Annotated in this window: 45 protein-coding genes; 14 read left to right on the top strand and 31 right to left on the bottom strand. The window is 51.9% G+C overall.

Features of this window, described 5'->3' with window-relative positions:
• Positions 1-12: 12 nt before the first annotated feature.
• Both acs and BM025_RS15980 read left to right on the top strand, forming a co-directional pair.
• Complete coding sequence (gene acs / locus BM025_RS15985; RefSeq protein WP_090875419.1) at positions 13-1,962, top strand: acetate--CoA ligase; 1,950 nt, start codon at positions 13-15, stop codon at positions 1,960-1,962.
• A gap of 124 nt (positions 1,963-2,086) precedes the next feature.
• Complete coding sequence (locus BM025_RS15980) at positions 2,087-2,944, top strand: GNAT family N-acetyltransferase (protein ID WP_085850063.1); 858 nt, start codon at positions 2,087-2,089, stop codon at positions 2,942-2,944.
• A 101-nt stretch (positions 2,945-3,045) separates the two neighbouring features.
• Here the strand turns inward: BM025_RS15980 and BM025_RS15975 are convergent, their stop codons facing one another.
• The 7 genes from BM025_RS15975 to aptA all read right to left on the bottom strand — a co-directional run bounded on the left by BM025_RS15975 (position 3,046) and on the right by aptA (position 10,921).
• Positions 3,046-4,029 carry an ABC transporter substrate-binding protein gene (locus BM025_RS15975; protein WP_085850062.1) on the bottom strand — a complete coding sequence of 328 codons (984 nt, stop codon included), beginning with the start codon at positions 4,027-4,029 and terminating at the stop codon, positions 3,046-3,048.
• A 57-nt stretch (positions 4,030-4,086) separates the two neighbouring features.
• Positions 4,087-4,863, bottom strand: a complete 777-nt coding sequence (locus BM025_RS15970) for an ABC transporter permease (protein ID WP_085850061.1) — start codon at positions 4,861-4,863, stop codon at positions 4,087-4,089.
• Complete coding sequence (locus BM025_RS15965) at positions 4,860-5,738, bottom strand: ABC transporter permease (protein ID WP_085850060.1); 879 nt, start codon at positions 5,736-5,738, stop codon at positions 4,860-4,862. The genes BM025_RS15970 and BM025_RS15965 overlap by 4 nt, the downstream gene beginning before the upstream one ends.
• A 9-nt stretch (positions 5,739-5,747) precedes the next feature.
• A complete protein-coding gene (locus BM025_RS15960; protein ID WP_085850059.1) occupies positions 5,748-6,524 on the bottom strand; it encodes an ABC transporter ATP-binding protein in 777 nt (258 codons plus the stop codon).
• Between the two features lie 84 nt (positions 6,525-6,608).
• On the bottom strand, positions 6,609-8,063 hold the full coding sequence (gene hydA / locus BM025_RS15955) for a dihydropyrimidinase (protein WP_085850058.1): 1,455 nt from the start codon (positions 8,061-8,063) through the stop codon (positions 6,609-6,611).
• 69 nt (positions 8,064-8,132) lie between these two features.
• The gene (locus BM025_RS15950) at positions 8,133-9,389 is read right to left on the bottom strand and encodes a Zn-dependent hydrolase (protein ID WP_085850057.1); all 1,257 of its coding nucleotides are present in this window, start codon (positions 9,387-9,389) and stop codon (positions 8,133-8,135) included.
• Between the two features lie 203 nt (positions 9,390-9,592).
• Positions 9,593-10,921 carry an omega-aminotransferase AptA gene (gene aptA / locus BM025_RS15945; protein WP_085850056.1) on the bottom strand — a complete coding sequence of 443 codons (1,329 nt, stop codon included), beginning with the start codon at positions 10,919-10,921 and terminating at the stop codon, positions 9,593-9,595.
• 275 nt (positions 10,922-11,196) lie between these two features.
• On the opposite strand from aptA, the gene BM025_RS15940 reads away from it, so the two are divergent.
• Both BM025_RS15940 and BM025_RS15935 read left to right on the top strand, forming a co-directional pair.
• A complete protein-coding gene (locus BM025_RS15940; protein ID WP_085850055.1) occupies positions 11,197-11,823 on the top strand; it encodes a TetR family transcriptional regulator C-terminal domain-containing protein in 627 nt (208 codons plus the stop codon).
• 118 nt (positions 11,824-11,941) lie between these two features.
• Positions 11,942-12,571, top strand: a complete 630-nt coding sequence (locus BM025_RS15935) for a hypothetical protein (protein WP_085850054.1) — start codon at positions 11,942-11,944, stop codon at positions 12,569-12,571.
• 245 nt (positions 12,572-12,816) lie between these two features.
• Here the strand turns inward: BM025_RS15935 and preA are convergent, their stop codons facing one another.
• Together preA and BM025_RS15925 are read right to left on the bottom strand one after the other, a co-directional pair.
• Positions 12,817-14,121 (bottom strand): NAD-dependent dihydropyrimidine dehydrogenase subunit PreA, encoded by a 1,305-nt coding sequence (gene preA / locus BM025_RS15930; RefSeq protein ID WP_085850053.1) that lies wholly within the window; start codon positions 14,119-14,121, stop codon positions 12,817-12,819.
• Positions 14,122-14,124: 3 nt separating this feature from the next.
• The gene (locus tag BM025_RS15925; protein WP_085850052.1) at positions 14,125-15,465 is read right to left on the bottom strand and encodes an NAD(P)-dependent oxidoreductase; all 1,341 of its coding nucleotides are present in this window, start codon (positions 15,463-15,465) and stop codon (positions 14,125-14,127) included.
• A 278-nt stretch (positions 15,466-15,743) separates the two neighbouring features.
• Here BM025_RS15925 and accB point away from each other — a divergent pair, with 278 nt between their 5' ends.
• The 3 genes from accB (at position 15,744) to aat (ending at position 18,341) form a co-directional block, all read left to right on the top strand.
• Positions 15,744-16,229 carry an acetyl-CoA carboxylase biotin carboxyl carrier protein gene (accB, locus tag BM025_RS15920; protein WP_085850051.1) on the top strand — a complete coding sequence of 162 codons (486 nt, stop codon included), beginning with the start codon at positions 15,744-15,746 and terminating at the stop codon, positions 16,227-16,229.
• Positions 16,230-16,241: 12 nt separating this feature from the next.
• Positions 16,242-17,588 carry an acetyl-CoA carboxylase biotin carboxylase subunit gene (gene accC, locus BM025_RS15915; RefSeq protein WP_085850050.1) on the top strand — a complete coding sequence of 449 codons (1,347 nt, stop codon included), beginning with the start codon at positions 16,242-16,244 and terminating at the stop codon, positions 17,586-17,588.
• A 108-nt stretch (positions 17,589-17,696) separates the two neighbouring features.
• Positions 17,697-18,341, top strand: a complete 645-nt coding sequence (aat, locus tag BM025_RS15910) for a leucyl/phenylalanyl-tRNA--protein transferase (RefSeq protein ID WP_085850049.1) — start codon at positions 17,697-17,699, stop codon at positions 18,339-18,341.
• On the opposite strand, the gene BM025_RS15905 is transcribed toward aat, so the two are convergent.
• The 21 genes from BM025_RS15905 to BM025_RS15805 form a co-directional block, all read right to left on the bottom strand.
• Entirely contained in the window at positions 18,305-18,844 is a 540-nt protein-coding gene (locus BM025_RS15905) for a DUF2155 domain-containing protein (RefSeq protein ID WP_085850048.1), read from the bottom strand. The genes aat and BM025_RS15905 overlap by 37 nt on opposite strands.
• Positions 18,841-19,296: an outer membrane lipid asymmetry maintenance protein MlaD gene (gene mlaD / locus BM025_RS15900; RefSeq protein ID WP_085850047.1), complete on the bottom strand. Its 456-nt coding sequence runs from the start codon at positions 19,294-19,296 to the stop codon at positions 18,841-18,843. Before mlaD ends, BM025_RS15905 begins: the two co-directional genes overlap by 4 nt.
• A complete protein-coding gene (locus BM025_RS15895) occupies positions 19,296-19,679 on the bottom strand; it encodes an NADH:ubiquinone oxidoreductase subunit NDUFA12 (RefSeq protein ID WP_085850046.1) in 384 nt (127 codons plus the stop codon). The genes mlaD and BM025_RS15895 overlap by 1 nt, the downstream gene beginning before the upstream one ends.
• Before the next feature lie 186 nt (positions 19,680-19,865).
• A complete protein-coding gene (gene clpX / locus BM025_RS15890) occupies positions 19,866-21,134 on the bottom strand; it encodes an ATP-dependent Clp protease ATP-binding subunit ClpX (RefSeq protein ID WP_085850045.1) in 1,269 nt (422 codons plus the stop codon).
• A 155-nt stretch (positions 21,135-21,289) separates the two neighbouring features.
• Complete coding sequence (locus tag BM025_RS15885) at positions 21,290-21,919, bottom strand: ATP-dependent Clp protease proteolytic subunit (RefSeq protein ID WP_085850044.1); 630 nt, start codon at positions 21,917-21,919, stop codon at positions 21,290-21,292.
• 382 nt (positions 21,920-22,301) lie between these two features.
• Positions 22,302-22,520: a hypothetical protein gene (locus tag BM025_RS15880; protein ID WP_090875416.1), complete on the bottom strand. Its 219-nt coding sequence runs from the start codon at positions 22,518-22,520 to the stop codon at positions 22,302-22,304.
• A 9-nt stretch (positions 22,521-22,529) separates the two neighbouring features.
• On the bottom strand, positions 22,530-23,621 hold the full coding sequence (locus tag BM025_RS15875; protein WP_085850043.1) for a DUF1513 domain-containing protein: 1,092 nt from the start codon (positions 23,619-23,621) through the stop codon (positions 22,530-22,532).
• A 1-nt stretch (position 23,622) separates the two neighbouring features.
• Positions 23,623-24,654, bottom strand: coding sequence for an imelysin family protein (locus tag BM025_RS15870; protein WP_085850042.1), 1,032 nt, complete (start codon positions 24,652-24,654; stop codon positions 23,623-23,625).
• 2 nt (positions 24,655-24,656) lie between these two features.
• Positions 24,657-26,231 carry a di-heme oxidoreductase family protein gene (locus BM025_RS15865; RefSeq protein ID WP_085850041.1) on the bottom strand — a complete coding sequence of 525 codons (1,575 nt, stop codon included), beginning with the start codon at positions 26,229-26,231 and terminating at the stop codon, positions 24,657-24,659.
• Between the two features lie 116 nt (positions 26,232-26,347).
• Positions 26,348-27,604 carry an imelysin family protein gene (locus tag BM025_RS15860; RefSeq protein ID WP_085850040.1) on the bottom strand — a complete coding sequence of 419 codons (1,257 nt, stop codon included), beginning with the start codon at positions 27,602-27,604 and terminating at the stop codon, positions 26,348-26,350.
• A 535-nt stretch (positions 27,605-28,139) separates the two neighbouring features.
• Complete coding sequence (locus BM025_RS15855) at positions 28,140-28,988, bottom strand: metal ABC transporter permease (RefSeq protein ID WP_085850039.1); 849 nt, start codon at positions 28,986-28,988, stop codon at positions 28,140-28,142.
• Positions 28,985-29,872 carry a metal ABC transporter permease gene (locus BM025_RS15850; protein ID WP_085850038.1) on the bottom strand — a complete coding sequence of 296 codons (888 nt, stop codon included), beginning with the start codon at positions 29,870-29,872 and terminating at the stop codon, positions 28,985-28,987. The genes BM025_RS15855 and BM025_RS15850 overlap by 4 nt, the downstream gene beginning before the upstream one ends.
• Positions 29,869-30,774, bottom strand: a complete 906-nt coding sequence (locus BM025_RS15845; RefSeq protein ID WP_085850037.1) for a manganese/iron ABC transporter ATP-binding protein — start codon at positions 30,772-30,774, stop codon at positions 29,869-29,871. The genes BM025_RS15850 and BM025_RS15845 overlap by 4 nt, the downstream gene beginning before the upstream one ends.
• Positions 30,775-30,815: 41 nt before the next feature.
• Positions 30,816-31,664 carry a metal ABC transporter substrate-binding protein gene (locus BM025_RS15840; RefSeq protein ID WP_280139350.1) on the bottom strand — a complete coding sequence of 283 codons (849 nt, stop codon included), beginning with the start codon at positions 31,662-31,664 and terminating at the stop codon, positions 30,816-30,818.
• Between the two features lie 444 nt (positions 31,665-32,108).
• On the bottom strand, positions 32,109-33,254 hold the full coding sequence (locus BM025_RS15835) for an iron-containing alcohol dehydrogenase (protein ID WP_085850036.1): 1,146 nt from the start codon (positions 33,252-33,254) through the stop codon (positions 32,109-32,111).
• Positions 33,255-33,258: 4 nt separating this feature from the next.
• A complete protein-coding gene (locus BM025_RS15830) occupies positions 33,259-34,632 on the bottom strand; it encodes an aldehyde dehydrogenase family protein (RefSeq protein WP_085850035.1) in 1,374 nt (457 codons plus the stop codon).
• Positions 34,633-34,636: 4 nt separating this feature from the next.
• Complete coding sequence (locus BM025_RS15825; protein ID WP_085850034.1) at positions 34,637-35,998, bottom strand: glutamine synthetase family protein; 1,362 nt, start codon at positions 35,996-35,998, stop codon at positions 34,637-34,639.
• 78 nt (positions 35,999-36,076) lie between these two features.
• Positions 36,077-37,111, bottom strand: coding sequence for a TRAP transporter substrate-binding protein (locus BM025_RS15820; protein WP_085850033.1), 1,035 nt, complete (start codon positions 37,109-37,111; stop codon positions 36,077-36,079).
• Between the two features lie 45 nt (positions 37,112-37,156).
• On the bottom strand, positions 37,157-38,485 hold the full coding sequence (locus tag BM025_RS15815; RefSeq protein ID WP_085850032.1) for a TRAP transporter large permease: 1,329 nt from the start codon (positions 38,483-38,485) through the stop codon (positions 37,157-37,159).
• The gene (locus BM025_RS15810) at positions 38,485-39,054 is read right to left on the bottom strand and encodes a TRAP transporter small permease subunit (RefSeq protein WP_085850031.1); all 570 of its coding nucleotides are present in this window, start codon (positions 39,052-39,054) and stop codon (positions 38,485-38,487) included. Before BM025_RS15810 ends, BM025_RS15815 begins: the two co-directional genes overlap by 1 nt.
• Positions 39,051-39,815, bottom strand: coding sequence for an N-formylglutamate amidohydrolase (locus tag BM025_RS15805; RefSeq protein ID WP_085850030.1), 765 nt, complete (start codon positions 39,813-39,815; stop codon positions 39,051-39,053). The genes BM025_RS15810 and BM025_RS15805 overlap by 4 nt, the downstream gene beginning before the upstream one ends.
• A 115-nt stretch (positions 39,816-39,930) precedes the next feature.
• Between BM025_RS15805 and BM025_RS15800 the strand changes: the two genes are divergently transcribed.
• Positions 39,931-40,803: a MurR/RpiR family transcriptional regulator gene (locus BM025_RS15800; RefSeq protein ID WP_085850029.1), complete on the top strand. Its 873-nt coding sequence runs from the start codon at positions 39,931-39,933 to the stop codon at positions 40,801-40,803.
• A 13-nt stretch (positions 40,804-40,816) separates the two neighbouring features.
• Here the strand turns inward: BM025_RS15800 and BM025_RS15795 are convergent, their stop codons facing one another.
• Complete coding sequence (locus BM025_RS15795; protein WP_085850028.1) at positions 40,817-41,530, bottom strand: GntR family transcriptional regulator; 714 nt, start codon at positions 41,528-41,530, stop codon at positions 40,817-40,819.
• Positions 41,531-41,712: 182 nt separating this feature from the next.
• Here BM025_RS15795 and hydA (BM025_RS15790) point away from each other — a divergent pair, with 182 nt between their 5' ends.
• The 6 genes from hydA (BM025_RS15790) to BM025_RS15765 all read left to right on the top strand — a co-directional run bounded on the left by hydA (BM025_RS15790) (position 41,713) and on the right by BM025_RS15765 (position 48,326).
• Positions 41,713-43,179 (top strand): dihydropyrimidinase, encoded by a 1,467-nt coding sequence (hydA, locus tag BM025_RS15790; protein ID WP_085850027.1) that lies wholly within the window; start codon positions 41,713-41,715, stop codon positions 43,177-43,179.
• Between the two features lie 65 nt (positions 43,180-43,244).
• Positions 43,245-44,231, top strand: a complete 987-nt coding sequence (locus BM025_RS15785) for a TRAP transporter substrate-binding protein (RefSeq protein ID WP_170842210.1) — start codon at positions 43,245-43,247, stop codon at positions 44,229-44,231.
• Positions 44,232-44,347: 116 nt separating this feature from the next.
• A complete protein-coding gene (locus BM025_RS15780) occupies positions 44,348-44,869 on the top strand; it encodes a TRAP transporter small permease (protein ID WP_170842209.1) in 522 nt (173 codons plus the stop codon).
• Between the two features lie 3 nt (positions 44,870-44,872).
• A complete protein-coding gene (locus BM025_RS15775) occupies positions 44,873-46,165 on the top strand; it encodes a TRAP transporter large permease (protein WP_085850024.1) in 1,293 nt (430 codons plus the stop codon).
• Positions 46,165-47,586 (top strand): amidase, encoded by a 1,422-nt coding sequence (locus BM025_RS15770; protein WP_085850023.1) that lies wholly within the window; start codon positions 46,165-46,167, stop codon positions 47,584-47,586. The genes BM025_RS15775 and BM025_RS15770 overlap by 1 nt, the downstream gene beginning before the upstream one ends.
• Positions 47,583-48,326: an aspartate/glutamate racemase family protein gene (locus tag BM025_RS15765; RefSeq protein ID WP_085850022.1), complete on the top strand. Its 744-nt coding sequence runs from the start codon at positions 47,583-47,585 to the stop codon at positions 48,324-48,326. The genes BM025_RS15770 and BM025_RS15765 overlap by 4 nt, the downstream gene beginning before the upstream one ends.
• Positions 48,327-48,491 lie beyond the last annotated feature (165 nt).

Genomic DNA, 48,491 nt, shown 5'->3' with positions numbered 1-48,491 from the left:
GGGAGGAACACCATGACCGACACGACCTATTCACCGGATGAGGCATTTACGGCCTCGGCTCATATTGATCGCGCGGGCTATGATGCGATGTATGCGGCGTCTGTGTCTGATCCTGATGCGTTTTGGGGCGAGCAGGGTAAGATTTTGGATTGGATCAAACCCTTCACCCAAGTCAAACAAACCAGTTTCGAGTTCGGAAAAGTCGATATCAAATGGTATGCGGACGGCGTTTTGAACGTCTCAGCCAACTGTATCGACCGCCATTTACCGACCCGTGCTTTGCAAACTGCGATCATTTTCGAACCTGATGATCCCAATGCTGACGCGCAGCACATCACCTATAAAGAGCTATCGGAAAAGGTAAATCGCTTTGCCAATGTGCTTTTGTCCCAAGGGGTGATGCGCGGTGATCGCGTGGTGATTTATCTGCCGATGATCCCCGAAGCCGCCTATGCCATGCTCGCCTGCGCCCGCATTGGCGCGATCCATTCCATTGTTTTTGCTGGATTTTCCCCTGATGCGCTTGCCAACCGCATCAACGACAGTGGTGCCAAAGTGGTGATCACCGCCGACTCTGCCCCGCGTGGCGGGCGCAAAACAGCGCTTAAATCCAACGCTGACGCAGCTTTGCTGCATTGCTCTGACAAAGTGCGCTGCCTTGTGGTCAAACACACCGGCGATCAAATCACTTGGATCGATGGTCGCGATGTCGACGTCAAATATCTGATGCAACACGCTTCACCTGACTGCCCGCCCCGCCCGATGAGCGCCGAAGACCCGCTGTTTGTGCTCTACACATCTGGCTCGACAGGCAAACCCAAAGGCGTGGTACACACGTCTGGCGGCTATTTGGCTTATGCGGCTATGACCCACAAATACGTGTTCGACTACCACGATGGCGATGTGTTTTGGTGCACCGCAGATGTCGGCTGGGTCACGGGCCACAGCTATATTGTCTACGGTCCACTGGCCAACGGCGCCACGACAGTGATGTTCGAAGGCGTGCCGACATACCCCGACGCTGGCCGGTTCTGGGCCGTGTGCGAAAAGCACAAAGTGAACCAATTCTACACCGCGCCGACGGCTTTGCGCGCGTTGATGGCGCATGGCAATGACTTTGTCGAAAAGTACGATCTGTCCGACATCAAAGTGCTGGGCACCGTGGGCGAACCGATCAATCCCGAAGCGTGGAATTGGTACAACGATGTGGTCGGCAAAGGCAAAGCGCCGATCGTCGACACGTGGTGGCAGACTGAAACAGGCGGGCACCTTTTGGCACCCCTGCCCGGCGCTGTGCCCACCAAACCGGGCTCTGCCACGTTGCCATTCTTTGGCGTGCAACCTGTGATTTTGGACCCAACAACAGGCGAAGAAATCACCTCGGTTGAAGCCGAAGGTGTGCTGTGTCTCAAGGACTCATGGCCCGGTCAAATGCGCACCATCTGGGGCGATCATGAGCGGTTCCAAGAGACCTATTTCCAACAGTACAAAGGCTACTATTTCTCGGGCGATGGCTGTCGCCGCGATGCCGATGGATACTACTGGATCACCGGTCGCGTGGACGATGTGATCAACGTCTCAGGCCACCGCATGGGCACCGCCGAAGTCGAAAGTGCACTGGTCGCTCACGCCGCCGTGGCCGAAGCCGCAGTCGTCGGTTTTCCTCATGAAATCAAAGGCCAAGGCATCTACGCCTATGTCACATTGATGAACGATCAAACCCCGTCTGACGACTTGAAAAAGGAATTGGAAAAATGGGTCCGCACAGAAATCGGCCCCATCGCCAAACCTGACTTCATCCAATGGGCCCCAGGCTTGCCCAAAACCAGATCCGGCAAAATCATGCGCCGCATCCTAAGAAAAATCGCCGAAAACGACACAAGCACGATGGGCGACATCTCAACTCTCGCCGAACCAGCCGTTGTCGAAGAATTGATCAGTAATTCGATCCACAACATCTGATCGCCTCTGGGCTGATCAATATCTTGCAAAGGCCGCTTTTTACAGGCGGCCTTTCACATCTCTAACACTGCCGAAACTGGACTCCGTTAACCAAAAATTCGCTTTTGCACGACACTGCTAGGGGATGAAAGCTGATATCGTCACCACACCAAAAGAGTGGGATCGCTTGTGTGATCTCAGCCAAGCGCCGCTGTCGCAACGTTGGCTTTATGGTGCGGCGGCAAAGCGGTTGGGACGCAACGTTCGCCGCCTTGCGATCTATGATGACGGTATTTGCGTAGGCACCGTGCAAATGATCAATCGCACAATAACAGGTGTTGAATTCAACTTGGCCACGCGCGGCCCGTGCTTTTTGACCGAGGGCAATCATGGATTGGTACTAAAATGTATCAAACGGGCCCTGCCCGCTTTGTCTTTAACCATCCTCACCCCTGCGCAAAAAATTCGGGGTTTTCCACTGTCGCGCGCCGTAACGCTTTGTGACATTGATCTCGCGTTACCCACAGATATCTTGCGTCAAAATATGCACGTAAAATGGCGTAACGGATTAAAAAAAGCCGAGAAAGCACGAACAAAAGTGGCTCAAATTACGACCATGCCAGCTGCGCTTATGCCATTGTTACAGGCCGAAAAGAAACGCCAATCCACAGCCAAATACCATGCTATTCCACCAGAGTTTACATTGGCACTTCAAGAAGTTGCCCCCAAATCTTTGCGATTGTTCACAGCGACTGATGCGCAGATGCTATTTATCACACACGGGAATTCCGCAACCTATCATATTGGTCATACAGGACCAGAGGGACGTGCGCACAATGCTCACAACTTGATTTTATGGCATGCCATGCAAGCGCTCAAAAACGAAGGCATCACGCGACTTGACTTGGGAACAATAGATCAAGGTCGAGCACCTGATCTGGCACGCTTTAAGCTGCGCAGTGGAGCGCGACGTGTGCAAATTCCACCTGCTTCACTGTTGTAACGCGCACTTGCCGTCTTCAAATCGCCCCCTTCCACACCTGTAAAATCACAAAAAAGCCCCGCAGAGTGCAAGGCTTTTCTGTCTCATATCTGCAAAGTAGCTTACTTCATCATCATGTCGGTGATTTCAGTTGTGTAAGCCCCTTCAGGTGTTTTGGTGATCACAGGATCAGAACCACCAGACAACAAGGATGCAACCGTGCGATCGTAGTCGGCTATATCAAGAGCGCCTGTTGAGCCCTCAATCAATTTAGCAACCTCACCCATCATGCGAATTTGGTGCTTTTCGGTCTGCGCGCCAGTTTCATCATACTCAAGCACAATCTCAGCGGCTTCTTCGGGGTTTTCAGCAGCCCAAGTCCAGCCCGCCATAGATGCTTTTACAAAACGTGCCATTTTGTCTTTGAACGCATCATCTGTCAGGCTGTCTTCAAGCACGTACAAGCCGTCTTCCAATGTCGCAACGCCTTGATCTTCGTACTTAAATGTCACGAGTTCATCAGGGGAAATACCAGCATCAATCACCTGCCAATATTCATTGTAAGTCATCGTCGAAATACAAGCTGCTTGTTTTTGCAGCAATGGATCAACGTTAAAGCCTTGCTTAAGTACGTTAACACCGCCCTCAGATCCGTCTGTCGCAATGCCAAGCTTGCTCATCCAGCTGAGGAACGGGTATTCGTTGCCGTAGAACCAAACGCCCAAAGTGCTGCCAGCAAAGTCTTCGGGTGATGTCACGCCGCTTTCTTTCAAACAGGTCAACATCATGCCCGATGATTTGTAAGGTTGCGCGATATTCACCACTGGCGCACCGTTTTCACGAGCGGCCAAAGCGGATGGCATCCAGTCGACCATCACATCAGCACCGCCGCCAAGCAACACTTGCACTGGCGCCACATCAGGCCCACCAGGTTTGATGGTCACGTTCAAATCTTCGGCTTCGTACAGGCCTTTTTCCAACGCAACATAATAGCCTGCGAATTGTGCCTGCGTGACCCATTTAAGTTGGAGCGTCACATCATCAGCCGCAAATGCGCCTGTTGTCATGGCTGCCAGCGCTGTCGCGCTCAAGAGTAGCTTTTTCATAGTACAACCTCCAAGTTGTTGAACTGCCAAGGTTTTCCTTGTGCAATTTTTATGCGGTTACCCGCGTTGTGAGGGGTGCCAAAAGGTCACCCTCTTTTCAATAAGTGCCACCAACCCGTAAAGAGCGGTGCCTGTGAGAGCTGATATAAAGATTTCAGCCCATACCATGTCCGTTGCCAAGCGCCCCATCTCTGTGGTGATGCGAAATCCCATTCCGCGGATCGGAGAGCCAAAATATTCAGCAACAATGGCCCCAATCAGCGCTAAAGAGGTCGCAATTTTAAGACCATTAAAAACGAAAGGGAGCGCAGCAGGAATACGTAATTTCAAAAGCGTCGCGATATGCCCCGCCGAATAGGTTCGCATCAAGTCGCGTTGCATAGAATCTGTCGCAGCAAGGCCGCCAAGAGTGTTCACCAACATTGGAAAAAACACCATGATCGCCACCACAGCCGCTTTTGAATGCCAATCAAACCCGAACCACATCACCATGATGGGGGCCAATCCGACAATCGGCAAGGCGGCAAAAAAGTTAGCGACAGGCATGAGCCCTTGTTTGAGAAACGCAAATCTGTCGATCACCAAAGCCAAAGCGACACCTGCGATACCGCCCATCCAAAGGCCATTCATCGCGCCTTTGATCACGGTCTGCACCCAGTCGCCCCACAAGATTGGCACAGAGCCCGCGATGGCAGCACCAATCGCACTGGGCGCTGGTAAAAGCGCTGGCGAAATGCCGAAGACACGTACGGATATTTCCCACAACAGTAGAACCAAAAGCCCAAAACCAACAGGATAAGCGATGCGTTCAAATTGCGTGTCAGACCGGTTCATACTGCCCGTCCCCCCATGGCGCGGCGCAGGATTTTCTCAACCCCGCCCACGGTGAATATCAAAAGTCCGGCCAAAATTGCAGCGGCAAACAGTGCTGCCCACATGATCATCGGCTCACCAAATTGCGACCCAATCAGCATTCGGGCGCCAAGCCCTGCAATCGCACTGGTAGACAATTCGCCCACCACGGCGCCAACAAATGCAGCGGCAACGCTAACTTTGAGCGACGCAAAGAAATAGGGCATCGACGCAGGCACGCGCAGCTTCCAAAACACCGCATTGGGGCGTGCGCCATAGGTGCGCAACAAATCCAACTGCATGTGATCAGGGCTCGATAGACCTTTTACCATGCTCACCATCACAGGGAAAAAACTTAGATACGCCGCGATGATTGCTTTGGGCACCAACAAAGTGCCCGCCCCTGCAGCGTTGCTTAAAATCACGATCATAGGCGCCAAGGCCACGATCGGAATGGTTTGCGAAATGATCGCCCATGGCATCAAACTGAGCCGCCCGACACGGCTAAGCACGATAATCGCAGCCAAGCTGACGCCTATAAAAATACCCAAAGTGAAACCCCAAAGTGTTGTTTTCAGGGTGATAATGCCTTGGTAAACCAATGACCGTTTTGAGGTGATCTTTTTCTCAACCGTGGTTTTCCACAGCTCGGACACCACCTGATGTGGTGCAGGCAGCAGCGGACGGGATTGTTGCATCGTATCGCTGACAACTTCAGAAAAGCTAGGTTCTGTGCCCGCGCGCGCGGCCTGATCATAGGTCCATGTGGAATTCATTTTGATGGTCGCGCCGTACCAAACGACAAGCAAAGCGGCGATCACAGTGAGAATTGGAAAAGCAGATTGGCGCAGTTTCATAACGTGCCCCTACCCTTCATGCCCTGCGCGCAACCCATCTCGCACGCGATGCGCGATCTCGATAAACTCAGCGCTATCGCGAATATCCAAGGGCCGCTCTTTGGGCAGAGGGCTTTCGATAATGTCGGTGATCCGCCCTGGACGCGGCGACATGACCACGATTTTGGTGCTCAGATATACGGCTTCAGGAATGGAATGGGTGACGAAAGCGATGGTTTTCTCGGTCCGCGCCCAAAGTTTCAAAACCTGTTCATTCAAGTGGTCACGCACAATCTCATCCAGCGCCCCAAACGGTTCATCCATCAACAAGATATCAGCATCAAATGCCAACGCCCGCGCAATCGATGCGCGCTGTTGCATGCCGCCAGAAAGCTGCCAAGGGTACTTTTTCTCGAACCCTTCGAGATCGACAAGTTCAAGCACTTTGCGCACGCGTCTGATCTGTTCTTCTTTAGAAAAGCCCATAATCTCAAGCGGAAGCTTCACATTCCCGCCAATTGTCCGCCACGGGTACAACCCAGCAGCTTGAAACACATAGCCATATGACCGCGCTTTGCGGGCTTCATTTGGCGACAATCCATTAACGGTCAACGTGCCACCTGTCGGTGTCTCAAGTCCTGCGATGCAGCGTAAAAGCGTGGTCTTTCCGCACCCTGACGGGCCGATAAAAGACACGAAATCCCCCTTGTTGATCTCAAGGTTTACATCCTTGAGCGCATGGATCGGACCATCGTTGGTCTGAAACGTCAGGTCCACGCCGGACACATCGATAACTGGCTTTTGCATAGCTGGTCTTTCCGCCTCACTTGTTGTGAGGTCTGTCATTCATCCCTGTCGTGTGCAGGCCACCGCGGGCAGCCTGCCCGTATTTTACACGCCTGTCGCTGGAATACCGCTGCGCTCAACTGGGCGCGGCGCCGTCAGGTCTTTCCATTTCGACAATGCGGTGTTCACCGATCCATTGGCGTCGCGGGCCACAAATTTACCGTGGCCCTCTTTGGCTTTCAAAGTGCCGTTGTCGACGGCCACATACCCACGGCTCAAAACGTAGCGCGGCAGGCCTGTCACTTCGATCCCTTCGAACACGTTGTAATCAATAGCAGAGGCTTGCGTGTCGGCGGTGATTGTCTTGTTGGCCTTTGGATCCCATACAACCAGATCAGCGTCAGAACCGACCAAAACAGCACCCTTTTGTGGGTAGCAGTTGAGAATTTTCGCGATGTTGGTCGAGGTCACAGCCACGAATTCATTCATGGTGATACGGCCCGTGTTCACGCCCTTGGTCCACAACACAGGCAAGCGATCTTCTAGACCACCCGTGCCATTTGGGATCTTGGAAAAGTCGCCGACGCCAAAGCGTTTTTGTTCCGTGGTAAAGGCGCAGTGATCGGTTGCGACACAGGACAATGAGCCCGATGCAAGTCCCGCCCACAGGCTGTCTTGGTGCTGTTTGTTGCGAAACGGAGGCGACATAACGCGGCGCGCGGCATGATCCCAATCTTCGTTTGAATATTCAGAGTCATCCAACACGAGATGCTGTACCAAAGGCTCGCCCCACACGCGTTTGCCCTGCATTTTCGCACGACGAATGGCTTCATGCGCTTCCTCGCAAGACGTATGCACAACGTACAAAGGCGCGCCAGCCATGTCGGCGATCATAATGGCGCGGTTTGTGGCCTCGCCTTCGACTTGGGTCGGCCGTGAATAGGCGTGCGCCTCGGGCCCAGTGTTGCCTTCGGCTAAAAGTTGCGCGGTCAATTCGGCAATCACATCACCGTTTTCGGCATGAACCAGCGGAGTGGCCCCCAATTCAGCGCAGCGTTTGAACGAGCTGTAAAGTTCGTCATCATTCACCATCAAAGCGCCCTTGTAAGCAAGGAAGTGTTTGAAAGTGTTGATGCCTTTTTCTTCGGTGATGATTTTCATCTCATCGAAAACCTGCTCGCCCCACCATGTGATCGCCATGTGATAGGAGTAATCGCAGGCGGCTTGTGCAGATTTATTGTCCCAAACTTTCAAGCTGTCGAGCAAGCTTTCCCCGGGACTTGGAAGACAAAAATCAACAACCATTGTGGTGCCACCGGCCAGAGCGGCACGCGTGCCAGAGGCAAAATCGTCGGTGGAATAGGTGCCCATAAACGGCATTTCAAGATGCGTATGCGGATCAATCCCGCCGGGCATGATGTAGCACCCCGTGGCGTCAATCACCTCATCGCCCGATAAATCGGGACCGATCTCGATAATCTTGTCGCCGTCGATTTTTACGTCAGCCTCATACGTCAGATCGGCTGTGACGATGGTGCCGCCTTTGATCACTTTGGTCATTTTTAAGTCTCCCAGTTTGAAATGCAGCGCGTCTTATCTCGCGCGCCAGCTTTTTCTTGGTTCAAATACTCATTCTACAATCTCAGCAGTTGCCAAAACGGCATGCAGCAAAACATCCGTGCCAGCGGCGGCCCATTCGGGGCTGATCTCTTCGGCTTCGTTGTGCGACAGGCCATCGACACAGGGGCACATGATCATTGATGTTGGGTATAAGTCATTGATCCAACACGCATCATGGCCCGCGCCTGACACGATATCCATGTGGCTGTAGCCCAGTGTTTCAGCCGCAGTGCGCACTGCTGCGATACAGGTTTCATCAAAGGCTGGCGGATTGAATTGGCCTACGATTTCGGTTTCAAGCGAGACACCAATGTCTTCACACAGTTTCGGCGCTTTCTCGTAGAATTCTTCCAGCATCGCATCGATCACATCTTGTAAATGCGACCGGAAATCGATGGTGAACACCACTTTGCCCGGAATGATATTGCGCGAATTCGGATACACATCGACATGCCCAATGGCGCCAACCGCATTGGGTTGGTGTTTCATCGCAATTTCATGCACCAACTCAGTGATCCGTGCCAATCCGCGCCCTGCGTTTTTGCGCATCGGCATCGGAGTTGACCCCGTGTGGCTTTCTTTACCCGTCACTGTACATTGAACCCAGCGCAGCCCCTGCCCGTGTGTGACAACGCCGATATCTTTGTGTTCAGCTTCCAAAATTGGACCTTGTTCGATGTGCAGCTCAAACATGGCGTGCATTTTACGCAAGCCCACGGTTTCAGAACCGAGCCAACCGATCCGTTTCAATTCATCGCCAAAGCGTTTGCCTTCGGCATCAACACGGTCATAGGCCCAGTCTTGGGTGTGCTTCCCTGTAAAGACGCCAGAGGCCAACATTGCAGGTGCAAAACGCGTGCCCTCTTCGTTGGTCCAATTGGTCAAAACGATAGGATGCTTGGTTTTAAGACCCAGATCATTCATCGTGCGCATGGCTTCTAATCCGCCAAGTACCCCCAAAACGCCATCGTATTTGCCGCCTGTCGGCTGGGTATCAAGGTGCGATCCCATGTACACGGGCAACGCATCAGGATCTTCGCCAGCACGCGTTGCAAACATGTTGCCCATAGTATCAACGCTCATGCTCAAACCCGCGGTTTCACACCACGACTGGAACAAAGCGCGCCCTGCGGCGTCTTCATCGGTCAGCGTTTGGCGATTGTTGCCGCCTGCAATTCCAGGGCCCACTTGGCCCATATCCATCAACGTGTCCCAAAGACGCGTTCCATCGATACGCATGTTAGTTTTGTCGGTGGGCGTGGTCATCTGGAGTACTCCGTCTTTCTTTCGCGCCGCATAAATTTGCGGCCATTTATATTGTCAAACCTGAACCGCGCTCTACCTCTTGGTTACAAACCAATGGAGGAACGCATGTTCAAAGGTCTCACAACGTCACTCGCAATCATCACAGGGCTTATGGTCGGTGCCCCCGCGCTGCTTTTATTAATTATTGAGTAACCCCCAAGGGATCACTCAAGCGTTTTAAGCACATCGGCCAATGTGCCGATCAATGTGTCGATGTGTTCTTTTTCGATGATCAAAGGCGGTGACATCGCGATGATGTCGCCCGTGGTCCGAATCAACACGCCTTTTTCATAACACTTCAAGAAGGCATCAAAAGCGCGCTTTGTTGGCGCACCCGGAATGGATTGCAATTCCACAGCACCGATCAAACCCATACCGCGAATATCGATCACATGCGGCAGACCTTTCAGACTGTGCAGCGCATCTTCCCAGTATTGGGCAAGTCCCGCGGCCCGTTCAAACAGCCCCTCTTCGGCGTAGGTGTCAAGCGTCGCCAAACCTGCCGCAGCCGCCATAGGATTGCCCGAATAGGTGTAGCCATGGAACAGCTCAATCGCTTCTTCTGGCCCTTGCATAAACGCATCATGAATTTGCTTGGTGGCCAGCACGGCCCCCATTGGAATGACACCATTCGTCAGACCTTTGGCACAGGTAATCAAATCGGGCATCACGCCATAATATTCGGCAGCAAAGCTTGATCCAAGACGACCAAACCCTGTGATAACCTCATCAAAAATAAGTAAAATACCATGTTTGGTACAAATTTCTCTCAGGCGCTCAAGATAACCTTTTGGTGGCAAAAGAACCCCTGTTGACCCCGCCATAGGTTCGACAATCACTGCTGCGATCGTCTCTGCCCCATGCAGTGTTACGATCCGTTCAAGATCATCCGCCAGATAGCCGCCATGCTCAGGCTGGCCTTTCACAAAGCTGTTTTTCTCTGGCAAATGGGTGTGAGGCAAGTGATCAACGCCAGTCAAAAGCGTGCCGAACATGCGGCGATTATTAACGATACCGCCAACAGAAATGCCGCCGAAATTCACGCCATGATAGCCACGTTCGCGTCCGATCAAACGGGTCCGCGCACTGTCGCCGCGCGCACGATGATACGCCAATGCCATTTTAAGCGCTGTCTCAACAGATTCAGAACCTGAGTTGGTGAAAAAGGCATGTTCAAACGGTGCTGGCGCCATATCGACAAGTTTTGTCGCAAGCTCGAACGCTTTGGGGTGCCCCATCTGGAATGCTGGCGCGTAATCAAGCTCAGCCGCTTGTTTTTGAATCGCTTCAACAATTTTCGGGCGATTGTGCCCAGCATTACAGCACCAAAGTCCAGCTGTGCCATCCAAAACCTGACGCCCATCAGACGTCGTATAATGCATGCGATCAGCAGAAACGAACATACGGGGCTGTTTTTTAAACTGACGATTTGATGTAAATGGCATCCAAAATGCCGACAAATCATTTGGCCGCGTGTCACCGTCCATAGCCATATTTCACCTCACAGTTTCGTTTGAGCATTGCGTGTTACAGGGAACCTTAACCAGAGTGCGCGAACACACAAGAGTGCAAACCGCCACTTTGACCAATTGGTCAAGACTACGTTAACAGTGAGCCAGAATGGGTCAAGGACTGTCATATGCCTTAAAACCATGCAGGTTATGTTTTTGTGCAAAATTAAGGCATATCCCCTTGGGAATAGCGTTTTTTTCAGCAACCCTATAGCTGTAAGAACAAACTTTACGCGCACAAAAGGAATCGCCAACCAATGTTAGGAAAGACACCTCGCACACGAATCCAAAAGAAAAACCACGAGACAATTCTTGAAGCTGCTCTAGATGTATTTTCAGGGCACGGATTTCGGGGTGCAACACTTGATCAAATCGCGGTTGAGGCAGGGCTTTCCAAACCTAATTTACTGTATTATTTCCCCTCGAAAGTCGCAATTCACCGTGCGTTGATTGACCGCTTAATGGTGACATGGCTTGATCCGCTGCGTGAACTTGATGCAGCTGGCGACCCCATCGAAGAAATCTTGGCCTATGTTTTGCGTAAGCTCAGCATGGCTCGTGAATACCCGCGCGAAAGCCGCTTGTTTGCTAATGAAATTGTTCAGGGTGCGCCCAATATTACAGATAAAATAGACGGCGAATTGAAGTCACTCGTGGATGAAAAAACGTCCGTGATCAAAGGCTGGTCTGACGCGGGCAGGATCGCCAAGGTTGATCCCTATCACCTGATTTTTTCGATTTGGGCCACAACCCAGCACTACGCGGATTTTGATGCGCAAATTCGCGGCATTATCGTGACAGATGGCGAAACACACTTTGACGATGCGCGTGTCTTTTTGGATCGACTTTTTCGGCAAATGTTGTCCCCAAACACTGAGAAATAAGTCCGAAACGGACAGCTTGCATTAACCAAAATGTTAAATATCTGTGAGTATTAACCCCTTGGACACCGTAATACTTTAGAAAGATTCATGTGGGGGCTCCGATGAAAAGGAGTTCAGCATGTCCGATATACTTGGCGTGCCGGCTTTCGGTGGCGGTGGGTTTTCAAACAGACCTCCTCTCGACCAACCAGAGCCAACAGTTCCAGCGGTCGCAGCGCTTGCCAGCGACAGTTCGGCGACATTTAACAAAGGGGCAAATTTGCCCGGCCAGAATGGCGATACCAATACAAAGACGAAACAGGTTCAAGAAGAATCTGGTGCCTACGCGCCGCGCGATCCTCGCGAGGCGTCCAAAGCACGTGCGCAATTTGACCCCAATATGTTAACGGGACCAACGCCATCGTTTCAAACCAGCGTATTGGAAATGGAAAGCGACCTTCGTACTGTCATCGCGCGGGTTGAAGCAAAGCGTGCCATGCAATTTGACGGAAGCGCCATAGCGCCAGTGCCACAAAAAGATGAGACCACGCGCCCAAGCGAACAAGAAACGGAACAAACGCCAACATCACGGCGCGATGTACGCGATACAGACACAAATGTGACGCAAGACACGGCACCACAGCCAGTGGCGCAATTCATTGCGCCGCAATATGCGACACAAACAGAGGTTCAAGATCGCGAAGCAGCCTACGCAGGACAAGCTGGAACAATCACCACACCGTATAATCGGTCAAGTGGGTTCGAATAAACATGTGTCACATTCGAAAAATGCTTTAGGGATCGGGTTCATCAGGCACAACACAGATCAAAACACGCCAATGCGATGCGGTTCTTTTCGAACGAGAACGTTTCGAATCCATTGAAATTGCCACATTCACTGCGTGCAAAACGCGGCCCCACTAAATGTGCCCATACAAAATCCCCGCGCGTTTCCGCACGGGGATTAGGCAGTTTCCCCTCACCGCACAACGCGGCGGAGGTCGATGTGTTGTGTTATTCTGCCGCTGTCGCTGACGGATTGTTGGGGTGTTTGGTCCAATTGCCGTAATCTTTGGATACAATCTTGCCCGTGCGCTCATCCAAATCACCAGGTTCAAGTGTTTTCATGGTGATACAGCCTTCAATCGGGCAGACATTGACACAAAGGTTACAGGCGACACATTCGTCATCCATCACCTCGAACACACGGTCTGACGTCATCGAAATTGCTTGGTGCGAAGTATCTTCACAGGCCGCATAACAACGCCCACATGAGATACATTCGTCTTGATCTATAACCGCTTTTGTCACGTGATTGAGGTTCAAATACTGCCAATCGGTCACATTAGGTACAGCTTTACCAGAAAGTTCTGCAACCGATGTCATGCCTTTTTCGTCCAAATACTCTGACAGGCCAGAAATCATTTCTTCAACGATTTTAAAACCATAAGTCATCACAGCTGTACAAACCTGTACATTTCCCGCGCCAAGCGCCAAGAATTCAGCCGCATCACGCCATGTGGTGACGCCACCAATACCTGAAATCGGCAAACCGTGCGTTTCGGGGTTGCGTGCAATTTCGGCAACCATGTTCATCGCAATCGGTTTAACCGCAGGGCCGCAATAACCGCCGTGTGTGCCTTTACCATCAATCATCGGCTCAGGGCAAAAGCTGTCCAGATTGACGCTGGAAATCGAATTGATCGTGTTGATCAAAGACACGGCATCCGCACCACCCCGTTTAGCCGCCTCTGCTGGCAGCAAAATATTGCTGATGTTTGGTGTCAACTTAACAATGATTGGCAGGCCGGTCGCCTCTTTACACCAGCGCGTCACCATTTCAATGTACTCAGGCACTTGGCCAACGGCCGATCCCATGCCGCGCTCGGCCATCCCGTGTGGACACCCAAAGTTCAACTCAAACCCATCGCAGCCAGTTTCGGCAATACGGGGCAAAATGTCTTTCCAGCTTTTCTCGTCACAAGGCACCATCACAGACGCGATCAACGCGCGATCAGGATAATCCTTTTTGACGCGTGTCATTTCAGCAAGGTTCACTTCCAAAGGGCGATCCGTGATCAGCTCAATATTGTTGAGCCCCAAAAGACGGCGATCAGCACCGTAAATCGCGCCGTACCGCGGCCCGTTGACGTTGACCACGGGCAGGCCTTCTTCGCCAAGTGTTTTCCAAACAACGCCGCCCCAACCTGCCTCGAACGCACGACGCACATTGTATTCTTTGTCTGTGGGGGGCGCAGAGGCCAACCAAAATGGGTTGGGGGATTTAATACCGCAAAATTCGCTTGTTAGATCTGCCATGTCTTAGCCCTCGCCCATCAAAACTGCATGAATATCCATCGCCGCGTCACGGCCTTCGGCCACGGCTGTCACTGTCAAATCGTCGCCACCAGAGGCGCAATCGCCACCAGCCCAGACATTTTGCATCGTGGTTTTTCCGAAAACATCAACCGCGATTTTACCGCCCTCAATCGTCAAACCTTGCGGTGCACCAACGAGTTTTTGACCAATCGCAACCAGCACTTGATCTGCTGCAATCTCGACCATTTCACCAGTGCCTTGCAACGTGCCATCGATTTCAGCTGTGTATTCAAACGTCATAGCGCGACAAGCCCCACCGCCAAGAACCGCAACGGGTTGGGCATTGTAAACAATAGACACCCCTTTTGATGTCGCTAAATCTTGCTCATATACGGAAGCACCCATCCGGTCTTTGCCACGGCGATAGGCCATGGTCACAGTTTGAGCGCCCAAAAGCTTGGCTTGCACGGCGGCATCGACTGCGGTCATTCCACCACCAATCACCACGACATTGCGCCCAACTGGCAGTGTCGATAGATCAGTGGATTGTCGTAAACGTGCGATAAATTCGACTGCATCCTCAACGCCATCAAGATCCATACCATCTGCGCGCAGCGCATTCACGCCTGCCAAACCGATAGACAAAAACACTGCATCAAAATCAGACTGCAAGCTGTCCAGCGTCAACGTGTCACCAAGCGCTTTGCCCGCTTCAACGGTGATCCCGCCAATGGCCAGCAACCAATCGACTTCTTTTTGTGCGAAATCTTCGGTGGATTTGTAGCTGGCGATGCCAAACTCATTCAAACCACCCAGTTTTTCACGCGCATCAAACAGTGTGACATCATGCCCAAGCATTGCCAAACGGTGCGCTGCGGCCAGACCGGATGGCCCCGCACCAACAACGGCAATGGTTTTGCCCGTTGTGGCAGCTCGTTTATAAGGATGCACCTGCTTGCTCATCAACGTATCGGTGGCAAATCTTTGCAAGCGGCCAATTTCAACAGGCTTGCCTTCTGCAATTTCACGCACGCAAACTTCTTCGCATAACGTTTCAGTGGGGCAGACCCGCGCGCACATTCCACCCAAAATATTTTGGTCAAAAATCGTCTTTGCGGCGGCTGCGGGGGTGCCTGTTACGATTTGGCGAATAAACAATGGGATATCGATCGACGTCGGACAGGCCGTCATGCAGGGGGCATCGTGGCAAAAATAGCAGCGATCTGCCGCAACCTGTGCTTCGTGGTCGTCCAGTTGCGGATGAAGGTCTGTGAACCGTTCAGCGTAATCGCTTTGTGGTAAACGGGCAGAGACCAACCCGGATGTACGTTCGTTGTTTGGCATGAGATTCTCCGTAGGGATCACTTTTGGCTGTCTCTACCGTGGCACGATCTCTTTTTTTATCAAGTGGTAAAATTTTTACACGCGATATTTTGTGCTAAAAAACCCTTATTTCGCCAAAGAAAAGTACGCACTCGCACAAATAATATACAAAGCAAGACTCACATGTGGGGGGAGACGTGCATTTTATCGGGTTTTCACGCCCTCTAACGTGACGTATAAGCATGAAAAGTTGAGGAAACAGCCTGTTCAAACGGGCGGCAATAATTGGGTTGAAGCATATGACCAAGAAAAACGATTCTGATGTGGACTTCATTCAGGCGCTTGCTGAATTGTTGACTGCAAACGACCTGACTGAACTCGAAGTGATGCGCGAATATGGCGAAAATGACAGTTTAAATGTACGTGTCAGCCGTCAATTCCCTGCACAGCAAATCGTTCAGTCAGTCGCTGCAGCAGCTCCAGCGCTTGCTGCAGCTCCGGTCGCGGCACCTGCAGCAGCCACAGCACCGACAGCAGACCCCGCCAATGATCCAAACGCAGTACCGTCCCCCATGGTCGGCACAGCGTATTTATCAGCCGAACCAGGGGCCGCGGCCTTTGTAAAGATCGGCGATCAAGTTTCAGAGGGCCAAACCCTGATGATCATTGAAGCCATGAAGACAATGAACCACATTCCTGCGCCAAAATCCGGCACTGTGAAACGGGTCCTTGTTGATGATGGCACGCCAGTAGAATTTGGCGCTCCTTTGATGATCATCGAATAGGTGGGCGCCCACATGTTCGATAAAATCCTCATTGCCAACCGCGGCGAAATTGCATTGCGCGTCATCAGAGCCTGTCGCGAAATGGGCATCAAATCCGTTGCTGTGCATTCCACCGCCGACGCGGATGCCATGCATGTGCGTATGGCGGACGAAGCCGTGTGCATTGGTCCGAATTCATCCACGGATTCCTACCTAAGCTTTCCAGCGATTATCGCAGCCTGCGAAATCACTGGTGCGCAAGCGATCCACCCCGGATACGGTTTCTTGTCAGAAAACGCTGCCTTTGTGCAGATCGTTGAAGACCACGGACTGACATTCATCGGACCATCAGCGGAACACATCCGCCAAATGGGCGACAAAATCACAGCCAAAGAAACCGCGCAACAACTGGGTATTCCAATTGTGCCCGGTTCAAACGGTGGCGTGCCAGATGTCGAATCTGCAAAAAAAGCTGCGGCTGAGATGGGATACCCTGTCATCATCAAAGCGACCGCAGGCGGCGGTGGCCGTGGAATGAAAGTGGCGCTGAACGAGGGAGAGCTGGAAACATCTTTCCGCACAGCGCGATCCGAATCCAAAGCGGCTTTTGGCAACGACGAAGTCTACATGGAGAAATATCTCCAACGTCCGCGTCACATCGAAGTCCAAGTCTTTGGTGATGGCCAAGGCGGCGGCGTGCATCTTGGCGAACGCGACTGTTCATTGCAGCGCCGTCATCAAAAGGTTTTTGAAGAGGCCCCCGGCCCCAGCATCACCCCAGAAGAGCGCGCCCGTATCGGCGGAATCTGTGCCAATGCCATTGCTAAAATGGGCTACAAAGGCGCAGGTACTGTTGAATTTCTCTACGAGGATGGCGAATTCTTTTTCATCGAGATGAACACACGCTTGCAGGTGGAACACCCTGTGACCGAAGCAATTTTTGGCCAAGACCTTGTACGTGAACAAATCCTTGTCGCGTCAGGTGAAAAATTGTCATTCACCCAAGATGAGTTGGTGCTCAATGGCCATGCGATTGAAGTGCGGATTAATGCTGAAAAGCTGCCAAACTTTACGCCCTGCCCCGGCAAAATCACTCAATATCACGCCCCTGGTGGGCTTGGCGTTCGCATGGATTCTGCGCTTTACGATGGGTATTCGATCCCGCCGTATTACGACAGCTTGATCGGGAAACTCATCGTTCATGGCCGCAACCGTAAGGAAGCACTCGCACGATTGCACCGCGCCTTGGGTGAATTGATCGTGGACGGCGTTGAAACAACTGTGCCGCTCTTTGATATGCTTTTGCGTGAAGAAGATGTTCAAACTGGTAATTATAACATCCACTGGCTTGAAAAATGGCTGGCTAAAAACCTGAGTTAAGCTGCTTAGATTTAAAGCATAAGGTCGCCTTTGGGCGGCCTTTTCTTTTGTTTAATTTCTTTCACATCCCGTATTTTCTTTTGTGCCACACGTAGGTTTAATGCCCCCATGGATCACACGACCCTCACCCCACAGATGATGCTCAACGCCTATGCAAACGGCGTTTTTCCTATGTCGGACAGTCGTGATGACCCAAACCTGTTCTGGGTCGATCCCACGGACAGGGGTATTTTTCCACTCAATGGATTTCATATTTCCAAATCTTTAGCGAAAACAATCCGGTCTGGTCGCTTTTCGATCCGCTTCAATACAGATTTCGATGCCGTGGTCGAGGGCTGCGCGGACAGGCCCGAGACATGGATCAATGACACGATCTTTGATCTCTACAGACAATTGCATCGCACTGGATTTTGCCATTCTCTTGAAGTACTCGAAGGCCAAGACCTTGTGGGCGGCGTCTATGGCATAACACTGGGCACGGCATTTTTTGGGGAAAGCATGTTTTCAAAGCGTACAGATGCCTCAAAAGTCGCGCTGGCATATTTGGTAGCACGGCTGCGCACGACGGGATTCACGCTGTTTGATACGCAATTTATCACACCGCATCTCGCCTCACTTGGGGCAACCGAAATCCCGCGGGCTCAGTATCATCAACTGTTGGAAAAAGCTTTAGAACACCGCGCCGATATTGAAGCATTGTCAGCCCCGCTCACGCCTCAGGACGTGATGCAGGTCAACGGCCAAACATCATAGCGGGCATGGTCCATCGCGTTAAGCGCAGGACTTGACGCAACCATCCACCCTGTGAACACAGGTTCGTCAATGCCTTGCGCATGCACCATCAAATAGGCGTATGCATCGCCAGACTGGTTGTCTTCGGGGTATCGGCAATCACTTAGATACACAGAAATACGTCCAAAAACAACGGGTTGTCCGACTGCAACACTTAGATCTTGAACCTGACCAGTCAGGCGATCAAGCGCACGCAAATTGGCACCTGTCCCCGAGATAACTTTAATTTGCGTTTCTGTGGTAATGTCTCTCAGTTCGCGCAAGATACCCGTCTGCGGCAATCTCTGCAAATCTTCAAGCGACAGGCCATCGCCGCCAAACCCAATGCCACTCTCATCAAGTGGTTCGATCAAAATTTGGTCAATGCCGGTTTGAAAATCTTCGCCAAGCCCGTTGTCTTGCGCCGCGCCGACAGTGCCAGACAGCAACAGACACGTAAGCCCTATCGCGCCGATGTATTTCATTCGTTAGATCCGCTTGCTGTGACAAATTTCAGCAATAGATTGATCAAACTTACAGAGCCTTGCGTGTCAGCGATCACTTGGCCATCTTCAAAGTTAAAGGCAGATCCACCAGGGACAAGCTCAACAAAGTTACCGCCGAGCAACCCTTCAGACGCGATCAACGCGGCTGTATCATCTGGTAAAATGATGGATTTATCCAAAGACATCGCAGCCTCTGCGCGAAAACTGTCATGATTCAATTTCAATTGAGAAATCGTCCCAACTTTGACACCAGCCAGTCGCACATCGGTCCCCACCCCGACACCTTCAGCGGATCGGAATGACGCAGTTAATGTGTATCTGTCATCTGAACCGCTTGAAAAGCCCGTGACTTGCCCCGCATAGAATAGAAATCCTAGTGCGAGTGCTAAAACACCTGCCCCAACGGCAATTTCGGTTGTGTTTTCAGACATTATTCGGGTTGCCATGCCTCGTAGTCACGACGATCCGCAGGACGTGCGCGACGAATGGACCCTGCTGGAGCATAGGCTGCAGCTGTTCCAGTTTGGTTTTCATGATGCGGCTTTTCCCAAGCTTTATGCTCAAGTGGTGTTGTACCGGGCGCCTCGTCAAAGGTCTGGTGCAACCAGCCATGCCAATCAGGGCTTACACGCGTTGCTTCAATTTCACCGTTAAAGATGACCCAGCGTTTGCTGTCATCTTTATTCCGGTAATAAATGTTGCCTTGCGCGTCGTCACCAACTTTGATGCCGTTGCGCCATGTGAAAAGTTGGGTGCCGAGCGTCTGATCTTTCCACCAGACGAGCGAGCGCAGAACAGAGTTCACGATGCCCATGGGTAAGCCTTTCGAATTATGTTGTTCATTCTATGAACCATTGTTGCAGCGAGGTCCAGAGAATTGGGGCGTTGGCCCCTGCCCGACGGCAAGAACCCGCAAAGAATTTAGGGTAGCATCTTGCATCAAAAAAAGACCTCGACATTTTCACACCGAGGTCTTGCTTTAATAGGTGCCTACAAGAAACTAGCCTGCACTGGCTTCTTTGGTTTCTTCTTTAGAATAGATCATCAAAGGCTGCGCATCCGTATTCACGGCTTCATCATTGACCACAACTTCGCTGACATTCTCCATTCCAGGCAGATCAAACATCGTATCAAGCAAGATGTCTTCAAGAATAGACCGAAGGCCACGCGCCCCTGTTTTACGGGCAATCGCGCGCTTGGCGATAGACGCCAATGCATCTTCGGTGAAGGTCAGCTTTGTTTTTTCAAGTTCAAACAAACGCTGATATTGCTTAACCAAGGCGTTTTTCGGCTGCGACAAGATGGTGATCAAGGCATCTTGATCCAGATCTTCCAGCGTTGCCAAAACAGGCAAACGGCCTACAAATTCTGGAATCAAACCAAACTTGAGCAAATCTTCTGGTTCAAGTTCACCCAGCAATTCACCAACACCGCGGCTTTCGGATTCTTTCACATCAGCACCAAAGCCGATGGACGTACCTTTGCCACGTTGCGCGATGATACGATCCAAGCCAGCAAATGCGCCACCACAGATAAACAGGATGTTTGTTGTGTCGACTTGCAAGAATTCTTGTTGCGGATGCTTACGGCCGCCTTGAGGCGGCACAGAGGCAACTGTGCCTTCCATGATTTTCAACAGCGCTTGCTGAACACCCTCTCCGGACACATCGCGTGTGATGGATGGGTTGTCAGATTTGCGTGTGATTTTATCAACTTCATCGATGTAAACGATGCCGCGTTGCGCGCGCTCAACGTTATATTCGGACGCTTGCAACAGTTTGAGAATGATGTTTTCGACATCTTCACCAACATAACCCGCTTCGGTCAACGTGGTCGCATCCGCCATCGTGAATGGCACATCCAAAATACGCGCAAGGGTTTGTGCAAGAAGTGTCTTACCACACCCTGTTGGCCCCATGAGCAAAATGTTGGATTTGGACAATTCAATATCGCCTGCTCCGCTGCTCGCGTGATTGAGACGTTTATAATGGTTATGCACAGCAACAGACAACACGCGTTTCGCTGTTGTCTGTCCAATCACATAATCATCAAGAACACCGCAAATTTCTTTGGGAGATGGCACACCTTCAGAGGCCTTAAGCCCAGAAGATTTGGTTTCTTCACGGATGATATCCATGCAAAGCTCAACACATTCATCGCAAATGAACACGGTAGGTCCCGCGATCAGCTTGCGCACTTCATGTTGGCTTTTGCCACAGAAAGAGCAATAGAGCGTGTTTTTGCTGTCACCGCTGGCCGAGTTCGTCATCACAATCCCCTAAGGCTACTTGCCTTTTAATTCCGTAAAGTTGGCCATAGTTCGGCCAACCAATCTGCCCTTTGAATGAAGTGTAGGGCAGTGTTTTTGTGGGCACAATGCCAAAATCTTGCCCACGCTTAACACGCAGGCAAGATGGCATGATGCTATTTGCTATCAGTTACAGCTTCGCGCGTTTCAACGATGTCATCGATGAGACCAAAGTCTTTGGCATCTTGTGGCGACATAAAGTTGTCACGCTCAAGCGCATCCACGACAGATTTCATTTTTTGACCTGTGTGTTTGACGTAAATCTCATTCAAACGATCTTTGAGTTTCTGGGTTTCTTGCGCATGGATCATGATATCCGTCGCCTGACCTTGGTACCCGCCGGATGGCTGGTGCACCATGATGCGTGAATTTGGCAACGAGAAGCGCATGCCTTTTTCACCAGCCGTCAGCAAAAGAGAGCCCATTGAGGCGGCTTGCCCCATCACCAAAGTCGATACTTTGGGGCGAATGTACTGCATCGTGTCGTAGATCGACAGGCCAGAGGTCACAACACCGCCAGGACTGTTGATATACATGGAAATTTCTTTGGTCGGGTTTTCCGCTTCAAGAAACAAAAGCTGCGCACAGATCAGCGATGACATGCCGTCATGCACTGGTCCGTTCAAGAAAATAATGCGTTCCTTGAGCAGGCGCGAGAAAATGTCATAAGCGCGCTCGCCCCGGCTGGTTTGTTCAACAACCATGGGAACGAGTGTGTTCATATATGTATCAATCGGGTCTTTCATCGGTCCCTGCCTCTTATCTGTCTTTGTGATGGTTAGAGCGGAAGTGTTACTCGAGTCTTAGTAAGACCATCGAGAAGCCGCAAGTGCGCCTAGGGTCTTGTAGGTGTGCAATGATCTTTCGTTTTTCAAGGCAGTGCAAACCGATATAATTTCGCCCCAGTGCGTTTGGATATTTTTCTTAAAAACCAATACTCTATATGCTACCCCCCAAGGGGAGACAACCGTATTGACCGCCCAGACAAAACGCCCGCAAGGCCGCCTGTTGCTGCTTTACATCAAATTTAAGAAAAATTTTACGTAAACACTGATTCATTCTCAAAACCGGATCGAATACTTCTGCGTCAAACATTTCGATCCATATTTTAAGAGAAGCCAAAATGAATTATGAATCAGATGAAGGGGGCTGATAGTCTTTCTCATCAAAGGTGATGAAAAACTGATGCACCAAATATGCGCCGGCCCCCAGAAACAAGACACCGAACATCTTATTGCCATAGACCAGTTCGACAATCCCCCAAAGCCCCACCAAAAAGCAGGCCAAAAGACGGCGCCACATCGGGCGAAAAAACGGGGTTTTAACATTCCACATATCTTTTTTCATACGCCTACTTCACCCTAAGCGCGGCAAAGACACAAGGTGATTATCCCACGACAGCCCCGCCACGCTGTTTAAAACACGCGCATCGGGATCAAAGGCCAACAATGCCCCAAAACCATCCGACCCCAGATAGCCGGTCTCATATGGCGCAAGCCCGCTCAGATCAGTTCGCGCGGCAGCGCCAACAAACTGACCATCCAACGCAAATCGATGCAATCGCCCGCCTTTAGACGAAGTAATCGCAAGCTCCGTCCCTGCCCCGTTAAAGGCGATGGAGCTTGCATAGGCATGCATCGACATCTGTTGACCAAGGGGCGCTTCCATCAAAAGCGGTGCAGCGTCGCCACGACGATGCAGACCAATCAAAGGCACCGAATCAAAGGGATCGCCCTGCCACTGCATCGCAAAACCAACCAGCCCGTCGTCATGCACAGCAAGATGACGGATCGATGCGTGATGCAAATCATCAAACAAGAAATGTTGCTCAGACAATGTGAAATCTGCCGTCAGATAGGCCAAAGACGGGCGCATCGTGTCTAAATTTAACTTATCACGCCCCTCGCCCTGATCAGGATGAGTGAAAATACCGCCATTTGCGATTACAAACGTGCCATCTGACAACATGCGAATGTCATGCGGACCAATGCCGTGACTGTCCACTTCGCCTATCCGTGCGTAGTCTTTGCTGCGCTGCCACAGGCCAAGACAGCCCTTGCGGTCGGCATAGTTGTTTTCCGTCGTCACCAAAATATCACCGCCCCGCATAAACACGCCGTGCCCCATAAAATGGCGGCCTTTGGGGGCTTGCAGGCTGTGCTTTACCTGCCCGTTGGCGCAGTCCACAACCAACGCGTAAGTGCCAGGTCTGCGCGCAAAAGCCACGGCTTCTGGCCGAGTGGGATGCGCTGCGGCTGCATGCCCCCGCCCCGGCAAATCAACACGAAACACGATATCGGAGGTGGCACTCAAACCATACAAAGCGAACTGGCCGCTTTCATCTTTGGCCGCCCCAAGATACGCAGGACTACCTGCATCTGCCCAAGACAATTGCGGGACCATGCTGGCAGCAAGAGCGCCAATTAAAAAATTGCGCCGAGTGGTCATATCAATCTCCGTCCGAGGCGTTAAATCCTGCTGAGACGCCCAAAGGGGCGCCTATATCATTGGCGATTGCACCAAGTGATGCTTCAATACGTTGAGCTACAATTTCAACTTTCAGCCGTCCGAAAGGATCAGCGACTGAGGCCAAGGTTGGATCATCAAGCGCGTGTGCTTTGGCCAACACGTCATCCAAAATATCCAAAGTTTCGGTCGGCGTATCAGGGGCCATTGTCACAGCAAGATCGCGGGCAGCCTGCACAGACAAAATGATATTGCGCAACGCGCGGCCAGATCTATAGGCTTCGGCCCGTTTGGGGCGTGGTTTTTCAAAGCTACCAAGGGGCCGCCCAATACGTTGCACAGCCGTGTTTTCAAGCCCCGTGATCAGCATAGTATAGAGCGTCTGCAGCGCCTCAGCTTCGCTTTGATACCGCGCGCTATCTGCAGTTCCAGCGTTCAAAAGCACCGTACCATAGCCGTCTTCGCGCGTCCATTCCGATGCAATATACGCGGCGGTTTGCGACAGATCATGCGCGATAGCTTGCACCAGATGGCAACTATAATCGCCTTGATCGTATGCCGTAAACTCATCGTCGAACAGCATGAATTCCAAGGCAAAAAGCCCACGCGACGCGATGGACACATGGGCAAATTCACCAGCATCAAAAACCGCTGAATCTTGGGCTTCAATCTGCGCCTTGAGCGATTTGGGGATCATCCCTTTTTTGTCTGGCCAAAAGGCGATGGTCAGACTGCGCGCGTCGGCCTCAATGGGGCCGATATTCAGATGTTGCAGCCCCATCCACGCATCAAAAGCCGCGTTGTAAGCGGGGATCAACGCAGTAGATGTACATTCGTTTTGTGCGGCGATATCCAATGCTTTTGTTTGCTCGGAAAACAACGTTACTGCGGGAATGGCATGCCCCATGACCACGCGTTCAACGGCTTGCGCTTGTGGACCCGCTTGTGCCGCTTGCGCCACGAAAATAGTACAGGCCAGCGCCAGACCTTTCAGGGATAGGGTGCTATGATTCATCGTTATAAGCTCTCCAAAAATTGGATCAATGCAGTGCGATCGTCAGGCGGCATATCGGCAACAGTGTCACGCGCATTTTGTGCCTCGCCCCCGTGCCACAAAATAGCTTCCAGCAGTGAGCGTGCGCGCCCGTCATGCAAAAACTGCGTGTGCCCCGAAACTTGCTCGGTCAAGCCAATACCCCACAGCGGCGGCGTGCGCCACTCTGTACCTGTGGCACGCAACTCAGGGCGCCCGTCGGCAAGCCCAAACCCAAGATCATGCAGCAAAAAATCAGAATACGGCCAGATCAACTGAAAACTTTGCGCAGTATTATCTTGGCTTGCCAAACGATGCGTCACGTATTTTGGCGTGTGACAGGACGTGCAGCCCGCAGCATAGAACATCTCTTTGCCACGCAACACTTCTGGGCTACTCACATCGCGTCGTTCAGGCACCGCCAAATTACGCGAATAAAATGCAACAAGATCAAGTCCCTGCGCATCGACTTCGTCGACACGCACATCTCCATCACCATGGACGGCTTTGCGGCAAGAGTTTTGCGTCTCGGTGCAATCACCGTAAGGGCGCTGCGCCAAAGGGGATGAAATCCCAATATCACCAGCAAAGGCATCGGCCGATTGTTCGATCACGGTGCCATGCCCCGCTTTCCAACCAAATCGTCCCAAAATTGGTTGTTTAAACTCTTGCGACCACACGACCTGTGCGCGCCCTGAAATGCCATCGCCGTCTGCGTCATCAGCATCAGCGCGCACTAATATATCGGCAACGGGAATCGCCTCGATCAGCCCCAAACCAATCATCTGTGGGGCAACACGCGGCGATATTTGAACGTCGTCCGCAAAGGCCCCATATCCTGCGTCACGCATGCTATAAGTTGGCACGCGCAAACTGGCCGTTTCGCCCCCAGACAGAGCAACAGCGCGCTCTGTGTATTGAAGATCCATCTGCGCCTCTGCGGCGTGACCTTGGATGGCGAAATCTTGTAATTGACCACCATATGTCGGCTCTGGCGATGTGCGCGCGGTGACCGCGTCGCCGTCCAAAGCAGCCAGATAGGTTTCAATTTCGGTCATGGGAGTTTGCGCTGGCGTGGGAACCGACAAGCGCAAGAACATGGACACGCGACTGTCATCTGCGCCTTCGGGTGTGTGGCCACGTCCATCTTTGAGGTGGCAGCGTTGGCAAGAACGTGCGTTGTACAGCGGGCCAAGCCCGTCTGAGGCCAAAGTCGATGAAGGCGACGACACCCACAGCTTTTTGAACAATCCATTGCCCAACTTAAAGTCGAGTTCTTGCTCAAAACTCAAGGACTCTGATGATTGCGAAAAGGCGTCGTGATCGCTGCGTGCGCGTGTTGTTGCTTTGCCTGCGGAGTTTTGTTCGAACGGTTCAGGTTTGCTGAAATCCGTTGTGGGCCGTGTGGCGCTTTTGATGCGCGCCATTTCAGCCTCGGTGCGCGGCACGACATCCAAATAAGGCTCTGTCAAAATTGGCGCGGCAAATGTGACTTGCGGCACACATCCCCCCCAGACAAATCCGAAAGCGGTGGACACTATGAGAGAGGTAAAACGCATCCCGTGCGCGCTCCTTGATCAAGGACCGCAAGTGAAGATGTCAGGCGCGGTTGTTAAAGTAATACAGGCGACATATCAGATGCCGCCTGTATTTTTGAAATCAAAATTCCGTGCAGTTATTCAAAAACAGCGCCTGGATTGTCAAGGCTGTCAGAGCCTTCGATCATCGCACCATCAAGGTCAAGCACCGCGACCGCACGCTCAATGGAACGTGTTTGTGTCACAAGCGCATCAACCGCTGACAAAATCAGCGCTTCGCCCGCAGCATTGCCACGCTCAAGCATTTGGTCGTATGAAAAACCAGCTTCGGCAGCTGCTTTGATTTGGCCCAGCTCTGACATTGTTGCGTTGATCGCAGAGGTCAATTCAGCTTCGACAGCAGGATCCGCAGCAGCCAACAAATCTTGCAAGCTTTCGCCTGTTACGATGGACCCTGTCGCTGACACGTATTCGCCAACGTAGACATTGCGAATGCCAAGACCGTCATAGTAGTGCGAGTTGTGTGTGTTGTCTGAGAAGCAATCGTGCTCTTCTTCTGGGTCGTTCAACATAACGCCAAGCTTCATACGCTCGCCGGCTTGCTCGCCGTAAGACAATGAGCCCATGCCAGTCAAGATCGCTGTGATGCCAGCTTTTGGATCAGCCGTAACCGCTGCACGTGCTTCGCCATCTGCGCCCCACTGGGCCGCCATGTATTCAAGATCAGACACGAGCAAATCAGACGCAGCCGCCAAGTATGCGCCGCGACGGTCACAGTTGCCGTTGGTACAGTCATCGCCAGCCGCGTAATCTGTGTACGCGCGGTTGCCAGCGCCGTGGTCTGTGCCGTTCAAATCTTGGCCCCAGAGCAAAAATTCGATCGCGTGATATCCAGATGCCACGTTGGATTCGACTTCATCTGCTTCGTGCAGTGTTTCGCCAATCAACTCGGGTGTGATGTCTGTCGCATCGATTTCTGTGCCGGACAAAGTGAATTTTGGTGTCGCAATCACATTGAGCGCTGCGAATTCGTTTTCGTCTGTCGCGCCGCCGTAAGCCGCATCAACGTAATCGATCAAACCTTCGTCCAAAGGCCAAGCATTTACTTTGCCTTCCCAGTCATCAACGATTGGGTTGCCGAAACGGAATGCTTCGGTTTGTTGGTATGGCACGCGCGCCTCAACCCATGCTGTTTTAGCCGCAGCCAAAGTCACGTCAGAAGGTGCTGCGATCAACGCTTCGATGGCTGTGTCCAAAGCTTTTGCTTTGAGCAAGCTGTCCCCGTATGCGGCCTCGGCGATGTTGGCGTAAGTCGTCACAACTTCGGGCGCGCCAGCCAATGCTGGGGCCGCAGGAAGAGTGGCGACGATCAATGCGGTCATCATACGTTTCATAGTGTGTCCTTGCTTTATGTCCAATGTTTGGCGATTTCCGCGACAGACGACGAAACCTGTGCTTGAAAAAATCACAAACGGGCGATACTCCATACCTGACTTTTTCAGTATGAGATGTCAATTCTGATCTTTTACGTCAGGCATTTTTTTTGCAAAATGACATCTACTGTAAGTTCAAAATTCCGCTTTAAATGCACAAAACCCGCCACGATATAAAATCTGTCGGGCGTTTTATAAAGTGAGCAGCGAACAACCTAAGCAGCTTATCGGTGAGAACACCCTTGGCGCCCTGCACATTAAGTTTTCGGTGTGCCTATCTTCAAGACGTTCCAAATCATCCGCTTGGACACCTGTTCATAGCGCGCTTGGGGTCCAAACAAACAGTCCAAGACAAAAGAAAAAGGATTGAGTTCAACCATGTCAAAAGCCCCTTGCACAGGCAGCTCAGATTGGCTGCCCCTATAGGGTTAAGAGCGCTGACTAACAATAATATGACAATTCTATTGCTATTTTTTAACACAAGACCAGAGAAACTTTAGTGCCCTGCGGTTGCCGCCATCATAGACATCCGGCGTGTGATCCGAAGGCGACGAACAAAGGCTATGACAAACAACCCCGTCATGATCAAAACAATCGTAGGTGCAGGCGAACTGTCGAGATAAAAACTGGCGTAGGTCCCTGCGACCATGGAAAAGGCGCAACTGCAAACGGCAACAATCATCATGGGGCCAAAGCTGCGCGCAACCAAAAAAGCGATAGCTCCGGGGGTCACAAGCAACGCCACGGCCAAGATCAAACCAACGGCACTGAGCGTCGCAACGATGGTCAACGACAGCCCAGCCAACAGGCCATAATGCAGCAACCAAGTGTTCAACCCCGACGCTTGCGCCTGTGCGGGATCAAACGCATGCAATAGCAAATCTTTCCATTTGAGCCCTAAAAGCAGCGTCACCGCCGCGCCGATGATGCCAGCCGTCCACAGATCTTGCGCGTTGACCCCAAGCATATTGCCAAACAGCACATGATCCAGATGCTCATTGGTGGTGATCGACGTGTACATGATGATGCCAAGCCCGAACATGCCAGAAAAAACCACCCCCATGACGGTGTCTTTTTTCACCCGACTGTGATCCGACAGATACCCCGTGACCACAGCACAGGTCATGCCCGCAGCAAAAGCACCAACGATCAAAGGCAGCCCCAAAATCCACGCTAAAACGATCCCAGGAAGCGTCGCGTGACTGACGGCATCGCCCATCAAAGCCCAACCTTTGAGCACCAAAAAGCACGACAAAAGCGCGCAAGGCGGTGCGATAAACAAGATGATCCAAAACGCGTTTTGCATGAACGCGAAGTGAAACGGCTGCAACAGCGTATCGATCATTGGACGTCTCCTGCGCGTAAAGCTTTGGTTTGTGTGGCTATGGCATCTCGGGCAATGCGTTTGCTGGCCAAAATACCGTGCTTGGGGGCGAAAATAAACGCCACGACAAAAAGTGCAGTTTGCAACACAACGATGATGCCGCCTGTCGCGCCATCCAAGAAATAACTCGCATAGGCCCCGACAAAACTGGTCACTGCACCGATGATGACAGACAGCACAATCAAGCGCGGGAACCGGTCGCACAGCAAATACGCCGTAGCCCCCGGCGTGACCACCAAAGCGATCACCAAAAATGCGCCCACAGTCATCATCGCGGCCACAATCGCAGCAGATAACAGCATGAAAAACACCGCCTTGAGCAGCTCAGGCTTCAAGCCGATCGAACGGGCATGCGTTTCATCGAAAAACACTACCATTAGGTCTTTCCACTTGGCCAAAAGCACTGTCAAAACAACGACACCGATGATCGCCAATTGCAGCGTATCTTCGGGGGTGATGGCCAAAATATTGCCCATAATGATCGTTTGAATGCTGATCGACATAGGCGACAGTGACACCATAAACAGGCCAAGCCCAAAGAATGATGTGAAAATAATACCGATGATCACATCAATTTTAAGCCCCGATCGCTCAGACAAAAATAGCATTGCACCTGCGGCCAGTCCTCCGGCGATAAAAGCGCCCAAGGCAAAGGGAAGCCCCAGCATATAGGCCCCCGCAACGCCGGGCACCACAGAGTGGCTAAGCGCATCACCAATCAAGGACCATCCTTTAAGCATCAGATAAGACGATAAAAATGCGCAAACGCCACCCACAAGCGCAGACACCCACATTGCGTTAAACATGTAGTTGTAGGTAAAGGGTTCCATCAGCAGATCAATCATGATGCGTCTTCTTTTCGCGTATCGGCTTTATCGCCGTACATCACAAAAGGTCGCTCATCATCGGTGATAATACGCACTTCTCGCGTGTCATCATCGTCGTGCAATTCATCGCCCCCCAAAGTGAAATGTCGCAAGACCCCACCAAAAGCGCGTTCCAAATTGTCGTGCGTGAACACATCTTTGGTCAAACCATAGCCCAGTACGGTGCCTTTGACCAAAACGGTGCGATCACAAAAATCTGGCACAGAGCCAAGATTGTGGGTCGACACCAACATCACACGACCCTCATCGCGCAGCTCACGCAACAACGTGATGATCTGCTCTTCGGTTTTTACATCCACGCCCGTAAACGGTTCATCAAGCAAAATCACCTGCCCGTCTTGTGCCAAAGCACGCGCCAAGAACACCCGCTTGCGTTGCCCGCCTGACAATTCACCAATTTGACGGGTGCGAAAATCAAGCATATTCACACGGCGCAGCGCTTCGTCCACTGCGGCATGATCGGCTTTGCTGGCGCGACGAAAAAAGCCCATTTTGCCATAGCGCCCCATCATAACAACGTCTTGCACCAAAACGGGAAAGGCCCAATCGACCTCTTCTGCTTGGGGAACATAAGCCACCAGATTTTCACGCAACGCATCTTTGACGGTTTTTCCCAGCAGGCGAATTTCGCCATTGGCGGCAGGCACGAACCCCATAATAGCTTTAAACAGTGTGGATTTCCCCGCACCGTTGACGCCCACAAGCGCCGTAATCGTGCCGCGCGGAATGTCAAAACTGGCATCATGCAGCGCCATATGACCGTTGCGATAGGTCACGGTGACATGGCTGGCTGAAATCCCATCCCCCACGGTTGGTGTGGACTGCGCATCTGTATGATTTTGAAATTTATCTTCGGTCATAGGCACGGAAATTGTCCTTTAAAAACGCGGTATCTAGAAAGCTATTGAGCGGTCAGCCCATTCACAACGGTTTGTGTGGTGACTTTAAGCAGGTCCAAATAGGTCGGCACAGGGCCGTCTGCTTTGCTCAAACTGTCGACATATAAAACGCCGCCATAGGCCGCCCCCGTTTCACGAGCGACTTGTTCGGCGGGCGACGTGTTGACTGTGCTTTCGCAGAAAACCACTGAAATATCATGATCACGCACGCCGTCGATCACCTTGCGTACTTGTTGCGGTGTGCCCGTTTGGTCGGCATTCATTGGCCAAAGATACAACTCTTGCAGTCCAAAGTCGCGCGCCAAATAACTAAACGCGCCTTCACAGGTCACCAGCCAACGTTTGTCTTCAGGCAGCGTGGCCAATTGGGCTTTGAGCGGCATAATGGTGGCACGAATTTCGTCTTTGTAACGTGCTGCATTGTCGGTATAAATCGCTGCATTTTCGGGATCGGCAGCCACAAGCGCCGCTTCGATATTATCGACATAAATCAAAGCGTTCTCTAGCCCCATCCATGCATGTGGGTTGGCTTGCCCCTCGTAAGATCCCGCCGCGATTGAAATGGGTTCGATGCCGTCGGTCAAGGTCACAGAAGGAATGTCACCAAGGTTGTTCAAGAACTGTTCAAACCACAGTTCCAAGTTCAAACCATTCCACAAAATCAGGTCGGCATCTGATGCGCGCACGATGTCGCGCGGCGTCGGTTGATACCCATGAATTTCCGCGCCAGGTTTGGTGATAGATACGACATCTGCCGCCTCACCCGCAACATTCTGCGCCATTTCAGCCAAGACCGTAAAGGTGGTCACGACCTTAAGGCGCTCGCCTGCGTACGCTGCGTTGGTGCCCATCAGGATCGCCAAACATACGGCAGATTTCAAAGAATTCAGGATCATGGAACGAGACATCATTGGTAGCTCCTAAAGATGGTATTCCTCATCTGTAGAGGCCACAGCTTAGGGATTGTCAAGTAGTTGCGAACCATTCTCAACTGAAAGGCCTGTATTCGCAACTGGACTTAAAAACAGCCCCTTAGCCCAGCCAAAGATGCATATCTTTTCCGCAAAATGATGCACTAGGCACAGAATCATCCACAGGGGAAACCGCCCTTGGGCGCAGTAAATGAGTGGCCATAACCAAGACGCGAGGTAATGGGCGTGACATGGCCCGATAACACATAGGCCACATAAAAAAGGCCGCCAAAGGCGACCTCATTCCGATGTATGAAACCAGCAGGCAGCCCATTGGTTTCTGACGCTCTTTGCCCCTGAAACCAATGGATCGCTTGCGGTCTATTACACGATATTCGACAATAACTGCTTGGTGTTTTCTGCAGTCATTTCCACCGGATTACCACCTGTGCTTGGATCGCTCAAAGCCCCTGCAACGATACGGTCGATATCAGGGTTCTCGATGCCTAACTCTGACAGAGTTTTAGGGATGCCAAGAGACGCGTTAAGTTCGTCAACATAGGCGCAGAACCCATCAAAACCGCCAGAAATACCAAGGTAATTCGCAGCATCTTCAATCACGCCTGAAATAGCAGGCTTATTGAATTGCAACACAGCCGGCATACAGATCGCATTCGTTGTGCCGTGGTGCGTGTGATACATCGCGCCGATGGGATGCGACAAAGCATGGATCGCACCAAGACCCTTTTGAAACGCCGTGGCACCCATGATCGCAGCCGACATCATATGCGCGCGAGCTTCGATATCAGTGCCATCAGCATAAGCGCGCGGCAGGTATTCTTTGACCAAACGCATGCCTTCCAACGCCATGCCTTGCGACATCGGGTGGTAATGCGGTGAACAGAACGCTTCGACACAATGCGCAAAGGCATCCAGCCCCGTGCCCGCCGTGATGAAACCGGGCATGCCAACAGTCAATTCAGGATCACAAATCACTACGGTTGGCAAAAATTTAGGATGGAAGATGATCTTTTTTTGCTCAGTTTCGGAATTGGTGATGACCGATGCACGCCCCACTTCGGACCCTGTGCCAGCCGTGGTTGGCACAGCAACAATCGGCGCGATGGCATCAGCGTCTGCACGTGTCCACCAATCGCCAATGTCTTCGAAATCCCATAAAGGGCGCGTTTGCCCCGCCATGAATGCAACGAGCTTGCCCAGATCCAAACCAGAGCCGCCACCAAAGGCAACAACCCCGTCATGGCCGCCGTCTTTATAGGCTTTCACGCCAGCTTCAGCGTTCTTTTCATTCGGGTTTGGATCAACGTCCGAGAACATCGCACGGCCAAGGCCCGCAGCCTCAAGCAGATCAAGCGTTTTGGTGGTGATGTCCATAGTGGCCAAGCCGCGATCGGTGACCAAAAGCGGTTTCTTAATCCCAGCCACAGCACAGGCGTCCGCGATCTCGGAAATACGGCCAGCGCCGAAACGAATTGCAGTTGGATAAGACCAATTTGCGGTGATGCTCATATTCTTAAGCCTTTTTAAAGTGGAACGACTTGGGTCGTGTCAGGTTGTGATAGCCGATCATTGACAGCCCGCCACCGCGGCCTGTGTCTTTGCAGCCCGTCCAGCACAACGCAGGATCAAGATAATCCGCGCGGTTCATGAACACAGTGCCCGTTTCAATTTGCTCTGCAATAGTTTCTGCGCGCGTCAGGTCTTGGGTCCACAAAGATGCGGTCAAACCAAAGTCGCTGTCATTCATCAAACGGATCGCTTCCGCGTCATCTTTGACAGACATGATCCCCACAACCGGACCAAAACTTTCCTCGCGCATCACACGCATGTCATGGGTCACGTTGGTCAAAATCTGCGGCATCAAATACGCGCCACCGTTTTTCGGGAAAAGCGCAGGATCAATGTGCGCGGTCGCGCCATCGGCAATCGCCTCGGCAGTTTGCGCGCGCACCTCATCGGCAAAACGCACATGCGCCATCGGGCCAAGCGTGGTTTCTGACTCCAAAGGATTGCCAAGCACATAGCCATTCACAATCGCCACAGCTTTTTCGACAAAAGCGTCGAACAGGCTTTCATGCACGTAAATGCGTTCGATCCCACAACAACATTGTCCCGCGTTGAACATCGCACCGTCAATGAGCGTGTCCACGGCAGCATCCAAATTGGCGTCATCCATTACATAGCCCGGATCTTTGCCGCCAAGCTCTAAACCGATGCCTGTGAATGTGCCGCTGGCCGCAGCTTCCATCGCTTTGCCGCCGCCGACAGAGCCGGTGAAATTCACAAAGCCAAAAGCACGATCCGCGATCAATGCAGATGTGGTTGAATGGTCCAAAAACACGTTTTGAAACACATCCTCAGGGATGCCAACAGAATGAAACGCTGCCGCCATACGTTCTCCCACAAGTGGCGTTTGCGAGGCGTGTTTGAGCATCACAGCATTGCCCGCAATCAGCGCAGGCGCGACGGTGTTGATCGCGGTCATAAACGGGTAGTTCCAAGGGGCCACGACCAAAACAAGCCCATGCGGCACGCGTTTGATCACGCGGCGAAAGGCGTCGCTGTCTTCAATAACGGTGTCGGTCAAAGCGTCTTCGGCGATGCTGGCCATATAGCTGGCCCGCTCGTTAAATCCGCCAAATTCGCCGCCGTAGCGCACAGGACGCCCCATTTGCCATGCGATCTCGGGCACGATCTCATCGTTCATTGCACCGACCGCGGCAACGCCTGCTTGCACCAAAGCGATGCGATCTGCCAAAGGGCGCGCCGCCCATGCGGTTTGCGCGGATTTTGCGCGGGCCACTGCGGCCTCGGCTTGGGCTTGGGTCAGGGTGTCACGCGTGGCGTATACGGACCCGTCGATGGGCGAAATACATTGGATGGTCATTGGCTTAAGCCCTTTCAAAACCGCGCGCGATTTCCCAATCGGTCACGGTACGGTCAAATTCTTCTTGTTCCCATTCAGCGGCGCGGGTGTAGTGATCGACAACGTCGTCCCCCAAGGCCTCGCGCAAGAATGCCGATGTGCGTAGCGTTTGGGTCGCCATGCGCAGTGTTTGCGGAATGTCGGCTGCTTTGGCGTCTTCGTACACGTCGCCCGTTGTCGCGGGGGCCAACTCTAACGCGTCTTCAATCCCTTTGATCCCAGCAGCCAGCATCACTGCTTGCGCCAAATACGGATTCAAATCAGAGCCGCCGATGCGGCATTCAACACGTACGCCTTTGCTGCCTTCGCCGCACAACCGAAAGCCTGCGGTACGGTTGTCGACCGACCAAACAGTTTTTGTTGGCGCGAAAGTGCCCTTGGCAAAGCGTTTATAGCTGTTGACATAAGGAGCCAGAAAATAGGTATACTCAGGCGCGTATTTGATCAGGCCAGCCATATAGTGGCTCATCAAATCTGATTTACCATGCGGTTTTGACGCGTCAAAGAACATAGCTTCGCCGTCTTGCCAAAGTGATTGATGAACGTGGCTGGATGAACCAACACGGTCCTTATGCCATTTGGGCAAAAAGCTTGCCGCGCGGCCTTGTTGCCAAGCAATTTCTTTGATCGCATGTTTGGCAATCGAATGATAATCGGCGCAGTCCAACGCTGGGGAATAGCGGATGTTTAGCTCTTCTTGGCCTGCTTCGGCTTCGCCTTTTGTGTTCTCAATCGGCAGACCTGCCGCGAAAAGGTGGTTACGGATTGGCCGCATCACGCCCTCTTCTTTAGTCGTCTGCAAGATGTGGTAATCTTCATTGTAGCCAGAGATTGGCTGTAGATCGCGAAAACCGCTTTTACGGATTTCATCCAAGCTTTTCTCAAACAAAAAGAATTCCAGCTCGGTCGCCATTTTGGCTTCATAGCCCAAAGCTTCCAACCGTTTGATCTGCTTTTTCAACATCGCGCGCGGGGAATGTGAGACGGGGTTTTCGTGGTGATCCAAAATATCGCACAACACCAAAGCCGTGCCTTCAAGCCACGGCAGCGGGCGGATCGTGGCAAGATCGGGTTTCATCACATAATCGCCGTAGCCAGATTGCCAATTGGTCGAGGCATAGCCATCAGGCGTGGCCATTTCCAAATCCGTGGCCAGCAAATAATTGCAGCAATGTGTTTCTTTAAAAGAGGTTTCCACAAAATTTACAGCGTGGAACCGCTTGCCCATCAACCGGCCCTGCATATCAACAAAGCACGCCAAAACTGTGTCAATAGACCCAGCTGCTACTTGGGATTTCAGGTCGTCAAATGTCAAAGTACTGGGCATTTTTGTTCACTCTTTTTGCAAGGTTTGGAGGCAGTCAAAGACCGCCTCCAAAGAATAATTTAACAGTCTTAAGCCAGTTTAGCCGTAACGGTATGGGCGGCCTGCTTTGACCATGTCAGCGTTGTACTTTTTAAAGATATCCACAACGCGACGTTTGACATCAGATTCTGCTGCGATCTCTTCCCAGAACACTTGAGCTGCCGCTTCAACAGTGGCCCACTCTTCGTCAGGAATAGATGTCAGTTCCATCTTAGTGCCGTTGACGCGCAGGTCGGCTTCGCCACCCCAGTACCACCACTGACGTTTGTAGTGTGATTGATCACAGCATACACGGAACAGTGTTTGCAAGTCTTCTGGCAACTCGTTCCAACGATCCATGTTGGCAAAGAAAGACCCTGCCCATGCGCCAGAAATGTTGTTGGTCAAGAAGTAGTTGGTCACGTCGGCCCAACCAACTGTGTAGTCTTCGGTGATGCCAGACCATGCGATGCCGTCAAGTTCGCCTGTTTGCATCGCAACTTCGATGTCTTCCCATGGCAGGTTCACAGGGATCACGCCAAACTGGCTCATGAAACGACCCGCAGTTGGGAAGGTAAAGATGCGTTTGCCTTTAAGGTCTTCCAAAGAACGGATTGGTTCTTTGGTGGCGAAATGGCAAGGATCCCACGCGCCAGCAGAAATGTGTTTCACGCCGACTTTGGAATATTCTTCGTCCCAGATTTCGTTCAGACCGTATTGGTTGAACAGCACAGGCACGTCGAGTGAATAGCGTGAGCCAAACGGGAAATACCCGCCGAACACTGTGACATCCGTTGGCGACGCCATAGAGTCGTCATCAGATTGTACAGCATCGATTGTGCCGCGCTGCATGGCTTGGAACAATTCGCCTGTTGGAACCAGTTGGTCCGCAAAAAACAATTCGATCTGCATGCGGTCGCCCGCGATTTTGTTGAACATTTCAACAGCTGGCACAATCACCTCAGCGGCCAAAGAAGCCCCTGCATAGGTTTGCATCCGCCATTTAATTGTGCTTTGCGCCAAGGCTGGTGAGGCCAAAACCGCTGCGGCGGGGGCGACTGCGGCCCCTTGAATAAACTTGCGTCTAGATGTCATATCTTCTCTCCATTGTTGGGGGATGGCCACCTTTTGGCGGCTCTTTTATGGTTTGTTGTAAACGTAATCAGGCAACCATGTGGCAATGCCAGGAACCAGCATGACCAGCACAAGCGCGAACACCATGATCAACACGAATGGTGTGATCGAGGAATAGATATCGCGCAAGGAAATCTCGGGCGGCGCCATGGCGCGCATCAAGAACAAGTTATAGCCAAAGGGCGGCGTCATATAGGCGATCTGCGTGGTGATCGTGTACAAGATACCGTACCAAATCAGATCAAACCCAAGCTCGCCCACCAGCGGCACATAAAGCGGCGCGACGATGACCAGCATGGCTGTGTCGTCCAAAAATGTGCCCATGATGATAAAGCTCAACTGCATTAAAATCAAAATCATCCAAGGGCTTAGGTTCAAACGCTCTGTGAACACGCCCTCGATGGCTTTCACCGCGCCAAGCCCATCAAACACCGCACCAAACGCAAGAGCGGCCAAGATGATCCACATGAACATGCAGGTGATGCCAAGCGTATTGCGCACGGAGTTTTCAAACACCTCGCGAGTCATGCGCCCCTTGATCACGGCAGCTGCAAAAGCAGCCAAAGCACCGATTGCAGAACTTTCAACAAGCGATGTCCAGCCCCGCACAAAAGGCACCATCATGACGGCGAAAATGATGACCGGCAGCAAACCTGCCCGCAACAGGCGCATCTTTTCCGCCCGTGGTATGTCGCGTTCGCTGGCATCCAACACGGGGCCAAGCACCGGATTGATCCGGCAGCGTACAACGATATAGATGATGAAAAGAGCGGCCATCATCAGCCCCGGCACGACACCAGCCAACCAAAGCTGGCCGACGGGTTGGCGAGCGATCATCGCATACAGCACCAAGACAACCGAGGGCGGCACAAGGATGCCTAAACTGGACCCCGCTTGAATAACCCCAGTGACCATGCGTTTGTCATAGCCGCGCTTCAACAATTCGGGCAGCGCAATTGTCGACCCAATGGCCATACCAGCTACGCTTAGGCCGTTCATCGCAGAAATCAGCACCATCAGGCCAATCGTGCCAATGGCTAAACCGCCCCGCAGACCGCCCATCCAAACATGAAACATCTTGTAAAGATCGTCTGCAATTTTACTTTCCGACAGGACATAACCCATGAAAATAAACATCGGCAGCGTCAAAAGTGGATACCATTTCATCAGCTTCATCGCGGCAGAAAATCCGATGTCAAAGCCGCCCTTGTCGCCCCAAAGCAGCAAAGATGCGATAACAGCTATAAACCCGATAGCACCAAAAACACGCTGCCCTGTGAGCAGCATCAGCATCATGGTTGAGAACATCAAAGTGGCGATCAATTCATAGGACATCAGATGGTTTCGCCTTTGATACGGAGGACATCTTTGAACAGTTCAGACACGCATTGCAGCAGCATCAAGAACATGCCCAAGATCATGATAGTTTTGACTGGCCACATATAGGGTCGCCAAGCGGTGGACGAGCGTTCCATACGGCCAATTTCTTCTGAGCCTGTGATCAGGCCACCAAAGAATGAAAATGGTTCGGTGCCCCAGTAGCCCAAAGAATAAGCGGTCGAACTGACCGCGCCGTAGAGCAAGACACCAAGATAGAAAATCAAGAACAGCACGGTAAACAGATCGACCCATGCTTTTTTACGCGCGGACCATTCACCGTACAGCAAATCCATGCGCACGTTTGATCCAAGCTGGATCGAATACGGCCCGCCCAACATGTAATAAGCGACCATAATAAACTGCGCCATTTCCAGCGTCCAAAGCGATGGCAAAAAGAACGTCTTACTGATCGAAGACCACAATAAAACGCCCATCAGTACAAAGATACCGTACATCATGATGCGCCCGAGACGGTAGTTTACCGCATCGACACCCCGAATATACCACTGCATCGCCCCAGTCATTGCGTGTCCCCTTGCAAAGAGACCAGCGCCTCAGCCACCCAAGCGGCGATACGCGTGGCCATCGTATCTTGGTCTTGCGCACTTTGGATCAAATCGTTGCGAATTTCCAACATTACGTTCAAATACCCCGCGTCGAGCGCGTGTTCTTTTAGCGTATGTGTCACGCCATCTTCTGGCCCATAAGGTTGATTTAGCTCAACTTTATTCTGTATGTACGATGGTGCGATATCCATCATTGCCTGTGCAAGACGTGCATCTGTGTCGTGCAAGATGCCAATCTCGACCGCGCGCTGCTGGCCATAATAGATCGGGGTAAAGCTGTGCACAGTCACCAATACTGGCGCTGATTTAGTTGCAATCACACCAGCAAGAGTGGCCCTAAATGGTTCATAATACTTGCCAGCTCTCTCGCTGCGTTGCTCAGGCGTCAGGTTCGCATTGCCCGGCACAACGATGGCTTCGCTTTTTTGCGGCATCGCATCCACGGCAGACGGTGGACGATTGCAGTCATAGACAAGGCGCGACACGTTTGAGGCGACCAATGTGGCTCCCAAACGTTGAGACAAACCTTGCGCCACAGCCAGCGCACCGGGATCCCATGCGGCATGGCTTTGCAGCGCATCTTCGCTCAATCCAAGATCGTTGAACGCAGGCGGAATAAAGCAACTCGCATGTTCGCAGACCACCACAACAGAGCACTGCCCCTCAGGGTTGAGCACAGTAACCGTATCGCTATCGAGAACATTTTTTGAGTGATTCATCTTGGCTCCTTGAAGCCAAGGTGCTTGCTCGACAGGGCAACTGTCAATAAAATTGTGAAAAAAATATAACAGTCTCGATTGATATGGTATATTAGTGAACAAAATGGAGGCACGGATGACGGACGCGGCACAGACAATATCTGATCGCATTCAGGAAAAACTGGATCACCTGACACGCGCAGAGCGCCAGTTGGCCCTGTCTATTCTTGAAAATTATCCTGCCTCTGGATTGGGGCCTTTGTCGGCGCTGGCCAAAGACGCAAACGTGTCTGTGCCCACCGTGGCGCGCATGGTGCAAAAGCTTGGATACAAGGGCTATCCCGACTTTCAATCTGAGCTGCGCGAAGAATTGCGGGCCAAAGCAAAAGGCCCGATTGCCAAACACGAAACATGGGCCGAAGCCGCCCCGTCAGAACATCTGTTGAACAGATTTACAGACGCCGTGATCGACAATATCCGTCTGACTTTAGGGCAGATTGACCCCGATGCTTTTGACGAGGCCTGCGCATTGGTTGCAGATCCATCGCGTCACCTTTTCATCGCAGGTGGGCGGATCACGCATACTCTGGCCGAATATTTCTTTATGCACATGCAGGTCATTCGACCCAATTTGACCCATGTACAATCCACCTCAAGCACTTGGCCGCACTATCTATTGAATGCGAAAGAGGATGACGTTTTTGTCATTTTTGATGTGCGCCGCTATGAAAACAACACCCTTAAGCTGGCTGAAATTGCCCATGCGCGGGGTGCCAAAATCGTTTTGTTCACCGACCAATGGCGTTCACCCGTGCATCATCTGGCGGACATCACCTTTAGCTGCCGGATCATCGCGCCCTCGGCTTGGGACTCGACTACGACCACGATGCTTTTGGTCGAGACAATGATCTCTTCCGTGCAAAATCTGAACTGGGATGAAACCAAAGAGCGGATGGAGCATTTAGAGGAAATGTTTGACCAAACAAAACTGTTCCGCAAATTCACCTAACGCCAACCGCGCCCTACCCCTTTGCGTTTGGCTTGGCAGATATCTGTGAGAACACCTGTTCGATATCTACGACTTGCACCCCATCGCTCAATTTCAGGCTTGCCTCAATATGATCAAGATGGCGGGTGACCAACTCTGCGGCCAAATCAGCATCTTTAGCGACCACAGCATTCACGATTTCGGCGTGCTCGTCATCGCGGCAAGCATCGCTTGTCGGGGCATCATAGAGATAGATGATGAGGCAGGTCAGCGTTGACAGCTCACGAATACTGCGCGCCAAAAATTCATTGCCGCACAGATCGCCCAACAAAAAGTGGAAATCCCCAGACAGTCGGATAATCGCCTGAGTGTCCGCGTCGCGCCGTGCCGTTGTTTCGGCGTCGAGATGGGCCAACAGCTTTGCATGCTTTTCATCATCCAGCGATGTGATCAATTTGCGCACAATGCCCGGCTCGATCAATCGGCGCATTTCCATAACGTGGCGCGCCTGTTTTGGGCTGGGTCTGGCAACATGAGCGCCCTTTTGTGGGACAAGCTCAACGACGCCTTCATGTGACAGGCGTGCTAAAATTTCGCGCACCCGAGCACGACTGACATTGAAAATCTTCGCCAACTTGTCTTCGCCAAGCTTTGTTCCTGGCGGCAATCTGTGTTCGAGGATTGCGAGATAAACCTGATGATACAGGTCGCGACTCGGTTCTTCTTTGTCGACATCATTCTTTAGCATAATTTTCGAGACCCAATTCGGTTTTGCTTATCCAGCACCATTGTGAACGATTAAATAAATGGCAGATGACCTTCTGTCCACGAAATTTTCGACGAAATGCACAAAAATAAATAACAACATGATTGACGTTATTGTCGACATATTTGTAGCCATAAGTTAACAATAATGCCGAAAGTATCCCAATGCCTTTTAAAAGCGCCCCTTTAAATCCACACCAAAACGATGGCACTGGCACAGCCTTTGATCTTGTCATTCGCAATGCGAAGCTTTGCACAGCCGCGGATGTCTTTGAAACCGATATCGCAATCAAAGATGGTGTTGTTGTTTGTTTGGGTAAAAAATTGGCAAAAGGCACGCGTGAAATCGATGCAAAAGGCCGCACTGTCACCCCCGGTGGGGTCGATGCGCATTGCCATTTGGATCAACCGCTCGCCCCACCCGCGCGGATGGCAGATGATTTTGAAACGGGCACGCGGTCGGCTGCTTGTGGCGGGACAACAACCATTATTCCCTTTGCTGCACAAGAAAAAGGCCAAAGCCTGATTGCCGCAGTCGAAGACTATCACCAACGCGCTGGGGATCTATCTTGCATTGATTATTCCTTTCATTTGATCGTCAGCGACCCAACGCCAGAGGTTTTGGATCGTGAGCTGCCAGAGCTGATTGCCAAGGGCTATAGCTCGTTCAAAATCTACATGACCTATGACGATCTCAAACTTGACGATGGACAAATTTTAGATGTCTTGGACATCGCGCGGCGCCACGGTGCGTTGCCTATGATCCATGCGGAAAACTCCGATTGCATCAAATGGTTGACCAAGCGGCTTAAAGCACGCGGTCACACTGCCCCGCGCTATCATGCAGATGCCCGCCCCGCCATTGTGGAACGCGAGGCGGCGCATCGCGCGATTTCTTTGGCCGAATTGGTCGATGTACAACTACTGATCGTGCACGTGTCTGGCATTGAGGCGATTGAACAAATTCAGATGGCAAAAGCCCGTGGTGTAAACATTCACGCAGAAACTTGTCCACAATATTTGTTTTTGACTGCGGCAGACCTTGGGCTGGACGGCGAATATGAAGGCGCGCAATGCGTCTGCAGCCCACCCCCACGTGATCCTGAAAATCAAAAACACGTTTGGCGCGGCTTGGAAAATGGGCTGTTCAGTGTCTTTTCCTCGGATCATGCGCCTTTCAAATACGACGACGCGGCAGGGAAAAAACCCAATGGGTGTGAGGTCGACTTTGACCATATTCCAAATGGCATTCCCGGTTTGGAAACACGTTTGCCGCTGCTGTATTCTGAGGGCGTGTTGACGGGGCGCATTCCTGTCACGCGGTTTGTCGAACTCACATCGACCAATCCCGCCAAACTGTATGGCCTGTATCCACGCAAGGGAACGCTGGCCATCGGGTCTGACGCCGACTTGGTCATCTGGGGCGATCAACCTGTCACCATCACAAATGACGCCCTGCATCACGCCGTTGATTACACTCCTTATGAGGGGCGCGTTCTTGGTGCATGGCCTGCCTACACAGTGTCGCGCGGCGAAGTTGTGTGGGACGGAAAACAGTACACGGGGCGCAAAGGCCATGGCGAATTCATCGCCCGCAGCCGCCCATTTCAAGAAATCACAGACGATCAATAAAGACACAAAAGGTCCGGAACAGGACCGAACACAAGGCTTCGGCCACCAACAATGGGAAACCAAACATGAAAACGTTCAAGACAACACTTGCCTCAATCGCATTGCTCGCATCCGCGGGTGCAGCACAGGCTGACACCATCAAAATTTCGACCACAGTGCCAGAAACATCCAACTGGTTGGTTGCCGCCGACACCTTTAAATCTATCGTCGAAGACAAAACCGAACACACTGTCGAAATCTATCCAAACGGCACAATCGTCACGGGCAATGACCGCGTGGAACTTGAGATGGCACAGGCTGGCGCAGTCGATATCATCATGAAAACAACAATCTGGTTGTCGCAACTCAAGCCAGAATTCCTAGTCACTGCAATGCCTTGGATATTCCCCAACGCCGAAGTCGCAATGAGCGTGATGGACGGCCCAGTGGGGCAAGATCTATCGAAAAGCTTGAATGATGTGGGCTTGGAAGCTCTGGCATGGGGCGATGGCGGGTTCTTTCAGCTGTATTCAAAAGGCGAAACTGTGACAGGACCAGAGGGTATTGATGGCGTCAAAATCCGCGTCCCTGGCAATCCGATCTTTGTCAAAAGCTGGGAAGCCGTTGGTGCGGTCCCTACCCCAATCAGCTTTGCTGAAATCTTTTCAGCCCTGCAATCCGGTGCCATTGATGGCGGCGTTGCAACAACGCCTTTAATTTATGCCAAGCGGTTTTACGAAGTTGCACCGAAAATTTCTATGATCAACTTTTCGTTTGAATCTGTGGGCATGATTGCGAACACAGGCTTTCTTGCGGGCCTGAGCGAAGAAGATCAAGCCATCGTGCGCGCCGCCGCATTGGAAGGCATGAAAGCACAGCGCGCAGCCGCTGCAGCTGAGGACGCCGGCTACATCACGCAGATGAAAGAAGCAGGTGCTGATATCTATGTTCCAACCGAAGCGGAATTGAACAGCTTTAAAGACATCGCAGCCCCAATCTATGACAACTTCAAAGCCGAAATTGGCGAAGAGCTTGTCTCAACTGTCGAAGCAGCGGTAGCAGCAGCCAACTAAAACAACTGTCACAAAAAGTAATGTCGGCGGTCGTCAAAACTGGGCCCGCCGACCTTTCACTCTTGGGTTTTGATCCCTCACAGGGTCTGCCAAAATCACCAAGCAAAGGAAATGTCATGAATGGCATACGAACTGGCATAGCCAAGGCAAATTGCCTGCTGGACACTTTGGAAAAATACATCATCACGTTCTTTCTTGTTGGGATCGTGTTGATGATTTTTTCCGGCGTTTTGTCGCGGTTTGTCTTCCATTACGCGATTGCATTCACCGAAGAACTGTCACGTTTTTTCTTTATCTGGGGCGCGCTCATCGGCGCTGCTGCAGGGATGAAAACCGGTGAACACGCAGGCATTCCTTTGATCGCCAATAGGTTTGGACCACGCGGCCGCAAGGTCATTGAATGCGCGGTCACCATCGGGGTGATCATCTTTCTTTGCTACCTTGTATCTATGACATGGGTGTCCACGGCCAGATCATTTAAAAGTGGGCAAATTAGCACAACAACCGAAATTCCGATTTGGACAATCAATGCGGGCATGATGATTGCCTTTGCCATTGCCGTGTTGCGGGCCTGTCAGGGATTTTTTCTGGGCAGCTTTAGTCCCGATCTCGACTTTATAATTGATGAAGAGGCTTAAGCCATGGAATTTCTAACAAACCCCAGCGTCGTTGGATTTCTCGTTTTCATCGTTCTTTTGCTGTTCAACATGCCAATTTTCGCAGCCCTCGGGCTTGGCGCTTTGTTCGTGATTGTGTTCATGGATGCGGCACCTTTGTCGGTCGTGCCCTACATTTTAGGCGGCTCTCTCGACAGCTTCCCCCTGCTTGCCACACCCCTGTTTATTGTAGCGGGGGCGATGATTACGCGGACAGGTATATCTGAACGCATCGTCAATTTGGCGCAAATCGTGCTTGGGTCTCTGCCCGGAGGGTTGGCGTTGACCACGCTTGCCACAGGCGCAATCATCAGTTCCATGTCTGGGTCAAATATCGCGACTGTCGCCGCCCTGAGCTTTTTAATTCCAGCCATGGCCAAGGTCGGTTACCCTCGACCTTTCGCCGTTGCTGTGGTTGCAGCGGGCTGTACCTTTGGCGTTGTTATTCCACCCAGCCTAGGGATGATCATCTACGGTGTGATCACCGAACAATCTATTCCGAAACTCTTTTTCGCAGGCATCGGCCCTGGCCTATTGATGTTGATGATTTTAGGGAGCTGCACATTCTTGATATCCGTCAAAAACGGCTATCGTGGCGTCCCTGTTGAACGGACTTGGGCCAAGTTTTTCGAGGCGCTCAAAGATGCCGCTTGGGGCCTTATGGCGCCCGTAATCGTGCTTGGCGGAATTTACACAGGTCTGTTCACCGCCACCGAAGCCGCCGCCGTGGCTGTTGTTTATCTCTTTGCAATTGACCGCTTGGTGTACCGCAAAATCAAGATGTCCGACTATCCAGATATGTTGTGCGCGTCAGGCAAAACCATCGGCGTTGTTGTCATGATTATCGCCTGTTCGTCGGTCTTTGCGTGGATTTGGCAGACTCAAGGTCTGGCCGCTGCTGTGACGCAAAACTTGATGGATTGGTCAGGCGGAAATTCTCATGTGATCTTGTTGATGATCAACGTGCTTTTGATCATCTCTGGCGCGTTCTTGGAACCTGTAGCCGCGATGTATCTTTTGGTGCCAATGGTACAGCCCAGCCTTGTTGCTGCGGATGTGGATTTGATCCACTTTGGCGCGCTGATGACGGTGAACCTGTCCATGGCGCATTTGACACCGCCTGTCGGAGTCGGGTTATTTTTAGCTGCAAAAGTGGGAAAAGTTCCCTTTGAGACGGCAGCAAAATGGGCCTTGCCATTTATCGCCTGTGAACTTGTGGTGATCCTATTGGTCACCTTTATCCCCGCAATCGCGCTGTTCTTTGCAGGGTATGTTTGATGTCTGAGATTTGGCAAAACGACATATGGGCGCTGAGTGCGATGCTGGCATCAAGCGAGACCACAGCACAGGATTTGTTGACGCAGTATCGTAGTCGCATCAATGATTTAAATGGTGCAGTCAATGCGGTAGTTTATCTAAATCCACAGGCTTTGGATGAAGCAAAAGAAAGCGATTTGCGCCGTGCGCAAGGGCGTGCTTTGGGACCGTTGGATGGCATTCCGATGCTCATAAAAGACAATCTCAACGCCACTGGAATGCCCACAACATGGGGCAGCCCGCTTTTTGCCGATTATATCCCTGAAAGCGACGAGATCCCGATCGAACGGCTAAGACAAGCAGGCGTGGTGTTCATGGGAAAGACCAACGTGCCCGAGTTTACCGTCGAGGGGGTCACCGAAAATCCGATTTTCGGTGTCACTCGCAACCCTTGGGACACCACTAAAATTCCAGGCGGATCAAGCGGTGGCAGTGTCGCCGCCGTCGCTTTGGGACTGTCGCCATGCTCTGTCGGGACGGACGGTGGCGGGTCTGTGCGTCGCCCCGCGAGCTACACCAACCTTGTCGGCATGAAGACCAGCATAGGGCGTGTTCCCCGCGGCAACGGGTTGCCGCAACTTTTGTTAGATATGGAAACTGTCGGCCCCATCACGCGGTCCGTGCGCGATCAAGCCATGCTTTTGGATGCGCTTTCTGGCCCTGATCGGCGGGATCATCGTTCGATGCGGTTTGGCGCGCCCAGTTTTTGTGCAACTTTGGATGAGGCCCCTAAAAACTTGCGCATTCTTGCAGTCGAAATCATTGACAATGCGCCAGTAGACCCAGAGATCACCCGCAGTTTTCGAGCCATGACTGATACTTTGGCATCCCTTGGACATGACGTATCTTTTGGTCCCTTACCTGTTGATGTGCGCCCCCTTTACGAGCGCTGGACAACCATCGCGGATATCGGCCTTGCTTTGTTGCTGCAGCGCAATCCTGACATGGCCAAAACAGCATCACCGAAATACGTCGACTGGGCGCACAAATCGTATCATGCGCCGCACCTGCTTGAAATTATTGAAATAATAGACACACTGCGCAATCAGGCTGCCATGGCGTTTGACAGCGTGGATATCATCATGACGCCGTCGTCGGCTGCGATGCCTTGGTCGACAGAAATGCCATTTCCGACACATATTAACGGCGGGCCGTCTGGGCCGCGCGGCTCTGCTGTGTTTTCAGGATGGGTCAATGCCATAGGCCACCCTGCGATCAGCATTCCGGGGCAACATGGCGTGTCAGGCATGCCAATTGGCGTTCAGTTTACATCCGACTTTGGCCAAGACGCGATGCTTTTAAGTCTTGCACAACAGATCGAACAAAGCACTCCATGGCAGACAAATTGGCCGTCGCTCGCACATAAGGAAAATCTGGTATGAAAATTCTTGTTCTCAACCCAAACACGTCCCAAGGCGTCACCGACAAAATCGCAGCCGTGGCGCGGCGTGCAGCGGCCGCAGACACCGAACTTGAATTCATCACAGCGCCCTACGGCGTGCCCTATATCGCCACCCGCACCGAGGCTTTAATCGCGGGGCAAATCGCGTTGGAAGTGATCGCAGAGCGCGAACATGAATGGGATGCAGTGGTGCTGGCGGCGTTTGGCGACCCAAGCCTCAGTGCCTTGCGTGAGATATTTTCGATCCCGATCATTGGACTGGCCGAGGCTTCAATGCTGATGGCCTGCCCATTAGGGCGTAATTTTTCTATCGTATCGTTTTCGACCAATTTGCAAGCTTGGTATCGTGAATGCGTTGAGTGGCACAAAATGGACAACCGTCTTGCCAGTATTCGGATGCTTGATAAGCCGTTCAATGATGTCAACGCCGTGCAATCCGACTTTGAAGACATGCTTGTCGACCTGTCTTTGCGCGCCATTCAAGAAGACGGTGCAGAGGTCATTATCACCGCAGGCGCACCTCTTGCGGGGTTGGCCAGCCGTGTGAGAGATCGCATTCCAGTGCCTGTGATTGAAGGTGTCGCTGCTGCGGTTGGTATGGCCGAGGCGATGTGCCGTCAAAATCCGCGTGCGCCAGAAACAGGGGCATTCAAACGCCCCGTGGCAAAAGAGTCATCTGGGTTATCTGACACGTTGACGGCTTTGCTGAGCAATAAATAGGACCATCAGAAAAGAAGGCGCCGATCAGATTGCATTTAAAAGGGCCGTGCTGCCGCGTTTTAGGGGCGTGCGCGCAGAAAACGCACATCATTTTTCTGGCAGTTTTGTCATTGAATACATATACCCAAGCCAAACAAAACATTAGAGCTTATCAATAGTGATCAT

It is taken from the genome of Pacificibacter marinus (genome assembly GCF_900109555.1).
Classification (GTDB): Bacteria; Pseudomonadota; Alphaproteobacteria; order Rhodobacterales; family Rhodobacteraceae; genus Celeribacter; species Celeribacter marinus_C.
The sequence above is the reverse complement of the archived record's forward strand: the minus strand, read 5'-3'. Positions and strand labels throughout refer to the sequence as shown.

Coding starts and splice junctions, on each gene's coding strand:
- acs (WP_090875419.1), top strand. CDS start 13: ATGACCGACACGACCTATTCACCGGATGAGGCATTTACGGCCTCGGCT.
- BM025_RS15980 (WP_085850063.1), top strand. CDS start 2,087: ATGAAAGCTGATATCGTCACCACACCAAAAGAGTGGGATCGCTTGTGT.
- BM025_RS15975 (WP_085850062.1), bottom strand. CDS start 4,029: ATGAAAAAGCTACTCTTGAGCGCGACAGCGCTGGCAGCCATGACAACA.
- BM025_RS15970 (WP_085850061.1), bottom strand. CDS start 4,863: ATGAACCGGTCTGACACGCAATTTGAACGCATCGCTTATCCTGTTGGT.
- BM025_RS15965 (WP_085850060.1), bottom strand. CDS start 5,738: ATGAAACTGCGCCAATCTGCTTTTCCAATTCTCACTGTGATCGCCGCT.
- BM025_RS15960 (WP_085850059.1), bottom strand. CDS start 6,524: ATGCAAAAGCCAGTTATCGATGTGTCCGGCGTGGACCTGACGTTTCAG.
- hydA (WP_085850058.1), bottom strand. CDS start 8,063: ATGACCAAAGTGATCAAAGGCGGCACCATCGTCACAGCCGATCTGACG.
- BM025_RS15950 (WP_085850057.1), bottom strand. CDS start 9,389: ATGACCACGCCCACCGACAAAACTAACATGCGTATCGATGGAACGCGT.
- aptA (WP_085850056.1), bottom strand. CDS start 10,921: ATGGCTATGGACGGTGACACGCGGCCAAATGATTTGTCGGCATTTTGG.
- BM025_RS15940 (WP_085850055.1), top strand. CDS start 11,197: ATGTTAGGAAAGACACCTCGCACACGAATCCAAAAGAAAAACCACGAG.
- BM025_RS15935 (WP_085850054.1), top strand. CDS start 11,942: ATGTCCGATATACTTGGCGTGCCGGCTTTCGGTGGCGGTGGGTTTTCA.
- preA (WP_085850053.1), bottom strand. CDS start 14,121: ATGGCAGATCTAACAAGCGAATTTTGCGGTATTAAATCCCCCAACCCA.
- BM025_RS15925 (WP_085850052.1), bottom strand. CDS start 15,465: ATGCCAAACAACGAACGTACATCCGGGTTGGTCTCTGCCCGTTTACCA.
- accB (WP_085850051.1), top strand. CDS start 15,744: ATGACCAAGAAAAACGATTCTGATGTGGACTTCATTCAGGCGCTTGCT.
- accC (WP_085850050.1), top strand. CDS start 16,242: ATGTTCGATAAAATCCTCATTGCCAACCGCGGCGAAATTGCATTGCGC.
- aat (WP_085850049.1), top strand. CDS start 17,697: ATGGATCACACGACCCTCACCCCACAGATGATGCTCAACGCCTATGCA.
- BM025_RS15905 (WP_085850048.1), bottom strand. CDS start 18,844: ATGAAATACATCGGCGCGATAGGGCTTACGTGTCTGTTGCTGTCTGGC.
- mlaD (WP_085850047.1), bottom strand. CDS start 19,296: ATGTCTGAAAACACAACCGAAATTGCCGTTGGGGCAGGTGTTTTAGCA.
- BM025_RS15895 (WP_085850046.1), bottom strand. CDS start 19,679: ATGGGCATCGTGAACTCTGTTCTGCGCTCGCTCGTCTGGTGGAAAGAT.
- clpX (WP_085850045.1), bottom strand. CDS start 21,134: ATGACGAACTCGGCCAGCGGTGACAGCAAAAACACGCTCTATTGCTCT.
- BM025_RS15885 (WP_085850044.1), bottom strand. CDS start 21,919: ATGAAAGACCCGATTGATACATATATGAACACACTCGTTCCCATGGTT.
- BM025_RS15880 (WP_090875416.1), bottom strand. CDS start 22,520: ATGAAAAAAGATATGTGGAATGTTAAAACCCCGTTTTTTCGCCCGATG.
- BM025_RS15875 (WP_085850043.1), bottom strand. CDS start 23,621: ATGACCACTCGGCGCAATTTTTTAATTGGCGCTCTTGCTGCCAGCATG.
- BM025_RS15870 (WP_085850042.1), bottom strand. CDS start 24,654: ATGAATCATAGCACCCTATCCCTGAAAGGTCTGGCGCTGGCCTGTACT.
- BM025_RS15865 (WP_085850041.1), bottom strand. CDS start 26,231: ATGCGTTTTACCTCTCTCATAGTGTCCACCGCTTTCGGATTTGTCTGG.
- BM025_RS15860 (WP_085850040.1), bottom strand. CDS start 27,604: ATGAAACGTATGATGACCGCATTGATCGTCGCCACTCTTCCTGCGGCC.
- BM025_RS15855 (WP_085850039.1), bottom strand. CDS start 28,988: ATGATCGATACGCTGTTGCAGCCGTTTCACTTCGCGTTCATGCAAAAC.
- BM025_RS15850 (WP_085850038.1), bottom strand. CDS start 29,872: ATGATTGATCTGCTGATGGAACCCTTTACCTACAACTACATGTTTAAC.
- BM025_RS15845 (WP_085850037.1), bottom strand. CDS start 30,774: ATGACCGAAGATAAATTTCAAAATCATACAGATGCGCAGTCCACACCA.
- BM025_RS15840 (WP_280139350.1), bottom strand. CDS start 31,664: ATGGGCACCAACGCAGCGTACGCAGGCGAGCGCCTTAAGGTCGTGACC.
- BM025_RS15835 (WP_085850036.1), bottom strand. CDS start 33,254: ATGAGCATCACCGCAAATTGGTCTTATCCAACTGCAATTCGTTTCGGC.
- BM025_RS15830 (WP_085850035.1), bottom strand. CDS start 34,632: ATGACCATCCAATGTATTTCGCCCATCGACGGGTCCGTATACGCCACG.
- BM025_RS15825 (WP_085850034.1), bottom strand. CDS start 35,998: ATGCCCAGTACTTTGACATTTGACGACCTGAAATCCCAAGTAGCAGCT.
- BM025_RS15820 (WP_085850033.1), bottom strand. CDS start 37,111: ATGACATCTAGACGCAAGTTTATTCAAGGGGCCGCAGTCGCCCCCGCC.
- BM025_RS15815 (WP_085850032.1), bottom strand. CDS start 38,485: ATGTCCTATGAATTGATCGCCACTTTGATGTTCTCAACCATGATGCTG.
- BM025_RS15810 (WP_085850031.1), bottom strand. CDS start 39,054: ATGACTGGGGCGATGCAGTGGTATATTCGGGGTGTCGATGCGGTAAAC.
- BM025_RS15805 (WP_085850030.1), bottom strand. CDS start 39,815: ATGAATCACTCAAAAAATGTTCTCGATAGCGATACGGTTACTGTGCTC.
- BM025_RS15800 (WP_085850029.1), top strand. CDS start 39,931: ATGACGGACGCGGCACAGACAATATCTGATCGCATTCAGGAAAAACTG.
- BM025_RS15795 (WP_085850028.1), bottom strand. CDS start 41,530: ATGCTAAAGAATGATGTCGACAAAGAAGAACCGAGTCGCGACCTGTAT.
- hydA (WP_085850027.1), top strand. CDS start 41,713: ATGCCTTTTAAAAGCGCCCCTTTAAATCCACACCAAAACGATGGCACT.
- BM025_RS15785 (WP_170842210.1), top strand. CDS start 43,245: ATGAAAACGTTCAAGACAACACTTGCCTCAATCGCATTGCTCGCATCC.
- BM025_RS15780 (WP_170842209.1), top strand. CDS start 44,348: ATGAATGGCATACGAACTGGCATAGCCAAGGCAAATTGCCTGCTGGAC.
- BM025_RS15775 (WP_085850024.1), top strand. CDS start 44,873: ATGGAATTTCTAACAAACCCCAGCGTCGTTGGATTTCTCGTTTTCATC.
- BM025_RS15770 (WP_085850023.1), top strand. CDS start 46,165: ATGTCTGAGATTTGGCAAAACGACATATGGGCGCTGAGTGCGATGCTG.
- BM025_RS15765 (WP_085850022.1), top strand. CDS start 47,583: ATGAAAATTCTTGTTCTCAACCCAAACACGTCCCAAGGCGTCACCGAC.